The following is a 57455-nucleotide window of genomic DNA, read 5'->3' on the forward strand; positions in this document are numbered from 1 at the left end:
CAACGACAGGCCGATCAGCGCGCGCATGATCAATACGCCGTGCCAGCTCGGCATCATCGAACTGGCGATGGTGCACAACGCGGCAGCGAACAGCGCCGCGACCATCACTGGTTTACGGCCGATGCGGTCGGAGATCGGCCCGGTGATCAGCAGACCGAAGGCCAACATGCCGGTTGCCACCGAGAGGATCAGACTGCTCTGCGCCGCGTTGATCCCGTATTCGTGGGACAGCAGCGGCATCATCGGTTGTACGCAGTAGAGCAGGGCAAACGTCGCAAAGCCGCCACAGAACAGCGCCAGCACCGTGCGCATGAACGCCGGCGTGCCTTTTTCGATGTAGATCTCTTGCAGCTCGGCGAGGGTATCGTCGCCGGCAGCGGGCGGGACTTCGTGGGCAAGGGGCGCGACAGCAGTTTTCACTTCAGACCTCGGAAAGCACAGCCGGGCAGGCAATGAAAAAATCATATAGCTGGCTAATGTTTCTATCCAATATATTGTTCGACCTGTTTGATAGCTTCAGCGACCTAATGGAAATCCTATGGAACTGCGTCATCTGCGTTACTTCATCGCAGTCGCCGAAGAACTGCATTTCGGCCGGGCCGCACAGGTGCTGGGCATCTCCCAGCCACCACTGAGCCAACAGATTCAGGCGCTGGAGCAACAGCTCGGCGCGCGCTTGTTCGAGCGCACCAATCGTCGGGTCGAGTTGAGCGAGGCCGGTCGCCTGTTTCTGCAGGAGGCGCGGCTGGTGCTGGCACAAGTCGACAAGGCAGCGGATGTCGCCCGCCGTGCGCAACTTGGCGAGCTGGGTGAATTGAAGATTGGCTTCACCTCGTCGGCGCCGTTCAATTCGACGATTCCGCAGGCGATTTTTTCTTTTCGTCAGCGCTTTCCGGCGGTGCATCTGAACCTGCGCGAAATGAGCAGCACCATGGTCGCCGATGCTCTGGTGGACGAGTCGATCGAAGTCGGCATCATGCGCCCGCTCGGATTGCCAGATTCACTGAGTGTTGTGGAGTTGATGCGCGAGCCATTGGTGGCGGTGCTCAGCTCCAAGCATCCACTGGCCCAAAGTAGCGATGAAGGCCTGTTTCTATCGGCGCTGGCGCTGGAGCCATTCGTGTTTTTCCCGCGCAGCTATGGCAGCGGGCTCTACGCACAACTGCTGAGCCTGGCCCGTGACGCCGGCTTCAGCCCGCACTTCGCTCAAGAGGCTGGTGAGGCGATGACCATTATTGGTCTGGTGGCGGCGGGCTTGGGTGTATCGGTGCTGCCAGCGTCCTACCAACGCATGCGCATCGACGGCGTGGTCTACCGTCCGCTGCTCGATCCCGAAGCGATTTCGGCGGTGTGGCTGGTGCAGCGCAAAGACCAGAAATCGCCGATGGCCAAGGCGTTTGTCGAACTGCTGACGCGTAAGGTTGAGCCGCTGAAAACCTGAAATCAAAAGATCGCAGCCTTCGGCAGCTCCTACACCGATCCATGTAGGAGCTGCCGAAGGCTGCGATCTTTGGACTTTGCCCTTCAAGGCAACCGCACCAAATCCCCCTTCAAAGCCACCCGGGTAACAAAAACTCCTGCCCTGCACTCGTAGGTATTCAAATCCTTGCGCACATGCTGGTCGTAGTAACTGACGATATTCACAACCGCATTCGCCCCGACCCGCTTGGCATCAGCCTGCAATTTGATCAGATTCGACTGCAACACCCATTCACACGAAGCCTGATCGCTCTTGTTGAAGCCGTTGGTTTTCAAATCACTGACCACCCCTTGGCGCAGCAACTGCTGAGTGCCCTGCGGCCCGTTGCCGATCAGGTAGAACTTCACACTGCCGTCCAGTCGCCCGGCGCGAATCGCGTCCGACAGCACGGTTTCGAAAGGCATGTACATGAGGTTGGTGGCATGGCTGGCACTTGGCAGCAGGGCGATAAGCGCAGCGGCCATCAGGGCTTTCACTTGCATGGTCATCTCCTTTGACGGTGAAAGAGACTGCGAGGGCAGGTTACGGTGCTGCGACCTGCATCAGCGAGTGTAGATGCTGTTCAATCAGCGCAAAAAAAGGGCGCCAAACGGCGCCCTTTGTCATTTCTGGCGCTTACTGAACCTTCGCCAGATCACCCTTCAACGCAACGCCCGCCATGATCGCGCCGGCGTGGCATTCGTAGGTTTGCGCGTCCTTGCGCTCGTTGCGCTTGTAGAAGCTGACGATGTTGGTCACGGCGTTGGCGCCGGCGTTTTTCGCGGCCTGGTGCAGGCTGATGATTGCCGATTGGGCGACCCACTCGCAGGCGACTTCATCGGATTTGTTGAAGGCGTTGGTTTTCTTGTTGGTCACGGCGTCGGGGCTGACGACGGTGACTTTGCCGGCCGGGGTGTTGCCGGCCAGATAGAATTTCACGCTGCCATCGATCTTGCCGGAGCGGGTGGCTTCGGCGACGGCTTTGTCGAATGGCAGGTAGACCGCCGTGTCGCGGGCCTGGCTGACCGCTGGCAGGGCGCAGAGCAGCAGGGTAACGGCGGCGAATTTCTTGAAGTGCATGTAGGTCTCCTTGACCTGGATTGATTCGGTTATGCCCAGCGGCGGAAGATCAACGAAGTGTTGACGCCACCGAAAGCGAAGTTGTTGTTCATCACGTAATCGTGGTGCATCTGACGAAACTCGCCGCGCAGGTAATCGAGCTTGCCGCAGTGCGGGTCGACCTCGTCGAGGTTGAAGGTGTGCACATAGCGGTCGCTGTTGAGCATCTCGATGCTGAACCATGACTCCAGCGCACCGCAGGCACCGAGGGTGTGGCCGAGAAAACTCTTCTGCGAGCTGATCGGCATGTGTTCGCCGAACAGGCTGCTGGTGGCCAGGGTTTCGGCGATGTCGCCCTGCTCGGTCGCGGTGCCGTGGCCATTCACATAGCCGATGGCGTCGGGGCGGAGGCCGGCATCTTCCAGGGCCAGCTCCATGGCGCGGCGCATGGTGACCTGTTCCGGGCGGGTCGTGTGCTGGCCGTCGGCGTTGCTGCCGAAACCGACGATTTCCGCGTGAATGTGCGCGCCACGGGCGAGGGCGTGTCCCAGCTCTTCAAGCACCAGCATGCCGCCGCCTTCGCCGATCACCAGACCGTCGCGGCCCTTGTCGTACGGGCGTGGGCTGGTCTGTGGTGCATCATTTTTCAGGCTGGTGGCGTAGAGCGCGTCGAACACCATGGCTTCAGTCGGGCACAGCTCTTCGGCGCCGCCGGCGAGCATCAATGGCAGGCGGCCGAACTTGATTGCCTCGTAGGCGTAGCCGATGCCCTGGCTGCCGCTGGTGCAGGCGCTGGAGGTGGGGATCAGGCGGCCGGTGAGGCCGAAGAAAATGCTGATATTGGCAGCGGTGGTGTGCGGCATCATCCGCACATAGGAGTTGGCGTTGAGCCCCTCGGCCACCGAGTTGAGCAGCATGTTGCCGAAGGCTTTGATCTCGTCAGTGCTACCGGTAGATGAACCACAAGCGACGCCCATGCGCCCGTCCTTGATCGATTCGTCACCGAGCAGGCCAGCATCGGCCAGAGCCTTTTCTGCTGCGCCGACCGCCAGTCGCGAAACCCGGCCCATGCTGCGCAACTGCTTGCGGGTCCAGTGCGACGGTACGAGGAAATCATCGATAGGTCCGGCCAGACGCGTGTTGAGCTCAGTGAAGCGATCCCACTCGTCCATGCGGCGAATGCCGCTGCGATTGGCCGCGAAATTGCCGGCGATGGTCGGCCAGTCGCTGCCCAGCGAGGTGATGCCGGCCATGCCGGTGACGACGACGCGCTTCATCAGCACAGGCCTCCGTTGACCGCCAGCACCTGACGGGTGATGTACGAGGCTTCCGCCGACATCAGGAAATTTACCGCAGAGGCCACTTCTTCCGGGGTGCCCATGCGTTGCGCGGGGATCATTTTCATCAGTTCCTCCACCGGCACGTTTTCGTCGAGCATGGCCGTGTCGATCAGGCCAGGGGCGACGCAGTTAACCGTAATTTTGCGCTTGCCCAGCTCGATCGCCAACGCCTTTGCCGCACCGATCACCCCGGCCTTCGAGGCGCTGTAATTGACTTGGCCACGGTTGCCGATCAGGCCCGATACCGAGGTGATGCAGACGATGCGCCCGGCGGCGCGACGACGGATCATCGGCATCATCACCGGGTGCAGAACGTTGTAGAAACCGTCGAGGTTGGTGCGCAGGACCACGTCCCAATCGTCATCGCTCAGCGCCGGAAACGCGCCGTCGCGGGTCAGCCCGGCGTTGAGCACCACGCCGTAATAGGCGCCATGGTTTTCGACGTCGGCCTCGAGAATGCTTTTGCAGGTTTCACGGTCGGCGACGTCGAATTGCAGGATGCGTGCGCGGCGACCCAATGCTTCGATTTCGGCCTGCACCGCTTGGGCTTCGGTCATGCCGCTGCGGCAATGCAGGACGATGTCGTGCCCGGCTTGCGCCAGACGCAAGGCAATGGCGCGGCCGATGCCACGGCTGGAGCCGGTGACCAGTACGGATTCAGTCATCGTGCGACTCCTTTGTCTGTTGCAGATATTGGTTGGCATGCGGCGGACGGAACACGTTCAGCCGGGCGCTGGCATGTATGCCGTCGCCGTGGATATGGCATTCGAATACGCCCATGCCGTTGTCGTCTTCCAGTGAGCGCAGGCCGTGGATGGTCAGCTCGCTGCCGGCCGCAAAGGCTTCGACGTTGCACTCGAATTTGCGCGTACCGAGGAGAAAGCCCAGCTCCGGCGGATTGCCTTTTTGCCGGGCGTGGCAACCGGCGAAAGCGGCGACGCTCTGCGCCATCAGCTCAACGCCGACCCACGCCGGCAGGCTGCCGTCGGGCAGGTTGAACAGGCCGTCGGGCTTGACCGTGAGGCGAGTGAAAATCTGCTCGTCATCGAAACGCTCGATGGCGTCGATCAGAATCATGTCGCCGGCATGCGGCAGCAGTTCGGCGAGCGGCCAGTGGCTCATGGGGCGTCTCCGATAATCAGGCTGACGTTGTTGCCGCCGAAGGCAAACGAGTTGCTCATCAGGTAGCGCGGTGCAATGGACGTCAGGGGTTCGCTCGCGGTCACCCACTTGAGCGGCGGCAGCGCGGGATCGGCCTGGCCGTCCCAGATATGCGGCGGTAACGCCTGCTCAGGGTTGTCGGCACTCAGGCTCAGCCAGCAGAACGCCGCTTCCAGCGCGCCAGCCGCGCCGAGGGTGTGGCCGGTCAGCGGCTTGGTTGACGAGCAGGCGACGCCTTGGGGAAACAGCGCCGCGACCGCCAGACTTTCCATCGCGTCGTTGTGCTGGGTGGCGGTGCCGTGCAGGTTCAGGTAGTTGATTTGCGCGGCTTGCAGATGAGCGCGACCAAGGGCTTTTTGCATGGCTTGCAGGGCGCCGCGACCGCTCGGCTCCGGCGCGGAGATATGGTGCGCATCCGAGCTGGCGCCCGCACCCAGCAGGGCGATGCCCGGGCCTTCGCCGCGCTGTTTGCTCATCACGAACAGCACCGCTGCTTCGCCGATATTGATGCCGTTGCGGTTGGCGGAAAACGGATTGCAGCGCTCATCTGAAACGGCTTCCAGCGATGAGAAACCGTTCAGCGTGAGCTTGCACAGACTGTCGACGCCGCCGCACAGTACCGCGTCGCACAGGCCCAGATCGAGCAGGCGCTGAGCGCTCATCAGCGCGCGGGCGCTGGAGGTACAGGCGGTGGAAATCACGTAGGCCGGGCCGCTCAGTTGCAGCCATTCGGCGAGAAAATTCGCCGGGGCGCCGAGTTCCTGTTGGCGATAGTCGTACTCGCGGGGAAATTGCTGTTCGCGGATGTAATGCGCCAGACCCCGGCTGGCCTCGTCGATGCCCGAGGTGCTGGTGCCTAGCACCACGCCTATGCGCTCGCGGCCGAAGGTCTGGATCGCACGATCGATGTCGTCTCGAATCTGCAGCGCGGCTTCCAGCAGCAGCTGATTGTTGCGACTGCTGTGCTCGACCAGGTCCGTAGGGATCGCCGCCAATTCACCGTGTACGCCAGCCACAGGCAGTTCACGTTCGGCGACCCAGCCGGACTCGCGGCGCATCCCCGAACAGTCGCCGGCAAACAGATTGCGCGCGACTTCAGACTTGTCGCGGCCCAGGGCGCAGATCACGCCGAGGGCATTCAGGTAAGCGGTCATGGCGTCGATTCACCTAACTGGGAAACGCGATAGTGCGGGCGTTGGGGCAGATTCAATTGGAAGCTCAACGGTTGTGAATAGCGGACGTTCCAGCGCGCCGGCAGTGAACGCTGATCGGCCTGTTGGCGGGCGTCGGGATAGTTGCGCAGCAGCTCGGCAGGAGGCGTCAAGGCGAACAGCAGTGCGGCGAACAACTCCCGCGCTTCCGGGTTCGGCGGCAGCAGACCGTCGGCCTGCCAGTGCCCGTCGATCAGTTGCTGGCGGGCCTGGGGAATGCCCAGCGGATCCATCATCGACCAACGCGTGCCGGCGCCTTCGCGCTGGATCACCAGCAGCCAGTCCTGACGCTGCCCGGCTTGCTCGCGCTCAATGTGCAGTTGCAGCGGCAGAGGCAGCGTCGGGTTGGCCGCTGGTAGCGGTGGCTGGCTGGCGCAGGCACTGAGCAGCAGGGCTGACAAAACGATCACCAGCCATGCAGCAAACCCTGTGGGAGCGAGCCTGCTCGCGAATGCAATCTGACATTCGCCACTTTGGCTGACTGATACACCGCTTTCGCGAGCAGGCTCGCTCCCACAGGGTTTCAGGTGTTCAGATCGATAGCCGTACATCAGACAGATTCCTGCAATGGCTTGCGCGCGACGACATTCACCAGCGTCTCTTCGCGCTCACCGAATGGCTTGGGTTTGCTCAACCCCAACCGCTCCAGCAAACCAAAATCCTTCGACCGGCTCCACCACAGATACGGGTAGGACACATTGCGCTCGGCAAACTCGAAGCCCTGCTCGCGGATCATCTGCAGGTAGCCGGCGGCGCTCTTCTGCACATGCATCGGATGGCGGAACAGCCAGCGAATCACCCAGGTATCAATGTAAGCCTCGGTGGATTCGGCGAACAGCAGATAGCCGCCTGGCTTGAGCACGCGATAGAACTCGGCCAAGGCCTTTTCCTGCTCGACCAGATGATGGAAGGTCTGGTGGCAGAACAGCAGGTCGACGCTGGCATCGGCGACGTTGAGCGTGGCGCAATCGCTGCCGATCAACTCGACTGGCATGCCCAGGCGGGTGGCCTCTTCGGCGCTGAGTTGCAAACTGTGCGGGTCGGCGTCGACGCCGATCAGTCGCTGCGGGGCGAAGGTCTGACGCAGGTGGCCGAAGGACTTGCCCTGACCGCAACCGGCGTCGAGCAGCACCGGGTGTTCCGGCAGCGGCTCACTGAATAATCCACGCAAATCGTTGATCGCCACGCGCAGCACATGGTGCTGCCAGGTGTGGCTGCGCAAGAACCAGAGACCGAAGCGGGTTTCCTCGACGTAACTGTCGCTCAAGTAATTCATGAGGCGTCCTGCGCGCAGAGTTGGGAAATCATCTTCAGCCGGCGCCGCGCTTCACTGACGAACGGGTTGCGCTCGTCCCAGGCGTAACCGGCGAGGATCGAGCAGATCATCCGGCGAATTTCCGCTTGGCTGTCCTCATAGAAAATCACGTCCTGGAAGGTGCCGGCGTACCAGCCTTCGACGTAGCAACGGAAGGTATCGACGCCGCGTTTCAACGGTTCGGCAAATTCGCTTTGCCAGTCGACCGCTTCACCCTGCAACTGGCGGTGCAGCACGCCGGCAGCCATGCTCGCCGAACGCATGGCGATGGTCACGCCGGAGGAGAACACCGGGTCGAGGAATTCTGCGGCGTTGCCCAGCAGCGCAAAGCCCGGGCCGTGCAGGGTTTTCACGTTGGCCGCATAGCCGCCGAGGGTGCGCGCCGGGGTGTCCCAGACCGCGTTGTTCAGAACCCCGGCGAGGCTTGGCGTCTCGGCGATAAAACTGCGCAGGCAGGCATCGAGGTCGCTGTCGCGGCCCTGGAAATGTTCCTCAGCCGCGACCACGCCCACCGAGCAGCGGCCGTTGCTGAACGGGATGGTCCAGAACCACACATCGCGATGCTCGGGATGGGTGGTGACGAGGATCTTTTCGCGGTCGAACGCCGGATTGTCGATGTGATCTTCGACATGGGTGAACACGGCCTGACGCACCGGGAAATTCGAAGGTGCTTCGAGGTCGAGCAAGCGCGATAGCACGCGGCCGTAGCCGCTGGCGTCCAGGACGAAATTGGCTTCGACGCGATACTCGCTGCCATCTTCGCGGCGCACATCGAGTTGTGGTTTCGCCTGATCGAAATCGACGCTGACAATCGCATCGCCATAACGGATTTCCGCACCTTGCAATGCCGCTTGATCGGCCAGCAACTTGTCGAAATCGGCGCGCTGCACCTGGAACGTGGTCGGCTTGCCGGCGGTGAAGGTGTCGCCAAAATCGAAGGCGCTGTAGCGCTCGCCCCAGGCAAACGCCGCGCCGGTCTTGCGCTGGAACCCGGCGGCGTTGACGGCGTCGAGCATGCCGGCTTCTTCGACGAAATCCAGGCAGTGGCTGAGCAGGCTTTCGCCAATGGAGAAGCGTGGGAAGTGCTGGCGCTCGAGCACCAGCACATCGTGGCCCTTGCGCTTGAGCAGGGCTGCGGCGATAGCACCGGACGGGCCGGCACCGATGATCACGACCTGACGGGATTCCATTTCAACGATTGGCACGTGAGCTCCGGGGCAAGGGACTGTTCAGATTCAGGGGCGCGCGATGCAGGCCGATAAGGGCCGGCAGCAGCGTCGCGATCAGACCCATCAGCATCAGCGCGAAATACAGCGCGGGGGTGATGAGTTGTTGTTGCAATAGCAGGTTGAGAAAGACGATTTCGCTCAGGCCGCGAATGTTCAGCAGCACGCTTTCGCGCCAGCGGCTGGCGCCAGCGAACGAGGCGCCCGCCCAACCGAGGCCGAGCCAGTTGCCGAGCAGTTTACTGGCAATCGGCAACAGCAGCAGCGCCGCCCATTGCCCGGCGTCGAGGCTGGCGAGGGCGCTGTGCACGTCGATCTGAACGATGCCGAACGTGAGGATCAGCGGGATCGCGATCCATGTCTGCAAACGGCTCATCCAGCGCGCCGGCAACGGCAGCACCAACGGCACTTTCAGCAGCGCCATGCACAGCAGATAGCCGATGCCGAAAATCAGCGCGTTGAGTTTGTAATGCTCGGCCATGACCAGCAACGCGAAGAAGCCGAGGCTGTAAGTCAGCGGGCGACGCACGCGCAGCAGGTGCAAAAGCAGCGGCACGCCGGCCATGGCCACAGGCAGCAACAGGCTGCTCAGGTGCAGGCTGCCCTGGGCGAGGCCGAACAGCGTCCAGCAGGTCAGATCGATAAGGATCGCGGTTTGCACCAGCCGCCGCGTGGCAGCGGGCGGGTAATCGATATGACGCAGATACAGGTACAACACCGGGATCGCGGTAATCGCGAAGACCAGTCCGATGGCCAATGCGTTGAACCACGGCTGCGACGGCAGCAACCAGTACGCAACCGCCAGCCCGCAAGCGAACGGCACAGCGAAACTCGGCACAGCGATTTTTACGCTCTGGCGATCCAGACGCAGATCGATGACATCGCTGAGGATGTGCCCGAGCAGCAAGGCGAAGCTCAGGCTGTAGAGATCTTTCAGCCAGTCCGGGGCGATCAGTTGTGCGCCGCTGAGCTGCCAGCCCGGCTCGATCCAGAAATACATCAGCAACGGCAAACCGAAGCTCGCCAGCAGCAACTGACTGACGATCGGAATCAGGCCGAAGTGACGGCCGACACGAGTCGCCAGCGCAAACAGCGCCAAGGCCAGCAACCAGAAGCCGAAGACCATCATGCCGCTGGCTCCGCAACCGGTTCATGGCGCCCGGCCCACGGCGCGAGCATGAAGCTGAACGCCAGGCCGAGGCTCACCGACAGGCCGAAATTGCTCACCGCCGGGGTGCTGGACACCGCTAGCAGCCCGAACGACAGCCACGTCGTCACTGCTGCGAGCAAGGTGCCGAGCAGGCTCACCGCCGCGCCGCCGACCTGTTCGCGCATGAGGATTGCATAGTCGACACTGATCGCCGTCACCAGCAACAGGCCGAACAGGCTGAACAGGGTCAGTGGCTGACCGAGCCAGCCAAGGCTGGCCAGACTGCACAGCGCCGCCAGCAGCGGCAGGGCGACGATACGCAGGGCGCCGGTCAGGCCGAACGGCAGCATCAGCACCAGCACGATCAACACGCAGGAGGCCAGTTTCAGCTCGGCAGCGCTGATCTGCGTGGCGGCGAACACCTTGTTCAGATCACCGAGGCGATCGACCAGCACCACCCCCGGCAAATCGAGTGCTTGCACGCGCAACAACGACGGATTGTTCAAGCCCTGCAGGCTGGTGATTGCCGCAACGCCGTCTTCAGTCGGGCCAAGCCATAGCGTGCGATACGGCTCGCCGAGCGGGCCGGCCAGCGCGGCGTCGATGTCTTCGGCGGGCAGGGTCTGCAACTGCTGCAATTCATTTTGCAACGCAGCCACCGGCACGCCGAGATCGAGCAGCGGTTGCCAGACCGACGGCAGCCTGTTCAGTGATTCGCGCACTTGCTGTTGCTGGCTCGGCGCGCTGACCAGTTGATCAAGGGCCAGATAGCCTTGCAGTTTGTCGAGGTTGACCAGTTGCTGCAGCCGTTCGCTCAGCGCTGCCTGGCGCTCAAGCAATTGCTCCTGATTGGCAGCGCGGATCAGGAAGAACTGGCTGGTCGGTTGAAAACCGGTGATGCGCGCGATGGTCTGCGCTTCGTCGGTCAGATGCTGCGGCGCGCCAACCCATTGGCGAATGTCGTTTTTGCTCTGCAACTGCATCAGTCCGCCGACGCAGAAGGCGATCAGCAGGGCCAGCAGCGCGGGCGTGCGTATGCAACCGAGCAACGCCTCACGCAGATGAATCAGGCGCTCGGCCAGACGCAGCGGCCATTGCGCCGGGCGCAGTTCGACATTTTTCAGCAGCGCCGGCAGCAGGCAGACCGCCGACAGATAGGCGCCGAGCAAACCGGCCGCAGAGAACACCGCGATCTGCGTCAATGCCGGGAACGGAGTCCAGGCCAAGGCCAGATAACCGATAACGCTGGTGATCAGGCTCAGGGTCAGCCCCGGCAACGTCAGGCGCAGGGCCGGCCAACTGCGCCACGGCTTGAGGCTCCAGCTCTTGGACAGATAGTGCAGCGGGTAATCGACGGCGACGCCGATCAGACTCGAACCGAGCACCAGCGTCATCACATGCATGTGGCCGAACAGCGCCACGCAGGCCACCGCGCCGAACAGCATGCCGACCAGCACCGGAACAAATGCCAGCAGCACGCCCCAGCGGCGAAACGCCAACAGCAGCAACAGCAGAATGCCGACCGTCGCACCACCGCCGACCCAGGTCATTTCGCGGGTGGCTTGTTGCTGGCCGTTGGCGGCGTAGAGCAGGCCACTGGCGGCGAGCAACTGCACGTCGCCTTTCGCCGCCTGTTCGCGGCTGTGCTGGAGCAGATCCGCAACTTGCAGCGGCAGGTTCATATCGAAGGCATTGCCGGTGGTGCGCGCACGCAACATCACCCAGCTCTTGCCGTCGGCATCGGCGACCAGTGCGCCGCTGCCAATGTCCAGTTGCACTGCGCCATGTTTCGGCTGGCTGTTCTGGATGCGTCCGGTCAGGCCCAGCCAATCGTCCTGGCTCGGCACCAGAGTAAAGCCGTTGAACGGATCGAACAGCGCCTGTACTCGCTGCTGGATGAACGCGTCGGGGTGCTTGCTGAGTAGCTGCCGATCATCCGCCGAGAGCATCGCAAGGCGTCCTTGCAGCAATTGCTTGCGCAGCGCCGGCAAGTCGGCTTGCAGGTTCCACTGCACGGTTTCGAACAGACCGCTGGCCTGCCATTGTTCGCCCAGTTGTTGGGCCATGGTCAGCGCTTGCTGGCGATCGGCGTGGCCGACCAGCACCAGCATTTCGCGATTGAGCGGTTCTTGCATGCGCTGTTCGGCGCGCAACTCCAGCGCGTCTGGATTGGTCCCGGGTACCAGCTCCATGAGATTGGCCGACAGCGGCGCACCGTCGCGCCACTGCCAGGCAGCCAGCACGACAACGGCCAGCAGCAGGCTCAGAAACAGCCAGGGCAGCTTGCGTTCACTCGGCAAAGTCATGTTGCTCCGCTTCGCTCAAGGGTTGCTCGGCCGTGCTGTCCTGCATGCGCAGCAGGGTGCTGTCGCCTTGGGTTTCCAGCAGCTCGATGGTTTGCACAAGGGCGCCGCCATCGATATTGATCTGCTGGAACACTTGCTTGAGCAGCATCGAACGCGGCGTCAGGGTCAGTTGCCACTGCTGCGCCGTGCCGCTCAGGGCCAGTTCGAAATCGCGCTGCAAACCGCTGCTGTCACCTTGCAGTACGGCGAGAAACAGCCGGTTCTGCTCGGCGCCGGCGCTCTTGTTCGGCAGCAGTTGCCAGCCGTTGGCGTCACGACGGGCGATGCCGTTGGCGGTGATGCGGTAATCCTGTTGCAGCGGGGTTTTCAACAGCCACAGCAGGCCATGATTTTTCGCGAGGACGAAGCTGCCCTTGCTGATCAGCGGCTGCGGCAGGGCGCGCAGGTGTTTTTCCTGAGTGAACTGGCCGTGGATAACATCCGGTTTCGCCAGTTGTTCACTGAGTTGTTGCAGGTCGAAGGCATTGGCCCATGACGACACGGCCAGCAGCGTCAACGCACCGAGGCTTTTGAACAACACATTCATCGCAGCATCCTTTCCACGGCATCGGTGAAGACTTTGGGTGAGGCCAGTTGCATCTCGCGGCTGCTGACTTCGACGGCGACCTGCACGGAGCTTGCGCGGGTCAGGCGTTCGCCGGTCTGCAGGTCGGTGATCAGGTAATTGATCTTCAGACGGTTTTCCCACTCGATCAGGCTGGCGCGCACGTTCAGCCGTTGGCCGAACACCGCGCTGCGCACGTAGCGCAATTGCAGGTCGATAATCGGCCAGGCGTAACCCGACTCGACCATGTGCGTGTAGTTGTGGCCGATCTTGTCCAGCAACGCGCAGCGCGCCACTTCGAGGTATTTGACGTAATGGCCGTGCCAGACCACGTGCATGGTGTCGACGTCGAAAAACGGCACGAGAATCTCGGTATCGGCGTGAAGCACTCCGGCACTACGCATGCAGCCTCCAGTGTTGCGCGGCGATGCGTTGCAGGCACAGGCGCAGTTCGCCTTCCAGGGCGCGGTCTTCGATGACCGGCGGGAAGTCCTTGCCCAGCTCTTCGTGCATCGCTGCCAGTGCCGGCGGCAGCGGGCGCGCATCGGCGGCTTGAGCGCGCAGCCACACGCCCTGATTGGCGGCGAGCAGCGTGGCGGCGGCGACCTGTTCGGTCAGCTCCAGCACGCGAATCGCATCACGGGCGGCGATGGTGCCCATGCTCACCTTGTCCTGGTTGTGGCACTCGGTGGAGCGCGAGAACACGCTGGCCGGCATGGTGTTTTTCAGTGCTTCGGCGGTCCAGGCGCTGGTGCCGATCTGCACGGCTTTGAAGCCGTGATTGATCATGGCCCGATCGGCTGGCGCGCCGGAGAGGTTGCTTGGCAAGCCGTGGTTGTAGCGCTCGTCGACCAGCAACGCCAATTGCCGATCGAGCAGATCGGCGACGTTGGCCACGAGGTTTTTCAGGCTGTCCATAGCGAACGCAATGTGCCCGCCGTAGAAGTGCCCGCCATGCAGAACGCGCTCGGCTTCGGCATCGATGATCGGGTTGTCGTTGGCGCTGTTCAGCTCGGTTTCGATGAAGCCGCGCAGCCAGTTCAGGCTGTCGGCCAACACGCCGAGCACATGCGGCGCGCAACGCAGCGAGTAACGATCCTGCAGACGATGCAGTGGCGCGGTCGGCGCGTCGATCGCCAGATCCTTGCGCAGCCACGCGGCGACCTGCATCTGTCCCGGATGCGGCTTGGCGGCGAACAGGCGTTCGTCGAAGTGCTCCGGGTTGCCTTGCAGCGCGACGACGTTGAGCGCGGTGATGCGCGTGGCCAGTTGCAGCAGGTAATCGGCGCGAGCGAAAGCCAGGCAGGCGAGGCCGGTCATCACCGCTGTGCCGTTCATCAGCGCCAGCGCCTCTTTCGGGCGCAGCACCAGCGGTGTCCAGCCGAGCTCGCGATGCACGTCGGCAGCCTGACGACGTTCGCCACGGAACATCACTTCACGCTCGCCGGACAGGGTTGCGGCGACATAGGACAACGGCGTCAGATCGCCGCTGGCACCCACCGAGCCTTCTTCGGGAATCAGTGGCAGGATGTCGTATTCGAGAAACGCATGCAGACGCTCGAGCAGTTCGACGCGCACCCCGGAAACGCCGTGACACAACGACTGCAAACGCGCTGCCAGCACCGCGCGAGTGGCCTGCGCGTCGAGCAGTTTGCCCAGGCCGCAACCATGAAAAGTGTAGAGATGACGCGGCAGCGCCTCGACGTGATGCAGCGGCACCGCGACCACGCAGGAATCGCCGTAACCGGTGGTGACGCCGTAGATCACGCCTTCCTTGTCCAGCAGCGAATCGAGAAACCGCGCGCCTTTGGCGATGCGCTCGCGATAGTCGGCGTCAGCCTGTAACTGCACGGGCGCCTGACGGTTGGCCAGGGCCAGCACGTCTTCGATGCGCAAAGGGCGTTCGCCGAAGGTTACCGGCTCATGGGTTGGCGTCGTCATCGGTCTTCCAGAAAGGGTAAAAGTTGAACCATTGCTGCGGGGCTTCGAGGCAATAGTGACTCAGGCGCTGCGCGTAGCGAGTGGCCCACTGATGAATGACCTGCTCGCGCTCGCGGCGTGTCCACACCACCGCCTCGGCGAACGGTTCAAGGGTCAGGCGATAGTGGCCGTCGGGTTGCTTGAGACACATCAGCAGGTTGACCGGGCACTTGAGCAGGCCGGCCAGCAACCACGGGCCTTGCGGAAATGGCGCCGGATGGCCGAGAAAGTCCACCGTCACGCTGCGCCCGCCGTGCAGCGGCACGCGGTCACCGGCAATCGCCAGCCACTCGCCGCGTTCCAGCCGTTCGTGCAGTTGCAGCATGATCACCGGGTCGAGTTCGCTGACCTGAATCAGGCGCAGATTGGTCGCCCCGGCCTCGCCGAGCAGGCGATTGAATTGCTCGGCGTGCTTGGTGTGCACCAGCACGTTCATGGTGACCTTTTCGCCGATCTCCGCCAGCGCCCGGCACACTTCGAGATTGCCCAGATGCGCGCCGACCAGCAGTTGCCCGCGACTGCCGCGCAACTGCTTGCGCAGCAGCGCCGGGTCGATGATTTCGATCTGCTCGATGCTCAGCTTGCCGTTCCACACGTCGAGCTTGTCGAGCAGCGAATCGGCAAAGGTCATGAACTGGCCAAACACCCGCCAGTGGCTCGGGCGCAGGTCGTCGCGCCGGCTCCACTCAGCCAGCCGCTGCTGGTACTGCCAGGCACTGCGCCGGGCGACGCGGCCGAAGAGGAAAAAATACAGGACGATGCCGTACAGCAACGGGCTGAGCAGGCGCCGGCCGAGGACTTTGGCGGCGAACGCGGTGAATTTCATCAGCAGGAAACTTCCGCGCTCTTCGCGGTCGGCCCAGTGCTTCTTGTCGACTTCTTCGCTCATGGTTTCCACCGCCGCCAGAGGATCACCGGCCAACGCAGCAACATGCCGAAGAACAGCCGCGTGTGCATGCTGGAAATCAGCGCGTTGTCGTGGAACAGGCGGAAGTGCGACACGCCGTCCAGCGGGTAATGCACGCTGGTCTGCAGCCAGCGCATCGGCTGATTGCGCCAGGCCAGCCGCACAAGAATGTCCGAGTCGAAATCCATGCGTTTGCCGACTTTGGCCGAGTCGATCACGGCCAGAGTCGGCGCCAGCGGATAAACACGGAAGCCGCACATCGAATCGCGAATCTGCAACGACAGGGTGTTGATCCAGACCATCACGTGCGTCAGGTAGCGAGCGTACAAACGCCCTTTCGGCACGCTCTCGTCGAACAGCGGATAGCCGCAGATCATCGCCTCGGGATGGCCGCGGGATTCGCCGACGAAGCGCGCGACGTCGTGCAAATCGTGCTGGCCGTCGGCATCGACCTGCAAGGCATGGCTGTAACCCAGACGCGAGGCTTCACGCAGACCGGTCATCACCGCGCCGCCCTTGCCCTGATTGGCCGTCAGGCGCACCAGAAAAACCCTGTCGCGCTCGGCCAGGGTGTCGAGCACCCGCGCGCAGGACGGCTCGCTGGCATCGTCCACCAGAATGCACGGCAGACCTTGTGCGAGCAGGGCATCGACCACGGTGGTGATCGCGGTTTCGTGGTTGTATACCGGGATTACGGCGCAGGGGTTATGCATGGGCAGGCCCCAGGAGAATGCGTCCGCTGGAACAGGTCGCCGTGTCGTTGCGATAAGCGAAATACAACTTGCCGCGCTCGGCATCGAAACGCAGATGCAGCTGGATTTCATCACCCGGGCGCACCAGTTGCTGAAACTTCAGCACCTCCATTCCCGCGAACCCGCCATTCAGCTTCAGCAACTGCCGACCCAGATTCAGCGCCCATTCCACCTGCACCACACCGGGCAACACCGGTGCCTTGGGAAAATGCCCGCTGAAGTAGGCCAGATCCGGCGGCACGCTGAGTTGCAGGCTCCACTCGCCGTCGCTTTCGCTTTGCTCCAGCACTTCGGGGGCTTTGGGTCGCGCGGCCAGCAGCAATGCTTCGACGTCGGCTTGCGCCAGTTTGCCCTGGCTGTTCAATGGCATCTGCCGCAGCAGGCGCCAGCGTCGGGGCAGGGCGAGGGCTTCGCAATGTTGGCTCAGATGTTTGCGCAGGGTTTCGGTCAGGTCGCGGCGACCGTGCTCGCGCAGGGCGAACAGGCCCGATTCGCTGAGCACCAGCAGCGCACCGAGCGAGGCGCGGTTTTCCTGGACCACACCGAGGCGCGCTTCGGCGACCCAGTCATGGGCTGCCAAGGCCTGCTCGAGCATCGGCAACGAGATGCGTTTTTCTTCCAGTTTGACGATGCGGTCCAGTCTCCCCAGCAGTTCGAAGCGACCATCGGTGGCAATGCGTGCGGCGTCGGCGCTGTGTTCGACGTGGCCGGCAGGCAGATAAGGCGAAGAAATAAGCAGGGCGCCGTCGCTGTCCTGGCTCAGTTCGACGCCAGCAAACGGCCGCCACAACGACTCGCCCTGACGCCAGGCGATGCCGCCAGTTTCCGAGCTGCCGAGGATTTCCGTCGGCCATTGCTGCAAGCGCTGTTGCAGACTTTGCGCCGCTTCCGACGGCAACGCGCCCCCGGAGGAAAACACCCGGCGCACCGCGCTCAGGGCCGGCCAGTCGAGGTTGTCGCCCATGCGCTTGAGCAGCGCCGGGCTGGCGACCCAGGCGAAGGCCGGGTATTCGCGGCTGGCGCGCTGCAAGTCTTCGGAGAACGCCAGTTGCCGGCGCACGAACGGGCGCCCGGCGCACAATGGCCACAACACGCGAAACAGCAGGCCATAGATGTGTTGCGTGGCGACACTGCCGATGATGCAGGCTTCACCGAGGTCTGCGCCCCACAACTGTTCCAGCGCTTCGACCTCGTTGGCCAATTGGCGCAGGGTCTTGTCGATGCGCTTGGGCTCGCCGCTAGAGCCGGAAGTGCACAGGCTCAGGCGGCATTGATCGAGATCCAGTTGTGCACCGGGCAGTTCGGGCTGAGTGAAGTCGTCCAGCTGTGCATCGCCTGATTGATCGGTCAGCCATAGATCGACTTCCTGCGACCAGCGCTGACGCGTCTGCGCTTGCAGATCCGCCGGCAGCAACACGCTGACGCCGGCACGCCACGCGCCGAGCAGGGCGATGGCGAGGTCGGCGGCATCTTCCAGATGCACGGCCAGCCTTTTCACGCCTTGGCTTTGCAGACCCGCGGCGACGCTCAGGGCCTGCGCTCGCAGTTGCGTGTGATCGAGTGCCGGCGCCTGGCAGATCGCCCGTGCCGGCAGTGCCTTGAGCAACAGCTGCTCAAGTTTTATCCAATTCATGTACGGCCTCTTACCCGTTGTCGTATCAGCCATTCAATGGCAAACATCAGGCCGATCAATCCGTAGGAGATCAGGCCGGTGTACAACATCCACCAATCCAGCGGCGCCCACAGGGTGAGGAGGGCGGCGCACAAACCGTTGCAGAAGAAAAACACGCTCCAGGCCAGCGTCACCTTGCGTGTGTAGCGAACGGCAACCTGCGGCAGCTCCGGCTCACGCAAGCGCGCCAGACGCTCGACCATCGGCGGGCCGAATTTCAGGCTTGCGCCGAACAGCACCAGCATGAATGCACTGATCAGCACCGGGTACCAGCGCAGCAGCTGCGGGCTGTCGAACACCGCCAGCAGCAGGCAGAACACCATCGCCACGCACGCCATCCACAGGCTGCCAGGCTTGCGTTCGCCGGTCAGGGCCCGCGCCAGCCACAGGCTGCCCAACAGCAGCGCAAATTGCCACGGGGCGAAATGCTCCATGCCGAAATACACCGCAAAGGGGTACAGCAGACCGGCCAGCAGCAGGCCCAGGCCGATCAGTCGGCTCATGCGGCCGGTTGAACCAGACGGAACACCGCCTCGACCACGTCACCGACGGTGCGCACCGATTTGAACTCTTCGGCGGCGATTTTCTTGCCGGTCTGGCGTTTGATGTGATCGATCAGGTCGACCGCATCGATGCTGTCGATTTCCAGATCCTGATACAGATTGGACTCCAGGTTCACACGGGCCGGATCCAGCTCGAACAGCTCGACCAGGGCATCGCGCAGGGTGTTGAAAATATCGTCACGAGTTTGCATGGTCCGGTCTCAAGCTGCCTGTTTTGCCGTGACGAATGCCGCAAGGCTGGCCACGTTGGTGAAATGGTTGCGGGTGTCCTTGGCATCGGCGTCGATCTTGATGCCGTATTTTTTCTGGATCGCCAGGCCCAGTTCCAGCGCGTCCACGGAGTCCAGGCCGAGGCCTTCGCCGAACAATGTCTGCTCGTCGCCGATGTCCTCGGGGCTGATGTCTTCCAGGCCCAAGGCGTCGATGATCAGCAGTTTGATGTCACGCACCAGGCTAGCGGTGTTCAGTTCGCTCATCTGCGGCGAGCTCCTTAATGAAATAGTCATGCAAATAATCGTTGAGCTTGCGCGAGGCCTGCGGTGCGGGGCCTTGCGCGGCGAAGGTCTGTGGGTCTATATCGGCCCCCACGCGAAAACTGAAGTGCACGCGGCGATGGGGGATGCGATACCACGGCTCGGCTTTGGTCAGGGTGGTCGGGCTGACCTTGATGATCACCGGGGTAACGATTTTCGCACCGCGCAGGGCAATTGCCGCCGCCCCCCGATGAAAGGCCGGCGCCTGCCCCGGCTGGGTGCGGGTGCCTTCGGGGAAAATGATCAGGGTCTGGCCGTCCTGCAATGACTGCGCGGCGGCGTCGAGCATGTCCATGCTGCCGTCGTTGCTGATGTACTCGGTGCGGCGCAGCGGGCCACGGGTGAACGGGTTTTCCCAGAGGGTTTTTTTCACCACGCAATTGGCGTGGCGCACCAGACCGATTAGAAACACCACATCGATCAGCGACGGGTGGTTGGCGATGATCATCTGCCCCGGGCGACCGAGGCGCTCGGCACCCTCAATGTCGTAAGTGAGCACGCCGGTGCGGGCCATGAAACGCACGAAAAACCAGAACAAGCGACTGACCGTACGCCGCGCGCGCAGGCGATGGACCAGCGCGTCACCGGGCAGGCAGCCGAGCAGCGGAAATACCAGCAGGCGCAGACACAGCCCGCCGAGCCCGAACAAGGCGAAGCTCGCAGCAGTGGCCAGCAGGCGCCAGTAGTAGGCGTCGCGGTGTTTGGCGGTCACGGGTTGCGATGCCAGGTCCATACACGATTTTTCCACGCATGTTGGCAGTCAGGTTGCTGGCCGAGCAGGGTTCGCAGCAGGTTGAGCGCGTGCGGCCAGTGCGCCTTTGACCGGGTTTCGGTGCTGCTGTTCAGGGTCAGCCGCCAGTCGGTACCGGGCGTGAGCAACAAGCCCAGCGCATAAGGGAACGGCACATCATCGACCCACTGCGAATACGCCTCGGGCGGCTGCTCTTCGGTGATCACCAGCAGCACCGCCGGGGCGCCTTCATCAAGCAATGCCGCCGCTTCGAGCATGCCGTGTTCGAGGCCGTCGCCAGCAGCGGCGAGGGCGGTCATTTCGCTGGTTTCACCGCGCATGATCGACCACAAACCGATGATCGCGTTATGCACCGACAGGCTGAATTGGGTCGGCGACAAGGGCTGCTCGGTGGCCAGATCGCGGAGGATTTCAAACGTGCGGGGGGTTTCGCCGTGCCGCGAGACGAACACCAGCGGCAGATTGTCCCGCCCGTCGGCCAGCGGCCAGCCAACGCTGAAGGCCATCCGCGCCAGGCGGCTGAGGCGGCGGCGCTGCATGGCCGGCAGAAACGACACATCGGGCGCGGCATCACTGCTCTGCAGCACGACCGGTTGTCGGCTCCAGGCCTGCCAGGCGTCCACGCTGTCGAGCCCCGGGGCCCACGCGCGCCATTGGGCGATGTTGAAGTTGATCACGGACATTCATCCCGCCCCTGCGGGCTTTCGTTGACGCGTTGAGTCGCCAGCGCCGCAGCAGGCTTGGCTTGGCGCAGGGCGCCGGGTGGCGCGCATTATCCCGGTGCGACGGGTGTGTAGCAAATGTTGGTTACATTTTGCCCAACAAAATGTACCGAGCGGTTCGCTGTATGGCTATCACTTGGCCATTATCCAGATTTGACGCGGCGTGTCTGTCAGGTGTCTCCGTAATGGCTGGCGGTTTTTTCCATGCCTGGGCGTCGATTTTTACACCTGACGACGTAGTCCATGTCGGTGAAGGTAGCGAAGCGCGGTCACCGCCAACTACACTCGGTCATTCTTTGATACACGGAGGTTTGGTCATGCGGCGCGTGGTGTTCAATCAGAAAGGTGGCGTGGGCAAATCCAGCATCGCCTGCAATCTGGCGGCGGTCAGCGCCAGCGAGGGTTATCGCACGTTGTTGGTCGACCTCGATGCCCAGGCCAATTCCACTCAGTATCTGACCGGGCTCACCGGTGATGACATTCCGATGGGCATCGCCGATTTCTTCAAACAGACCCTGTCGTCCGGGCCGTTCTCGAAAAAGAATCAGGCGGACATCTATGAAACGCCGTTCGACAACCTGCACATCATTACTGCCACCGCCGAGCTGGCTGACCTGCAGCCCAAGCTCGAGGCGAAACACAAGATCAACAAGCTGCGCAAGTTGCTCGACGAATTGTCCGAGGATTACGACCGGATTTATCTGGATACCCCGCCGGCACTGAATTTCTACGCGGTATCGGCGCTGATTGCCGCAGATCGAGTGTTGATCCCCTTTGACTGCGACAGCTTTTCACGTCAGGCCCTGTATGGGCTGATCGCCGAGATCGAAGAGTTGAAGGATGACCACAACGAAGGATTGGAAGTCGAAGGCATTGTGGTCAATCAGTTTCAGGCGCGGGCCAGCCTGCCACAGCAGATGCTCGATGAGTTGATCGCCGAAGGCTTGCCGGTATTACCGGTGTATCTGAGCAGTTCGGTGCGCATGCGCGAGTCGCACCAGGCCAGCATGCCGCTGATCCACCTCGATCCACGGCACAAACTGACGCAGCAGTTTGTTGAACTGCACAATCTGCTGGAAGGCCACTGATTCCCCGACTCACACGCAAATCCTGTGGGAGCGAGCCTGCTCGCGAAGAGGCCGGCACATTCAACATCAGCGTTGAATGATCGGCCGCCTTCGCGAGCAGGCTCGCTCCCACAGGGTGGTCTGTATTGGGTCAGATGCCTTGGCTACGCAGCCACGCCATCAACTGCGGCAATGGCAACGCACCGCTCTGCCGCGCCACTTCCCTGCCGTTTTTAAACAGAATCAGACTCGGAATCGAGCGAATCCCCAACTGCGCCGACAACTGCTGATTCGCTTCGCTGTCGAGCTTGGCCAGCCGGCACTTGCCCGCCAGCTGCGCCGCAGCCTGTTCGAACACCGGCGCAAACGACTTGCACGGCCCGCACCAGTCCGCCCAGACATCCACCAGTAACGGCAGATCGCCCTTGATCTGACTGGCGTAATCGCCTTGTTTGAGTTCGAAGGGTTTGCTCACCATCACCGCAGACTTGCAGCGTCCGCACTTGGGTTGATCGGCGAGACGCTCGGCTGGAATGCGGTTGACGCCATTGCAGGAGGGGCAGGGGATGAGGAGTGGGGTGGTCATGATTGGTTCTCTGATAGGCAGTCTATAGAACTGATTTGGAGTCGATCTGCCAACTTATCAATGTCGCAACTGCTCACATTTTTCTCAAAACAGTTCCGGGATCGATGGCTAGTCTGAAGACCAATTCGGCGTTTTACGCTTGTCGTGAGGAGATCGCTTTGTCTTTATCTGCGTGCTACTTTTGTTGCACTAATCCAGGAATCGATGATTCCTATGCATCAAATCGGAGCGACATAATGTCCGTAACTTCCAAGATACGCCGCCAAGGCGGCGCTGCCGTCATTACGATTCCGCCCACGCTTTTAAAGTTGTTGCATCTGGAGGTTGGCGCACAGCTAGAGCTGAATGTGGTCGATGGCGAACTGATTGCTCGTCCAGCCGTAGCCGCTACGCGTAAGCGTTATAGTTTGTCAGAGCTACTCGAAGGCGCAGAAGAATTGCAGAAACTTAACGCCCAGACTAGCGAGACCCTTGAAGGTGATTCTGTCGGCCGGGAGCTGGGTTGATGGTGCGCCGACAGCCCCCTCAGCGGGGTGACGTTTACTGGATTGATCCAAACCCAGTGGCGGGGCGGGAGATGATGAACAGACATCGCTTTGTGGTGATCACGCCCAGAGAGATCAACGCATTGGGCGTGAGCATGACGGTGCCTGTTACTAGCGGTGGGAATTTCAGCCGGAATATGGGTTTGGCGGTCGCCATTACTGGCCACGAAACCAATGGTGTAGCGGTGTGTAATCAGGTTCGCAGTTTTGACATAGAACAACGGGTACGAGACGGCACGGCCAAATTCATCGAGCGACTGGATGACGTGACAATGTCTGACATCGTCGACCGTGTAATCAGTGCAATCGACCCGCTAAGCTGAAGCGCCTACGAAGAACAACTGATCTCCAAATGCTTTCCCCACTCCGGTGGCCGCTCGGCGTAACCCTCCACCCCCGGCTGCTCCTCAAACGGTTTGCTCAGCACCGCATGCAATCGGCGCACCTCGGAATAGTCGCCTTGCTCGGCCGCATCGATGGCTTTTTGCGCAAGGTAATTGCGCAAGATGTACAGCGGATTGACTGCATGCATCCGTGCGCGGCGTTGTGCCTGATCGGCATTGCCGTCGCGGGTAACCCGGGCGACGTAGCGCTCGCCCCAGGCATCGAAACCTTTGATATCGACAAAATCGTCGCGCAGGCGGGCGATGGCCTGTTCGGCTGACTCTTCACCGAGGCGGCGGAAAAACAGCGTGTAGTCGACGCCGCTGTTCTGCATCAGTTGCAGCAGGTTTTCCAGCAGTTGCTGATCGTCGTCCTCGGCGGTGGTGAAGCCGAAGCGGCGGCGCATCAGGTCGAGGTAGTGCGCCTGGAACAGCGGCAGGTACAAGCCGAGGGTTTCGCGCAGGGCCTCGACGCTGATGAACGGCGTCAGCGCCTGGGCGAGCGCGCTGAGGTTCCACTGGCCCACCGGCACCTGATTGCTGAACGAGTAGCGACCCTGATCATCGGAGTGATTGCAGATGAAATGCGCGTCGAAGTCATCGAGGAAGGCGAACGGGCCGAAGTCGAAGGTGATGCCGAGGATCGACATGTTGTCGGTGTTCATCACGCCGTGACAGAAGCCGTAGGCCTGCCACTTGGCGATCAGCTCGGCGTTGCGCTCGACGATCTCGCGAAACATCGCCAGATACGGTTCCGGTTGTTCCAGACACTCGGGAAAGTGCATCGCCAGCACATGCTCGCCAAGCTGTTTCTGCTGCTCGGGGCGCTTGGTGTAGTAGAAATATTCGAAGTGGCCGAAGCGGATATGGCTCGGCGCCAGACGCAGCACCATCGCCGCGCGTTCCTGCTTTTCCCGCCAGACCGGCGTGTCGGAGCCGATCACGCAGGCTGCCCGCGAAGATGGAATGTTCAGCGCAAACAGCGCCTCGGAGGCGAGAAACTCGCGAATCGATGAGCGCAGCACCGCGCGGCCATCGCCCATGCGTGAAAACGGCGTCTGCCCGGCGCCTTTGAGGTGCAAGTCCCAATGCTCGCCAGCGTTGTTGTACACCTCACCCAGCAGCAGGCCGCGCCCGTCACCCAGTTGCGGGGTATAACCGCCGAACTGATGCCCGGAATACACCATCGCCCGCGGCTCGGCATCGGCCCACCGCTTGTGGCCGCCAAACAGTTGCGCGAATTCTTCGGTGTCGGCGCTGGCCGCATCGAGATCAAGCAAGGCCAGAGCGGCCGGGCTGGCGACCACCAGACGCGGATTGTCGATCGGTTCGGGCAGCACGTGCGCGGAGAACGCGTCGCCCAGCCGGGCAAAGCGGTTATCGAAAGTCAGTTCGTCGAGGGCTTTCACGGGCCGGCTCCAGCAGAATGTCCGAGCATTCTGCTGGGACCATGTCGGTTAGTCGAGTTTGCTCGGTGGCGGTTCCGGCAACGGTTTCTGCCCGTCGACGATCGGCACGATGGTTTTGTTCTCGGGCTCCACAGGCACCATCTTGTATTCCTGACCGTGGAGGTTCTTCAGATAAACCTCCATCTGCCGGAACGAGATGTTGATGTGCTGCTTCTTGAACTCGCGATTGATGAAGCGGTTGACCTCATCCAGCACCGGGTTGCGGTCACCGAGATCGCGCACATGCATGCGCAGTTCGTGGTCGAGGGTGCTTTCGCCGAAGTTGAGGAAGTACACGTGTGGCTCCGGTTCTTTGAGCACACGCGGGTTCTCCCGAGCCGCTTTGAGCAGCAACTCCTTGACCAGATCCAGATCCGAGCCGTAGTCGACGCCGAGTTTCAGCGTGACGCGGGTGATGGTGTCGGTCAGCGACCAGTTGATCAGTTGCCCGGTGATGAACGTTTTGTTCGGGACAATGATGTCCTTGCGGTCGAAGTCGGTGATGGTTGTGGCGCGGATGCGGATCTTGCTCACCGTGCCCGACAGGTTGCCGATGGTGATGGTGTCACCGATCCGCACCGGGCGTTCGAAGAGGATCATGATGCCGGAGATGAAGTTGGCGAAGATCTCCTGCATACCGAAACCGAGGCCCACCGACAGCGCTGCCACCAGCCATTGCAACTTGTCCCAACTGACGCCGAGGGTCGACAGGGTGGTGACAAAACCAACGCCGGCAATCACGTAGGACAGCAGCGTCGTTGTCGCATAAGCGCTGCCCTGGGCCAGATTGAGTTTGGACAGCACGAACACTTCGAGCAGGCCGGGCAAGTTGCGCGCCAGAGCGAAGGTGATACCGATGATGATCAGCGCGCCGAGCATGTCGCCGATGCTGATCGGCACCATGCTCATGTTGGCGCCGGTGCCGCTGGTGTATTCGTAAAGGGTGATGTTGTCCAGATACGAGAACACCGAAATCAGGTCCGACCAGACCCAGTACAGCGCCGCAATGAAGCCGCCGAGCAGGGCCAGGCGGATCAGGCGCAGGGACTGTTCGTTGACCTTTTCGATATCCAGCGTCGGCTCTTCGATCACCGCTTCGCCGTCGCCGGCCTCTTTTGCCGCCTGCCGCTTGGCCAGCGCGCGCTGGTAAGCCAGACGCCGCGCGGCAACGCTCAGGCCACGCACGAAGGTCGCCTCGATCACCAGCCAGAACATCAGCAGATACAAGGTATTGATCAAGCGATCACTGAGTTTCAGTGCGGTGTAGTAGTAGCCGAAGCACACCGCGACAAACAGGGCGATCGGCAGCAGGGTGAACATCACCCCGACGGCTTTGCGGAACAGCGAGGCATTCTGGTGCGTCGGGCTGCTGATCAGCAGGCGACTGAGCAGCCATGCCATCAACGCATAGCAAGTCAGCACCACCGGCATGCCGAGCACGTCATCGGCCAGCGCCGCCGGTTGCAACTCGGCGACGGCCACCACGGCGACCAGCGCCATTACTACCAGGCCGAGTCGACGCACCCAGCCCTGAAGGAACTCGACCTGCGGCTTCTCCCAGCGGAAGTGCAATTCCGCCACGCCACCCGGCGCAAGAATCCGGTACGCGGTGTAGAACACCAGCCAGGCCTGGCCCATCTGCAACAGCGCCGCGCCCATGTTGGCGTTCTGCCCGCGCGCGTCGATCTGCAGGGCCAGACCGCACAGCGCCAGACCCAGCGCCACCGGCATCGCCAACAGGATGTTGATCAGAATCGCCTGCGGCGTGTGCCACTGGCTGTCGCGCTTGAAGTGGCCGATGTCCTGGTGCACCTTGTTGAGTCTTCCGTACAGCGCTTTGCGTCGCCACAACAGGGCGCCGATCAGCAGCGCCAATGGCAGGAACAGCAAGGGACGCTGGGTCAGGCCGTCGGTCAGTTCGCTCAGGCTCGACGCCCAGGGCAGGGTGTTGACCTGTCGCTCGAGACGCTCGGGCACACCGCGCATCCATTCCACATCCAGCGGTTTGTTGCTGGGGATCCAGAACATCTGTTCGTCGAGGGTCGCGCGCAGGCTTTGCGCGGTGCTCAGCAATTGTTTCTGGTTGAGCTGCAGGGTGATCGATTCATTGAGCATCGCGCTCAATTCGCGGTTCAGCCGCTCGAGCAGATCAGCACGGGTGTTGGCCAGATCGAGCAGGCTTTTGCGCAGTTGCGGGGTGACCTGCTCTGGCGGCTGCGTGGCCAGCAAATTGTCGACGTAGGTCGCCGGATTGCTCAACAGCTCCCGCTGCTGGCTGACATCGAACTGATACAGGCGAATATCGGCAATCTGGTCGGCGAGGTCGCGGTCGACCTTCAAGTGCGGCAGCGCCTGCTTCTGTTTATAGAGAATTTTCGACAGCAGCAGGCTGCCCTTGAGCACGCTGATTTGCTCGTCCAGTGCCGAATCGCTCTGGGTCAGGGTGTCGAGTTGCTGTTTGGTCTGCAGGTTCTGCTGCGTGACTTCGTTGAGACGGTCGGTGCTCTTGAGCAAATAGTCGGAAAGCTTGAGGTTGGTCGCGCTCTCGCTCGCCAGCAGGCTGCTGCCGCCGGCCTTCTGCGCTTCGATCGATTGCTGGGTAACTGTTTCCTGCGACTGCGCCAGACGCTTCTGGTTGATCAGGGTTTGCAGTTCCTGGATCTCGCGGTCGAGGCGATCGGATTTCTCCGAGAGCAAGTCATGCTGAGCGTTGCCCAGATCCTGCAACTGGGTGTTGCCGGCCAACTCCTGGCGGCGCAATGGAATCAGTGCATTGAGTGCGGCCAGTTCGGCGTTCAACTGGTCGCGCTGTTCGGCGGTGACCGTTTTGCCCGTGTCCTTGCCGGATTTGAGGATGGTGTTGATCTGCTGGATGCGCGTCTGGCTGGCGGAAATCTCCGCCTGCGCACGCTCGGGGCGAGTCTGCGCGGTGATGATCAGACTGTTGGCTTCGGCCAGGGCTTTTTGCAGATCGCTTTGCTGGGTCGAGCGATCGGTGAGGATCTGCTCCAGTTGCTGGATCGACTCTTTCGGAAAACGCTGCGCTACCGGCACCGGTGCGGTGGCCTTGAGGCGGCTGAGTTCGCGGGTGTTTTCAATCGTCTGCTTCGGCGCGTTGGCCAGCTGACGCTTGAGATCGATCAGCTTCTGCTCGTAATCACGCTGGTTGTTCAGTTGATTGAGGGTGTTCTGCAGGACGGTCTGCAGGGTCTTCTTGTCGGCGTCCGGCAGTTTGCTGTCAGCCAGCTTGTCGAGGCTGGCCTGCACGGCATCGCTGGACGGTGGTTCGGCAGCATGCAGCGGGCCGACGACAAGACTGAGGCCCAGCAGGGCCGCGGCGAAAAAGGAGCGCAGGGTAGGCATAGAGACCGGTCAAGCAAGTGAGAGTGGAAGCAGTTTAGAGGAAGAGTCCGGGGCCCGGGCGACTTCCTTCGGGGAATCTGACGCCCACTTTGCCGATCTTGTTCCCGTCCATAACCGCAACCGTCCAGTGGGTGTTGTTCCACTCCACCTGGTCGCCGACGATGGGGGCGCCCCCGACTTTCTGGGCGATGAACGCGCCCAGGGTCATGTCCGGATCGATGCCTTCGGCCGGCAAGCCATACAGCGCTGCAACCGCTTTAAGCTGGGCGTCTCCTTCGAGTACGAAGTCGCCGAAGAAGCGCAAATCGAGGCCACGTTGCGGCGCCTGGCTGAACAGTTTGCCGAGGGCCGACAAGTTGTGTTCATGGCCAATAACACACAGCAAATCATCGACTTCCAGCACCGTACTACCCGACGGATGGAGCAGTTGCTGGCCACGAAACAGCGCCGCGATGCGGGTGCCTTCGGGCATTTTCAGCTCACGCAGGGGCGAGCCGATGCACCATTTCTCCGCGCCGAGCTTGTAAACGAACAGCTCCCACTCGCTGGTGACGTGCACTTCCAGTGCCGCCCGGGAAATCGGCGCGGGTTCCGGCGGCACCGTCACCTTGAGCAGCTTGGCCACCCACGGCAGGCTTGTGCCCTGCACCAGCAGCGAGACCAACACGATGAAGAACGCGAGATTGAAGTAGAGCTGCGCTTGCGGCAGGCCGGCCATCAGCGGGAACACCGCGAGAATGATCGGCACCGCGCCGCGCAGGCCGACCCAGGAAATAAAGGCTTTTTCGCGACCGTGGAAGGCCTTGAACGGCAGCAGGCCGACCATCACCGACAGCGGCCGCGCGAACAGGATCATCCACAGCGCCAGACCGAGGGCGGGCAGGGCGATCGGCAGCAGATCGTGGGGCGTGACCAGCAGGCCCAGCACCAGGAACATGCCGATCTGCGCCAGCCAGGCCATGCCGTCGAGCATGTGCAGAATGCCGTGGCGGCTACGCACCGGGCGGTTGCCGATCACCAGACCGCACAGGTACACGGCGAGGAAACCACTGCCATGCAAGGCGTTGGTCAGCGCGAACACCACCAGACCGCCAGCGATGATCAGAATCGGATAGAGCCCGGCGGCGAGATTGATGCGATTGACCAGTTGCAGCATCACCCAGCCGCCGCCCAGGCCGATCACACCACCGATGCCGAACTCGCGGATCAGGTGGGTCAGCAGGCTCCAGTGCAGGCCGGTTTCGCCGCTGGCGAGCATGTCGATCAGGGTGACGGTGAGAAACACCGCCATCGGGTCGTTGCTGCCGGATTCGATTTCCAGACTGGCGCTGACCCGTTCGTTTAGGCCTTTACCGCCGAGCAGCGAGAACACCGCAGCGGCGTCGGTCGAACCGACGATGGCGCCGATCAGCAGGCCCTGAATCAGATTGAGGTCGAACAGCCACGCAGCGGCCATGCCGGTCAGCCCGGTGGTGATCAACACCCCGACCGTGGCCAGCGACAGCGCCGGCCATAACGCCACGCGGAAACTCGATACCCGTGTACGCAAGCCGCCGTCGAGCAGGATCACTGCAAGGGCGAGGTTGCCGACCAGATAGGCCGTCGGGTAGTTATCGAAAATGATCCCGCCACCATCGACCCCTGCCGCCATGCCGACCGCGAGGATGATGACCAGAATCGGAATGCCGAGACGTGAAGAAAGAGAACTGACAAGAATGCTTGCGCCTACCAGCAACGCGCCGATCAAGAACAGGCTGTTGATGGTCGTCGCATTCAAAGGCAGTACTCCAGAAGCGTAAAGACGGGGGCACAAACTGACCATGCAGTCTGCGTGCCAGCGATTCTAACCTGTTGAAATGTGATGCTGTCAAAAAGGTTTTCAGGGTGCATCAGGTTTTGCGGCAGGCGGAGGATTGCGGCCCTCACCCTAGCCCTCTCCCGGAGGGAGAGGGGACTGACCGAGGTGTTTGTGCAGGTTACACCGACTTGCAATATCGAGCCGAACTCAAAATCTGAAAGGCCCTCAATCTGCTCCCTTTCCCCCTCGCCCCCTTGGGGGAGAGGGCTGGGGTGAGGGGGTAGCCTTTGATCTTAGAGGCTGAACCGCCCAACCATGTTGTTCAGATCCAGCGCCAGGCGCGACAGCTCATTGCTCGCCGCGCTGGTCTGATTGGCGCCGGTCGCCGACTGCACCGACAGATCGCGGATGTTGACCAGATTGCGATCGACTTCCCGCGCCACCTGCGCCTGCTCTTCGGCAGCGCTGGCGATGACCAGGTTGCGCTCGTTGATTTCGACGATGGCGCTGTTGATCGTGTCCAGCGACATCCCGGCGCCACGGGCGATGTTGAGCGTCGACTCGGCGCGCTCGGTGCTGTTGCGCATCGAATCCACGGCATGCTCGGTGCCGCTCTGGATGCTGCCGATCATGCGCTCGATTTCGCTGGTCGACTGCTGGGTGCGATGGGCCAGTGCGCGCACTTCGTCCGCCACCACGGCAAAACCACGACCGGCCTCACCGGCACGGGCCGCTTCGATCGCTGCGTTCAATGCCAGCAGGTTGGTCTGGTCGGCGAGGCCACGGATCACGTCGAGCACCTTGCCGATGTCGCGGGATTCATTGGCCAGGTCGCCGATCAGCGACGCGGTGCTCTGCACATCGGCGCTCATGCGTTCGATGGCGCTGACGGTTTCCTGCACCAGATCACGACCGTCGCCCGCCGAAGTGGTGGCGTTTTTCGAGGCTTCCGAAGTGCTGACCGCGTTGCGCGCGACTTCTTCGACGGCGCTGGTCATCTCGTTCACGGCAGTGGCCGCCTGCTCGATTTCGTTGTTCTGCTGGGTCAGGCCGCGAGCACTTTCATCGGTGACGCTGTTCAGCTCTTCTGCGGCAGACGCAAGCTGTGTGGCCGAACCGGAGATGCGCTGCAGGGTATCGCGCAGCTTCGATTGCATCTTCGCCATCGCCGCCAGCAGGCGCCCGGCTTCATCTTCGCCATCGACATGGATCGGCTGGGTCAGGTTGCCTTCGGCGATGGTTTCCGCCGCCTCCAGTGCCTTGGAAATCGGCTTGGTAATGCTCACGGTCAGCAACCAGGCGAACAGCAGGGTCAGGCCGCTGGCGATCACCAGCAAGGTCACCACCAGATTGAACGACATCGAATACTGATCCTTCGCGCCCTGGTCGGTTTCGGCGATCTGCTGGGTGTTGATCTCCAGCAAGCGCGCCAGCGCGGTATTCACCGCTTCCGAATTGCTCAGCAAATCGCTGTTGAGCATCTGCCGCAACTCGTCGATCTGATTGTTGCGCGACAGGGTTTTCATCCGCTCTTCGAGCTGACGGTACTGCGCCAGCAATTGCACGTACTGATCGTACGCCGCACGTTCCTGCGGGCCTTCGATCAGTGGCTCGTATGCGCGTTGCGCATCGGCGATCTGGCGATTGCGCAGGTCGAACAGTTCGATGGTTTTCTGCTGCACGTCGGGTTCGCGGTTGATCAGCAAACGATAGGAGAGCACGCGCAGGCGCAGGGTCAGTTGGGTGAATTCGTCCAGAGCCTTGATCGACGGCACGCTGGCGGTGGCGATGTCTTCGCCGGCCGCGCGGATCTTGCTCATCTGGTTCAGCGCAAACACGCCGAGGATCAACATCAGGCCGCCGATCAGGGCGAAGCCGGTGAACGCCCGTGGGGCGATGTTCATATTGCGAAGGGACATGGGCGGATACCGAAAAGGGCCGCATCCATGCGGGCTGAGACTGCTGTATGGGTGACTTATCGGTCATACGACTAAAGTCTTGAGGTGGTGTGCGTATTTGTCGCAGACAGGCTTGAGCGACGAAGTGCAGGAACCAGATCGACCAATCACAGTCTTTTAAACTCGCGAGAAGCTTCGCCCACCCAGGAAAATCAAGGCCTTGCGCCGGTTTAACCCTGGCATCCGTGGTGACTTTTCTTTATCGTACGCGCCCTTTGAAAAACGCTTGGAAGATCAAAATGTTGGAAGCATCCCTCAGCCAATTGGAACAGCTCGTCAGCGACCTGGTGCAACAGAACCAGACCCTGCTGCAGACCAACCAGACTCTGTCCACGGAACTGGCCCAGGCCAAGGATGAAAACGAAAACCTGCAACTGAACCTGATGGAGCAGGAAGAAAAACACGGCGCCACCGCCGCGCGCATCCAGGCGCTGGTTGATCGCGTCAATGCCGGTCCTGTCAGCGCATGAACCACGGCACAGCAGGGGTAAAAGTCATCTCCATTCTCGGCGAGGACTATTCGATCAAGGCACCGGCCGGGGAAGAACAGACCCTGTTGGACGCGGCGATGATGCTCAAGGCCGCGCTGGAAGACACCAAGCGCAAATACCCGACGCTGATCGGTGACCGTTTGCTGGTGCTGGCGGCGATGAATCTGTGCTCGCAGCAGATCGAAATGAAGAAACAGCACCAGGAAGAACTCGACCGTTATCAAGAGCAAGTCAGCGCCACGGTCGACACCATTGCCAAGACGATCAGTCAGGGTTGACTCGCTTTTCGCAGCGCCTCGGTACATTGAGGCGCTGAACATGCTGAGGTCTTGTTGCTATGAGGCTTGGAGTATTGGCTGCCAGTAGACTTTTGTTGTCCATTCTCCATCGGATTGCTTGATGAACTCTGAGTGGGAAACTCTATAGGTAGTATTTTCGATCGTCACTTCATCACCCTTGGAAAGCAGGTAGATATATTCTGCCGACGGAATTGGCTGAACTGTGCTGTACGTCGTGCCTGCGAGAGTGGTGATCGTAATTTTGTAATGGATTACCGGGAAAACCATGACCTCGGTGAAGTGCCTGCGAATAATCATCGATTGAGAAGTCGAGCTCCCGACAAAGTCGCCAATGAGCGCCGATTTAACAAACGTATCGTTGTCAGCCATTGCCTGAACAAAATTCTCTCGTGGACCGGTGTCAGTCATGTTCTTTCTCCTGCGATGGACGGCTTGGATCTGCGACGCGGATGCTTGTCACAGACGTGAAACCGCGAATCTAAGCCACCCGATGCAAGTTGTAACCTGTCAGACTTGACAGTGAATCCCTCGATATAACGGCCAGCTTCTTGCTTGTAAGGATACGGCTGTACCGAAGGTTGTGTTTTATTCTGATGCTCTTTGTATACAATCGGCACGGCTGTTGCAGTGGTTCAGGCTCTTATTCTTCGGGGGTGCTCCATGCAGTGGTGGCGACGCAGTATTCAGTGGCAGTTGATTCTCGGCATGGGCGCGGCCCTGCTGATCAGCATCGTGATTGTGGTTGGCATTTATACCCTGGTGGTCAACCGCCTCGCCCAGAGCTATCTGGTCGAACAAGCGCTGCCGTCGAGCATTGAAGCGACGCGCAACGATATCGAACGCATCCTCGTGCAACCGCTCACCGCCGCCAAGGACATCGCCAGCAACACCATGGTGCGTGACTGGCTGGCGACAGGCGAGGACAGCAGCAAAACCGCGCTCTTTGCGCAGTATCTGGAAGGCATCCGCGCCGAACACAAGGCCTTCACTGCGCTGATCATCGGCATCGAATCCAATCACTACATCACCGAAAAAGGCCTCGATCGCACCCTCAGTCGCGCGAAACCGGCCGACGCCTGGTTCTATTCCTTTCTCGACAGCAATCAGCCGCGCACGCTGAACATCGACAACGACGGCGCCACGGGCGAGCTGGCCTTGTTCATCGATCTGAAGGTCGAGCAGGCCGGCAAAGTCGTTGGTGTCGCCGGACTTGGGCTGAGCATGAAAGAGCTGTCGGAGCTGATTCACAACTTCAGTTTCGGCGAGCGCGGCAAGGTCTATCTCGTGCGTTCCGATGGTTTGATTCAGGTCCATCCTGAAGCGCAGTTCAGCGGCAAACGCACCTTGACCGAGCAGATCGGCGCCAACGCGGCGCAAGCGCTGATGGGGCACAAATCCGCAGTGAACAGCAGCTTCCAGCGCGACGGTGAAGACTTCCTCGCCTTCAGCCTGCCCCTGCGCGATCTCGGCTGGACCCTGGTGGCCGAAGTGCCGCAGTCGCAGATCTACGCCGAAGCACGGAAAGCGATGTGGATGAGCGGCGGCATCGGTCTGGTGGTGGCGCTGGTCTGCCTGGCGTTGGTGGTGTGGCTGGCGCAGGGGCTGGTGCGACCGATTCGACAAGTAACACGGGCGCTGGTGGCCATCGGTAGCGGTGGTGGAGATTTGACCCACCGGTTAGATTCCAGCCGTGCCGATGAGCTGGGCGACCTGGCGCGCGGCTTCAACCGTTTCCTCGACAGCCAGCGCGCAATGATCGGTGAAGTGCTGACCACCAGCGAGCGCCTGCGCACAGCCGTAGGGCAAGTGGCTACGGTGGTGGACAACACCGCCGAGCGTTCCGGCCGGCAGCAGGAAATGACCGACATGGTAGCCACCGCCGTCCACGAAATGGGCCTGACCGTGCAGGAAATCGCGCAGAACGCTGGCAACGCCGCGCTTGCCTCGCAAACCGCGCGCGATGAGGCGTTGCAGGCACGGGAAGTGGTCGGTGGCTCGATCCGTCATATCGAAAGCATGTCCGATGAGATCGGCTTAGCGGCGGGCGCAGTGGGTGAGCTTGCGCAGCAAGTGGCGTCGATCGATTCGGTGCTGGCGGTGATTCGTGGCGTTTCCGAACAGACCAATCTGCTGGCACTCAACGCCGCCATCGAAGCTGCCCGCGCCGGCGATATGGGCCGTGGCTTCGCGGTGGTCGCCGATGAAGTGCGCACCCTCGCGCGCAGGACCCAGGCCTCGACCGACGAAATTCAATTGATGATCGGCAGCCTCAAGCAAGGCGCGGAAAACGCCGTGTCATCGATGCGCACCGGCCAGGCCGCGACCGGCACCGGGGTTGAATCGAGCCAGCGCACCGGCGCATCGCTGACGGCGATCACCGGTCAGGTCGAGCGCATCAGCGATATGAACCATCAGGTGGCGACGGCAACCGAAGAGCAGTCGGCGGTGACTGAAGAGATCAACCGCAACGTGCAGGGGATTTCCGATCTGGCGCGGGCGACGGCGGGGGAGGTTCGTGCGTGTCGTGAGGATTGTCAGATGTTGCAGCGGCTGGCGGATGATCTGGCGCGGCAGATGGGTGGGTTCAAACTGAGTTGAGTATCAGACCTGAAAAGCCCCTCACCCTAGCCCTCTCCCGGAGGGAGAGGGGACTGACCGAGGCGTCTATCGCTATACGTCGACCTGAAAACACCAGTCGATTATGGATCCGGCAAGGCCCTTTCAGGTCGGCGTACTTCTTGAATATCCCCCATTCGGCCCCCTCTCCCTCCGGGAGAGGGCTGGGGTGAGGGTAGCGTTTCAGAACCACGCATCCCGCATCCCCAGACACGTATCATCCCGCGCCTCCAGCAAGTCCAGCTCATGCTGGCAACCCGGCACTTCCCATGTCAGGAAATACCGCGCCGCCTGCAACTTGCCCTTATAGAAGTCGACATCTGCAGCATTCCCTTTGGCCAGGCCTTCTTCAGCGCGAATCGCCTGCTCCAGCCAGCGCCAGCCGATCACTGCGTGGCCGAACACTTTCAGGTACAGCGCTGAGTTCGCCAGGCTGCTGTTGACCTTGCCTTGGGCCAGATCGGTGAGCAGGCCGATGGTCACGGTTTGCAAGCGGGCAACGAGTTTTTCCAGCGGTTCGCGCAGTGCATCCAGCGAGTCGTATGCAGTAGCGCGTTCGGCCGTGTTGGCGATCAATCGAATCAGCTGCTTGAGACCGGCGCCACCGTTCTGCGCCAGTTTGCGCCCGAGCAAATCCAGAGACTGGATGCCGTGGGTGCCTTCGTGGATCGGGTTCAAGCGGTTGTCGCGGTAGTACTGCTCCACCGGGTACTCACGGGTGTAGCCGTGGCCGCCAAGAATCTGGATCGCCAGTTCGTTGGCTTTGAGGCAGAACTCCGAAGGCCAGGATTTGACGATGGGCGTCAGCAGGTCCAGCAGCTCATGAGCCTGTTTGCGTTCGGCTTCGGTTTCCAGCGTGGTGGTGTCATCGAACAACCGCGCGGCGTACAGGCCGAGGTCAAACGCACCTTCGACGTAGGATTTCTGCGTCAGCAGCATGCGTCTGACGTCCGCGTGCTGAATGATCGCCACCGGCGCAGTGGTCGGATCCTTGCTGTCCGGCACCCGGCCCTGCGGCCGCTCACGCGCATATTCCAGTGAATACAGGTAACCGGCATAGCCGAGCATCACCGCGCCCATGCCGACGCCGATTCGCGCTTCGTTCATCATCTGGAACATGTAGCTCAAACCATGGTGCGGTTTGCCCACCAGATAGCCGACGCACTCACCGTTATCGCCGAAGTTCAGCGCCGTCGATGTGGTGCCGCGCCAGCCCATCTTGTGGAACAAACCGGCGAGCAGCACGTCGTTGCGCTGGCCGAGGCTGCCGTCGTCGTTGACCAGAAACTTCGGCACGATAAACAGCGAAATACCTTTCACCCCCGGCGGGGCGTCCGGCAGTTTGGCCAGAACCATGTGCACGATGTTTTCCGACAGCGGGTGATCGCCGCCGGAAATGAAGATCTTGTTGCCCTTCAGGCGATAGGTGCCGTCGGACGCAGGCTCGGCGCGGGTACGAATGTCCGACAGCGATGAACCGGCATGGGGCTCGGTCAGGGCCATGGTGCCGAAGAAACGTCCGTCGATCATCGGTTGCAGGAAGCGCTGTTTCTGCTCTTCGCTGCCAAAGCTCTCGATCAGATTGGCCGCGCCCATGGTCAGGAACGGGTAGGACGTCGAAGCTGCATTGGCGGACTGGAAATGCGCGAAGCAGGCTTGCGACAGCAGGGTCGGCAATTGCATACCGCCGGCCTCGAAACTGCGCGCTGCGTTAAGGAATCCGGCCTCAAGGAAGGCATCCACCGCCGGTTTGACTTCAGGAATCAGGATCGCCTTACCATCCACGTAGCGCGGCTCGTTCTCGTCGCCCTTGCGGTTGTGCGGCGCAAAGTACTTCTCGGCGATGTTGCGCGCGGTGCCGATGGCGGCGTCGAAGGTCTCGCGATTGTGCTCGGCAAAGCGCTCGCGCCGGGTCAGGCCCTCGGCATCGAGGACTTCGTACAGCTCGAAAGCCAGATTGCGGGAACTGAGCAGCGTCTCGGACATGGCGGCCTACCTGGAAATTGGGGTTGGGCCGAGTCTAAGTCGGTGGAATAGAGGCTGGATAGGATGATTGATGAGAGTGATGCAGAAGCAAAAGATCGCAGCCTTCGGCAGCTCCTACATTTGGAATGCGTTTCCCTGTAGATACTCTGTTCACGGTCAAGCTTTTTGGGTGTGTTTATCGCTAAAAAGCTTGGCTGTACTGAAGTCTTCGCCTGCCCGCATGCAGGCCCATAGTCCGGTCAGGTATTTGCGCATGACTGCGACAATAGCCTGCATCTTCCTCTTTCCTCGAGCCACCAAGGCTTCGTAAAACGCTTTCACATTTGGGTCGCAACGTATGGCGGTCAGCGCAGGCATGTACATCGCTGATCGCAAATAGGCATTGCCGCCCTTACTTATCCGGCCGGGTTTATCAATGCTGGTGCCTGATTGCGTGAGTCGGACATCGAGTCCGGCATGGCGGCTGACCTGCGCTGACTTGAGCGTTACCGGTAAGGTCGTCAGTTCAGCCAGCGCCGCAAATACTGAGATCTCACCCATGCCAGGGGCGGCGATCATGTGGGCGAACTGGGCGCTCAACGTTGGGCAGTTGTCGATCAATGCACGACCCGCTAGTCGGAAACGCTCGATTCGTTTGTCAAAGGCGTTGATGGCTTCTTCTTCGTCTTCAATCAGCATCAGAAGAGTTGTTTGAGTGGCTTTTAGTGCATGCAGCTCGTTTTTGGCGCGGGTGCGATGACCCGTCAAACGATTGATGTGGCGACCGATAGCGCGTAGCTCAAGCTGTATTGAAGTGGGCGGCGTCCACAACCTTGGGCTCATGCGTTCGCCGTACTCAGCTAATAACTGGGCATCGATTGCGTCCGTTTTGCTGTTTTTCAGCATCAGTTTTGCAAAGTTGTGAAAACTCTTCGGATTGATAACCGAGACTGGCAAACCCGCCGCAGCGAGCTCCATGGCCAAGTCCAGATAGTAGATTCCTGTGGCTTCCATCACCACAGACATAGGCTTGAGCTCAAGCAATTTGCCGACAGCAGCTTTGCGCCCCGCCGGTGTCTGGTCGATATTGCACTGACCTGCAAAGCGGCCGCCATTGCGCCAGCCCATCGCTGTAGTGCGAGATCCCACATCCAAGCCGACGTGCATGTTCATGCTTTCAACTCCAAGAGAACTGAGTTAAAAATGCTTCCTGGTTCCCCTGACCTCGAACTTCATGCCACTGCAACCTTGTAATGCGAAGTCCGACTCGTCGGCTTCTCGATACTCTTCGTGGTGGGCAATGAGGCGGGGGGACCTCTCTACATACAAGGTCAGGAGCAAGTCCTGCCTTAAGGAGCGATCGGTCTCCCCCAGAAACACATCTTCGTATGTCGCACCAGCGAGCTTAGATCTCATTCATGCTGGTGTGTGGGGAACATACAAGGAGCTGCCGAAGGCTGCGATCTTTTGATCTTCTGTGGAAGCGAGCCTGCTCGCGAAAGCGGTGGTTCAGGCAACATTGATGTCGACTGAAACGCCGTCTTCGCGAGCAGGCTCGCTGCCGCAGGGTATTGCTTACCAGGCAACCATTGCAGTCGCCTGGACTTACAGCGGTTTAACCGATCGTCATCAGACTGGCATTGCCTCCAGCAGCAGCCGTGTTCACGCTCAATGCACGCTCGATCACCAGGCGCTCCAGGGCAATGTTGGTCTCGCCTTGGGACAGTCCCTGAACGCCAACGATCGCGCCGCCACGCTGGGCGATCTGCTGGCAGACGCCGCGCAACTGGTCGGAGTGGCCGTGATGCAGCACGGCATCGAACACCACTTCGTCCTTGTTCCAGTCGGCAACACGTTTGATCCGCGCCTGGACTTCCTTCGGCAGACGGGCGAACAACGCCTTGGTCAGCTCGGTTTCCGGCCACACCGCCGAACCGCCCACTGCCAGCACCGCCGCCAGTTGCGTCAGCAGATCACCTTCAACTTCCGCCAGGCACAGCACGTGTTCGCGCGGCAGAATGGCGTAGCTGTTTTTCTCGCCGGTCGGGCCAGCCAGCACGCGGGTGATGCCGCTCTGCGACTGTGCTGCGTATTGCACGCACAGGGTGCTCAGATCGGCGAACTTGTTGTTGTCGGCCCAGGCTTTCAGAGCGTTCAACGATTGGCTCATGGCATCGCGCAAGCGCACGTCCGGGGCGACGATGGCGTCACCGCGAGCGAAGGATTGCTCGATGGCGTCGCTAGGACGCGTCGACAGCAAACGGTACAGATACAGCGGGCCGCCGGCTTTCGGGCCAGTACCCGACAGGCCTTCGCCGCCGAATGGCTGCACGCCGACCACGGCACCGACGATGTTGCGGTTGACGTAGACGTTACCGGCGTTGACGTTGTCGATCACCTTGGCGATGGTCTCGTCGATGCGCGTGTGCACGCCCAGCGTCAGGCCGTAACCGGAGGCGTTGATCTGGCCGATCAGTTGATCCAGCTCTTTGCGCTTGTAGCGCACCACGTGCAGTACCGGGCCGAAGATCTCGCGTTGCAGTTCGTCGAAGCTTTCCAGCTCGATCAGGGTCGGCATGACGAAGGTGCCGCGCTTGATCTCTTCGCTGTCGGCAATCGCAACCTGGTAAACATTGCGACCTTTGTCGCGCATGCCCTGGATGTGCTTGTCGATGCCGGCCTTGGCTTCGGCGTCGATCACCGGGCCGATGTCCACGGACAGACGCTCGGGGTTGCCGAGACGGCTTTCGGCCATGGCACCCTTGAGCATTTCGATGACGCGATCGGCGGAATCTTCCTGCAGGCACAGCACGCGCAGTGCCGAGCAACGCTGGCCGGCGCTGTCGAAGGCCGACGACACCACGTCGATCACCACTTGTTCAGTCAGTGCCGAGGAATCGACGATCATCGCGTTCTGGCCACCGGTTTCGGCGATCAGCGGAATCGGACGGCCCTGGCTGTCGAGACGGCCAGCGATGTTGCGTTGCAGCAAGCGCGCGACTTCGGTGGAACCGGTGAACATCACGCCTTTGACGCGTTCGTCACCGACCAGACCGGCGCCGACGGTTTCACCGCGCCCCGGCAGCAGTTGCAGCACGCCTTCCGGGATGCCGGCTTCGAGCATCAGGCGCACAGCCTGAGCCGCTACCAGCGGAGTCTGCTCGGCCGGTTTGGCCAGTACCGGATTACCGGCAGCCAATGCCGCAGCGACCTGGCCGCTGAAGATTGCCAGCGGGAAGTTCCACGGGCTGATGCACACCACCGGGCCCAGTGGGCGGTGGGCGTCGTTGCTGAAATCGTTGCGCGCCTGCACCGCGTAATAACGCAGGAAGTCGACGGCTTCGCGGACTTCGGCGATGGCGTTGGCGTAGGTCTTGCCGGCTTCGCGAGCCAGCAGGCCCATCAGCGGCTGGATCTCGCCTTCCATCAGGTCAGCGGCACGTTCCAGGATCGCCGCACGTTCGGCCGGCGGGGTGGCCTGCCAGATCGGCGCGGCGTTCAGCGCGCATTGAATGGCGCTGTCGACATCTTCAACGGTAGCTTCTTGAACATGACCGACCACATCGCGGTGATCGGACGGGTTCAGCACGGCGACCGGCGTTTCGTTGCTGGACGCGCAACCGAGCATCGGCGCGGCTTTCCAGTCGTTGTGCGCGGTGGCGAGCAGGGCGCAGGACAGCGAGGCCAGACGATGTTCGTTGGCCATGTCGATGCCGCTCGAGTTGGCGCGCTCGGCACCGTACAGGTCACGCGGCAGCGGAATGCGCGGGTGCGGCAGGCCGAAACCACCTTCCACGGTGGCCATCTGCTCGATCTGCGCCACCGGATCGGCCACCAGTTCCTGAATCGAAATCGACTGGTCGGCGATACGGTTGACGAACGAAGTGTTGGCACCGTTTTCCAGCAGACGACGCACCAGGTACGCCAGCAGGGTTTCGTGGGTGCCGACCGGTGCGTACACACGGCACGGACGGTTCAGCTTGCCTTCGGCAACCTTGCCGACAACCTGCTCGTAGAGCGGTTCGCCCATGCCGTGCAGGCACTGGAACTCGTACTGGCCCGGGTAATAGTTCTGACCGGCGATGTGGTAGATCGCCGACAGGGTGTGGGCGTTGTGCGTAGCGAATTGCGGGTAGATGACTTCCGGTACCGACAGCAGTTTGCGTGCGCACGCAATGTAGGAAACGTCGGTGTAAACCTTGCGGGTGTAGACCGGATAGCCTTCCAGACCTTCGACCTGGGCGCGCTTGATTTCGCTGTCCCAGTACGCGCCTTTTACCAGACGGATCATCAGGCGATGACGGCTGCGGCGGGCCAGATCGATCACGTAGTCGATCACGTACGGGCAACGCTTCTGGTAAGCCTGGATGACGAAACCGATGCCGTTCCAGCCAGTCAGCTGCGGCTCGAAGCACAGGCGCTCAAGCAGATCCAACGACAGCTCGAGGCGGTCGGCTTCTTCGGCGTCGATGTTCAGGCCGATGTCGTATTGCTTGGCCAGCAGGGTCAGCGACAGCAGGCGCGGATACAGCTCGTCCATCACGCGCTCGTACTGCGCACGGCTGTAGCGCGGGTGCAGCGCCGAGAGCTTGATGGAGATGCCCGGGCCTTCATAAATTCCACGACCGTGGGACGCTTTGCCGATCGAGTGGATCGCTTGTTCGTACGAGGCCAGGTATTTTTGCGCGTCGACTTCAGTGAGTGCCGCTTCACCGAGCATGTCGTAGGAGTAACGGAAGCCTTTGGCTTCGAACTTGCTCGCATTGGCCAGTGCTTCGGCGATGGTTTCGCCGGTAACGAACTGCTCGCCCATCAGGCGCATGGCCATGTCGACGCCCTTGCGGATCATCGGCTCGCCGCTCTTGCCGATGATGCGGCTCAGCGACGAGGTCAGGCCGGCTTCGTTGTGGGTGGAGACCAGTTTGCCAGTCAGCAGCAGACCCCAGGTCGCAGCGTTGACGAACAGCGAAGGGCTGTTGCCCAGGTGCGGATGCCAGTTGCCGGTGCTGATCTTGTCGCGGATCAGCGCATCGCGGGTGCCTTTGTCCGGGATGCGCAGCAGCGCTTCGGCCAGGCACATCAGCGCCACGCCTTCCTGGGACGACAAGGAGAATTCCTGCAACAGACCCTGAACAATACCGGCACGACCGCCGGCACTTTTCTGGTTACGCAGTTTTTCGGCGATGGTCGCCGCGAGCTTGTTGGTGGCTTCGGCCATCGGTGCCGGCAGGCGTGCCTGCTCGATCAGCATTGGCACCACTTCCGGCTCAGGGCGGCGGTAAGCAGCGGTGATCGAAGCGCGCAGCACCGATTGCGGGAGGATGCTTTCAGCGAATTCGAGGAAGCATTGGTGAGCGTGATCGGTCTGCACTTCGCCTGCGTCATCGGCGTCTTTGGCGGTCAAACCGTTCAACTCGGTCAGGGTTGCACCACCCTCGAGTTTTTCCAGGTAATTGAAAATTGCCTGCTTGATCAGCCAGTGCGGCGTGCGATCAATCGAGGTTGCGGCAGCCTTCAGGCGCTCGCGGGTCGGGTCATCGAGTTTGACCCCAAGGGTGGTGGTAGCCATATTTTTATCCTCATGGTTGCCACAGTTGCGTGGCATCAGCTGGCCGCAAGATTAGCCGTGCGCTGAATGAGGTGCAACCGGGTGCAACCCTTTTTTTGCCGGAATAATACGCAGCTCGTCAGGAAATAATTTCTGGTACGAAAGTGCTGCTCCTGCTTGGTGCTTTTACTTCTAGCAAAGAGGCATGACTGCCACAAAAGGGAGCAAAAACGGGGTGATCGTCGATTAATCCGATTGGGTGCAACTAATTCTCGCGAAACTGGTTGCACCTTATTTGCTTTGTTGCATAGCATTCGCCGCCAAGGTGCAACCGGGAATAACCCGGTGTACCGGCTGATGGCTTTCCTGGGGAAACATCAGTCTTAAATGCGCGGGATCCCGGATCGTCTGCCAAACGTCGTCGTTTGCGAGCGGTTCACTACCGCCGCTACATAAAAACAAAGCCAGGGCGTAACTCAATGAGCGTAAGCAATCCAACCCTGATCACGTTCGTGATCTACATCGCAGCAATGGTGCTGATCGGCTTCATGGCCTATCGCTCCACGAATAACCTTTCCGACTATATTCTCGGCGGTCGCAGCCTCGGCAGCGTCGTCACCGCGCTGTCTGCCGGTGCCTCCGACATGAGCGGCTGGTTGCTGATGGGCCTGCCGGGCGCCATCTACATGTCCGGTCTGTCCGAAAGCTGGATCGCCATCGGCCTGATCGTCGGTGCCTACCTGAACTGGCTGTTCGTCGCCGGCCGTCTGCGGGTGCAGACCGAGCACAACGGCGATGCACTGACTCTGCCGGACTACTTCTCCAGCCGTTTCGAAGATAAAAGCGGCTTGCTGCGGATTATCTCGGCGGTGGTGATTCTGGTGTTCTTCACCATCTACTGCGCTTCCGGCATCGTCGCCGGTGCGCGTCTGTTCGAAAGCACCTTTGGCATGTCCTACGAGACGGCGCTGTGGGCCGGTGCTGCGGCGACCATTGCTTACACCTTCGTCGGCGGTTTTCTCGCGGTGAGCTGGACCGACACCGTACAAGCGACCCTGATGATCTTCGCGCTGATCCTTACGCCGATCATCGTCCTGCTGGCCACCGGCGGCGTCGACACCACGTTCCTGGCCATCGAAGCGCAGGATCCGAGCAACTTCGACATGCTCAAAGGCACCACCTTCATTGGCATCATCTCGCTGATGGGTTGGGGTCTGGGCTACTTCGGCCAGCCGCACATCCTCGCGCGTTTCATGGCGGCGGATTCGGTGAAGTCGATCGCCAAGGCGCGTCGCATTTCCATGGCCTGGATGATCCTGTGCCTGGGCGGCACCGTGGCGGTGGGCTTCTTCGGTATCGCTTACTTCTCGGCGCACCCGGAAGTGGCCGGTCCGGTCACCGAGAACCCGGAGCGCGTGTTCATCGAACTGGCGAAAATCCTCTTCAACCCATGGGTTGCCGGTGTGCTGCTGTCGGCCATTCTGGCTGCGGTAATGAGCACCCTGAGCTGCCAGTTGCTGGTGTGCTCGAGCGCCCTGACCGAAGACTTCTACAAGACCTTCCTGCGCAAGTCGGCCTCCCAGCTTGAGCTGGTCTGGGTCGGTCGTGCCATGGTGCTGCTGGTAGCCTTGATTGCTATCGCGATGGCTGCCAACCCGGAAAACCGCGTACTGGGTCTGGTGTCCTACGCCTGGGCCGGTTTCGGTGCTGCGTTCGGTCCGGTGGTGCTGATCTCGGTCGTCTGGAAAGACATGACCCGCAACGGCGCACTGGCCGGCATTCTGGTCGGGGCAATCACCGTGGTGGTCTGGAAACATTTCGAACTGCTGGGTCTGTACGAAATCATTCCGGGCTTCATCTTTGCCAGCCTCGCCATCTACTTTGTCAGCAAGGCGGGTGAACCGACTCGCGGCATGGTTGAGCGCTTCGAGGCAGCGGAAAAAGATTTCCATCTGAACAAGTGATGGACTGAGCTTCGGCTCACATGAAAACGGCTCGTTTCCTACCGGAGGCGGGCCGTTTTTTGTTGCCTGTGATTCTTCAACAACACTGGAGAACCCTGTGGGAGCTGGCTTGCCAGCGATGACGGTGTGTCAGTCAGCGATAAGTTGAATGTGCCGACCTCATCGCTGGCAAGCCAGCTCCCACAGGGACACTGACCGGCTTGAAGGAATGTCTGTAGTCAAAGTGCTAATTTCTAAAGGTCCTTTCAGCAAACCACGTAGGGCAAATCTGAATTTCCCGTCACCTGCTCATCACCCCTTGCCCCTCATGCAGAATCGCCCGCCCTCACACTGCAGAGAGACATCGGATGTTCGCGCCTGCCAATCAACCGCGTTTCACGTTGACCCTCGAAGGCGCCCGGCACGACCTCAAGGTCCTTGAGTTCACGGGCAGGGAAGCCATCAGCCAACCCTTTCGCTTCGAGCTGGAACTGGTCAGCGAGCGGCCGGACCTGGATCTGGAAAGCCTGCTGCATGGTCAGGCGTTTCTGAGTTTCGATGCTCAGGGTTGCGGTATTCATGGTCAGATTTATCAGGTCGGGCAGGGCGATTCCGGGAAACGTCTGACACGCTATCACCTCAGCCTTGTCCCGCGTCTGACGTATCTGGGGCATCGCATCAACCAGCGGATTTTTCAGCATCAGAACGTGCCGCAAATTGTCACGCAGATCCTCAAGGACCATTCGATCCTGCGCGATGCCTTTGAATTTCGCCTGGGCAGCGAATACCCGGAGCGCGAATACTGCGTGCAATACGCCGAAAGCGATCTGGCCTTCATCCAGCGTCTGTGTGCCGAAGTCGGCATTCATTACCACTTTCAACACAGCCCCGAAGGCCATTTGCTGGTATTCGGCGACGACCAGACCGTGTTCCCCAAGCTGCCCGAGCCGACGCTGTATCTGCCGGGCAGCGGCATGTCGGCGGGCGCGCCGGCGATTCAGCGTTTCAATGTGCGCGTGGAAACCCGCACCAGCGTCGTCACCCGGCGCGACTACAACTTCGAAAAACCACGCCTGTCGCTGGAAAGTCGCAGTGACGGCGAGCAGCGTCCAGTGCTGGAGGACTATCACTTTCCCGGTCAATTCAATGATCGCGAAACCGGCAAAGGCCTGACGCGCCGCGCGCTTGAACGTCATGTCGCCGATTACCGTCAAGCCGAAGGCACCAGCGACGAATCCTCGCTGGTCTGCGGCCATTTCCTGCAACTCACCGGGCATCCGCGCAGCGACTGGAATGATCTGTGGTTGCTCACCTGTGTCGAGCATCGCGGCCGTCAGCCGCAGGTGCTTGAGGAATCGGTGACCAGCGATGGCGAATCCTTCCAGGGCTACCGCAATACTTTCGTCGCCACGCCGTGGGACGTGGTCTTTCGTCCGGCGCTGTGCCCGGAAAAACCGCGCATGTCGGGCTACCAACCTGCCGTGGTCACCGGCCCGAAAGACCTTGAGATCCATTGCGATGAATACGGCCGGGTCAAAGTGCAACTGGCCTGGGACCGCGATGGCGAACTCAATGAGCACTCCAGTTGCTGGCTGCGCGTTGCGACCGGTTGGGCTCACGATCACTACGGCAGCGTGTTGATTCCGCGCGTCGGCATGGAAGTTTTGGTCGGCTTCATTGATTGCGATGCCGACAAGCCGCTGGTCATGGGTTGCCTGCCGAATGCGGCGACCCCGGTGCCGCTGGATCTGCCGGCAGACAAGACCCGCAGTATCTTCCGCAGCCAGAGCAGCCCTGGCGGTGGCGGTTATAACGAACTGCGCATCGAAGACAAAAAAGGCGCCGAGGAAATCTACCTGCGTGCCCAGCGCAACTGGACCCAGCATGTGCTCAACGACCAGCAGCTGCAGGTCGATAATCAGCGCAGTGTGGTGGTCACCGGCACCGCCCGCCATGAACTCAAGGCCGACGAGCAACGCATCACCCACGGCCAGCGCCAGACCGAAGTCAGGCAGGATGATCATTTGTCCGTGCTCGGCGACCGGCAGGTGCGGGTGAACAGCCAGGCCACCAGCGCCTCGGCGCAGATCCATATCAGCGCAGGCCAGCAAGTGGTGATTGATGGCGGCGCGAGCGCGACGATTCAGGCCGGGGGACAGTGGATCAACATTGGTCCCGGCGGAATTTTCAGCAGCGTGCCAATTGTTGTGGGCGGCGCGCCGATGGCGGCGACCAGCGCTGCGCCGGTGGTGCCGGGATTGCCGGAGAAACTGGCCGCTGCGCCGGCGGCGATTCTCACCGCCGCACAGATCATGAGTCTCAAAGGTGATGCGCCATTCTGCGAGGAGTGTGAGCGTTGTAAGGATGGTGTTTGTGCAGCGTGAGGAATTGACGCCCGAACAATGGCTGGCGCGGCAGCCGCTGCATGCGTCGGAACAACTGTTCGCCATTTTCAGCCGCGCCAGCGACGCCGATGCCTTCAAAGCCTGGCAGGGCACGGCGAATCCGGTCTGGGCCGAGACAATTTATGCCGAGTGGGACGCGGTGATGCCCTACGTGGGAATTGTCGCTGCAGACAGTGAGTTTTTACGTTGGGTGGCGGAAACAGAATCCCGGGATTGGGGATGGTTGGCGGTGTCTTCGGCGGATCTTGACGTGCTGGTCGAACATTTCCGCAGCCTCACTCAAGTGCTGATGCCGGACGGTAAAACCGTGTTTTTCCGCTTTTGGGATGGTCGGTTTCTGCTGCCTCTTTTGCACTCTGAGGAGGTCAATTCCGCGCAATTGCTGCCAGTCGTTTCACGAGCCTTGATCAATGGCCAAGCCATCGAAATCGCGGGCCGTGCGCTGGTTTCGGGGCGGGTCTTTCCGTGGTGGAGCGTGCCGCAATCGCTCTTGGCGCAGACAGATGCAAGCGTACGCATCGCCAATGCTTTGCAATGGCTGAGCGAGGAGCAACCGGCCGTGTTCGAGGCGTTTCCCGAGGCTGTTTTGCGCTGCAAGGTCGGGCAGTTTTTCAAATTATCGATGTCGGAAGATTCGTCACGATCGTCCCTTCTGGAGTTTTTGCTGGCAGAGGCAGAGTGAAATTTCGGGGCAAACGCTTCGGACGTTTCCTTCGAATCGCGGCGGCTTTCATGAACTGGTGCGCGGTGGGTTGCAGGGATAGTCTTTTCGTTGTCGCCGCGAGAGCGTTGGCAGGATGAAGGATTCCCGCATTCATGACGTTACAGTTCGTTGGCTTTTTGCGGCACTTGGTTCAAGTCCGTAAGATCGTTCGCGGCGGCTGTGCGTGGGGCACGCTTCGGCGTGGCCGAGGTCCATGATTGCTCGGTTCCTACTCCCGCGCACAGCTGCCACCCTAACCCGTAGGAAGGTGTGATGGCGGCTCACGTTTATCAATCATGGGACCCGGAAAATGACCAATATGCATACTGATTCACCCTACGAAAAAATCACTCCTCACCCCGACAACCGCTTCATGGCCCTCACCGGCAATTGCAGTGACATGCCCAGCCTGTTCGTCGACACCCACGTGCCCCTCGACATCCTCATGGACGCCGCCAACCATCGCATCCGCGCCGTGGTCCAGGTCCTGGAAAACATGTGCATGCGCGGCTCGATCGAATGCGACTCCGTGATCCTCAGCGACTTCGCCCTGCTGTGCGCCATCCCATTGCGCGATGGCTGTGATGTGCTCGATGTCATCGGCAGACGCTTGCGCAGCATGCCCGCCTGAAGATCAGAAGATCGCAGCCTTCGGCAGAGTGGACGCCTATCCCATGTAGGGGCTGCCGAAGACTGCGATCTTTTGTCGTTGAAGAGCAAGTCACGGCGTTGTTTTAGGCTGCGAAGCCAACCTTATTGAAGCGGTAAACAGAATTTTTTATCAGGGTTACTTTTTTTATATCTTTGTCACATTTCCCAGAAGTCTGCCAGCAGCGCCGTCGCTAATGGTAAAGCTGACCTTGTCACCAACTTTCAGGCGGGGATCGCCCGGAGTGCTTACGCTCAGGTCTCCACTGTTGTCATCGGGTTTCACCGTTATTGAGTATGTTGGGTACGGCCCGCCTGCACCACTGGTATAGGCGCTAATCACGGTGCCATTGCCCGATGTATTTACAGTAATTTTTGCCATTTCCAATCTCCTTCCAGTCGTAGTCTAGAATCAGGGCGATCGATTGATTTTCGCGTCGTTCAGACTATGGATCAGTAGCTACCGATAACGCCACTGTCAGATCTGACAGGTAATTGCATTAAATACTACCGTCTATCCAAATTCGACCTTTGTGCAGCTCCGTAAAATTCCTCATCTCCGATTTCCTGATATGGCCTTCAACTACCCCCCACTTTGCGCCGTGCTCCTGGTGCTGGAGAATATATGCATGCGCCGTTCGATCAAGGTGACTCGATGATCCTCAGCGACTTCGCCAAATTCTGCGCCATCCCCTTGCTCGACGTCATCGGGCGACGTCTGGGCGCCATGCCTGCCTGAACTGTTCAGAAGCAAAATCAAAAGATCGCAGCCTTCGTCAGCTCCTACACGGGATCATCTGTAGTAGCTGCCGAAGGCTGCGATCTTTTGACGTTTAGGGTTCAGCAGTCAGTCTGCGATGTGCCGATCCTGGGTCTTGATAAAACTGTCGAAAGCCTCTGACTTGAGACCTCCAGGCACCCATAAAAAACGAAATGGCTTTTCGAGTGTTTGCTGATCGACGGTGTCTGCTCAGATGCCGCATACACATAGTTTCTGGTTGTTTTATAACGATCGTGCAGCACTTGCAGCGTGTCTTCATTTTGCTGGATGGAATGCAGGCCGTTGCCCATGGATGAGTAGGCATTGGCGGATAGTGCAATGTCTTTTCTCTGGGCTGATTGCTCATTGAATGGCGCCGGGATGCAGTTGGCTCAGCCCGTAGTTCTTTAGTGTCTGGCGTGCCTGTTCAATGTGGGTTTCGTCGGCAAGGGCGAGGTATGGACTAAGAAGGCTGAGTAAACAGATGATCAGATATCGCATGAATTTTTGACTTCCTGTCGTTGATGGTTAGCCAGTTTAACGCCATAAAAGCAAAGCCCCTCACCCTAGCCCTCTCCCAGAGGGAGAGGGGACTGACCGAGTTGTCTGGGTGTTGTACGCCGACCTGCGACTTCAGCGGTGAACTTCGCTTGGCCAAGCCTGGATGGTGGTGTTCTTTCGGGGGACTGACCGAGTTGTCTTGGTGTTGTACGCCGACCTGCGACTTCAGCGGTGAACTTCGTTTGGCCAAGCCTGAGATCACGTCGATCATTCAGGTCGATGTAACTCGCAAGATCGCCACCGTAAGTCCCCTCTCCCTTCGGGAGAGGGTTAGGGTGAGGGAAAGGCGTTTGTCCACTCGGCTGCGAACCCCTGACTTGCCGACCGGTAAAAGGTAAACTTTGCGGCCCTCGCAGGAGCAGCCATGAATTATCGTCACGCCTTCCATGCCGGCAATCACGCCGATGTGTTCAAACACCTGACCTTGACCCGCCTCATCGCTCTGATGTCGCGCAAGGAGCAGCCGTTTGCCTATCTCGACACGCACGCCGGCATCGGTCTGTATGACTTGCAGGGCGATCAGGCCAATCGCACCGGCGAGTACCTGGAAGGCATTGCGCGCTTGTGGGATCAGCCGGACCTGCCGGCGCTGACTGCCGACTATATGAAGGTGCTGCACGAGATGAACCCGGATGGCCAGTTGCGCTATTACCCGGGTTCGCCGGAGCTGGCACGACGTCTGACGCGGCCGCAGGATCGGGTGATGCTCAACGAGAAGCATCCCGAAGATGGCGTGTTGCTCAAGGACAACATGGCCGGCGATCGTCGGGTAAAAGTGCATCTGGGCGAGGGCTGGCACGTGGCGCGGGCGATGTTGCCGGTGCAGGAGAAGCGCGCGGTGATGCTGGTCGATCCGCCGTTCGAGCAACTGGACGAGATGCAGCGCTGCGCGGCGTCGATGAAAGAAGCCATCGGCCGCATGCGCCAGACCGTGGCAGCGATCTGGTATCCGGTGAAGGATCAGCGTGCATTGCGGCGTTTCTATCAAGACCTGGCGGGCACGGGTGCGCCGAAGTTGCTGCGTGTGGAGCTGCTGGTGCATCCACTGGACACGCCGAACAGCCTGAACGGTTCCGGGCTGGCGATCGCCAATCCGCCGTGGGGGCTGGAAGAAGAATTGCGTGAGCTGCTGCCGTGGTTGTCGAAGAAGCTGGGGCAGACTCAGGGTGGCTGGCAGATGGATTGGCTGATTGCCGAGAGCTGATCGCCGAGCGATCGTTCCCACGCTCCGCGTGGGAATGCCTCAATGGACGCTCTGCGTCCGCTGTCAGGACGCGGAGCGTCCCGGGCTGCATTCCCACGCAGAGCGTGGGAACGATCAGGCGGGGTTAGTTGCCCGCTAGGCTCGCTGGCATACAAACGCCGGTGCCGCCAATCCCGCAGTAACCTTCAGGGTTCTTCGCCAGATATTGCTGGTGATAAGCCTCGGCAAAGTACACGGTCGGCGCCTGTTCGATTTCGGTGCTGATTTCACCCAGACCGGCCTTGGCGAGTTCCGCCTGATACACGTCTTTGCTCTTCAGCGCCGCATCCAGTTGCTCCGGGGTGGTCGCATAGATCACTGAGCGGTACTGAGTGCCGATGTCGTTGCCCTGACGCATACCCTGAGTCGGGTTGTGCAGTTCCCAGAACATCGCCAGCAGTTCTTCGTAACTGACTCGGGCCTTGTCATACACCACCAATACCACTTCGGCGTGGCCGGTCAGGCCCGAGCAGACTTCTTCGTAAGTCGGATTTGGCGTGAAACCGCCGGCGTAACCGACCACGGTGCTGACCACACCTTCGCGCTGCCAGAAACGTCGTTCCGCGCCCCAGAAGCAACCCAGACCGAAAATCGCAAAGTCGACGTCCTGAAAGAATGGACCGAGCAGCGGGGTGTCTTCGAAGACGAAGTGTTTTTCCGGCAGGGTCATCGCGGTTTCGCGGCCGGGCAGGGCTTGTTCTTTGGTTGGAAGCACGTTTTTGTTCACCAGAATTTCCGAGCGCAGAACCATGAGCGTTCCTCTCAGTCAGGTTGGAGGTAAAAAGTCAGACCGCCAGTGTGCCGAATGATGCCGGAATTCGCACTATCAAAACTGTGGGAGCGAGCCTGCTCGCGAAAGCGGGGTGTCAGGCGACGAAGATGTCGACGGTTTTATCGCCTTCGCGAGCAGGCTCGCTCCCACAAGGGATCTTCATAGAAGCCGGGGTTAGAGGCAGAGCGGGCCGCGCGGATAGCGCTTGAGAGCCTGGATCAGCTCGCCGCCTGGAATCGGTCGGTCGAACAGGTAACCCTGGCCGACGTCGCAACGATGCCGGCGCAGGAATGCCAGTTGCTCGGCGGTTTCGATGCCTTCGGCGACGACCTTGAGTTTCAGGTTGTGGGCCATGGCGATCACCGCCGAGGTGATTTCCATGTCGTCCTGGTTGTCGGGGATTTCGTGGATGAAGCTGCGATCGATCTTGATGATGTCGATCGGGAATTTCTTCAGATAGCTGAGCGACGAGTACCCGGTGCCGAAGTCATCCATGGCCAGGGTCAGGCCCAGGTGCTTGAGCTGGTCGAGTTGCAAATGCGTGTCTTCGGTGGCTTCCAGCAGCAGGCCTTCGGTCAGCTCGAGTTCGAGCAGATTGGCCGGCAGCGCTTCTTCCCTGAGGATGTTGGCGATCGAGGCGACCAGATCCGGATCGGAGAACTGTTTCGGTGACAGATTGATTGCCACTTGCAGGTTGCCCAGGCCGGCAGCGGTCAAGGATTTGCTCATGCGGCACGCCTGACGCGCGATCCACTTGCCGATCGGAATGATCAGGCCGGTTTCCTCGGCGACGCTGATGAACTGGTCCGGGCGAATCATGCCGCGCTCCGGGTGGTTCCAGCGCAACAGCGCTTCCATCCCCAGCAGACGACCGCTGCGCAGGCACAGTTTCGGCTGGTAGAACACGTCCAGCTCGTTCTGCGTCAGGGCGCGGCGCAGGTTGTTCTCGACGAACAGTTTGTAACTGGCCTCGGCGTTCAGCGCCTCAGTGAAGACCTGCAACTGGTGTTTGCCGTTGGCCTTGGCCTTGTGCAGCGCCAGGCCGGCGTTGCGCATCAGGGTCTGCGGGTCGCGCCCGTGCAGCGGCGCGCAGGCCAGACCGACGGAGCCGGTGACGCTGATCAGCTGGTTGTCGACGAACATCGGCTTGTCGAGGGTCATCAGCAACTGACTGGCGATCTGCTGCCCGGCCTCAAGATCGGTGTCGTCGAGCAACACGGCAAACTCGTTACTGGCAAAACGCGCCAGGCTGCCACTCGGGCTGAGGCTGTTGCGCAAGCGCCGGGCGAGGCTGATCAACAGTTTGTCGCCGGTCTGGTGACCGAGGCTGTCGTTGATGCGCTTGAAGTTGTCGATGTCCACCAGCAACAGGCTGATCGGCGTATCGCTGTCGCGGGCGAAACGCTCATCGAGATTGCGGATGAATGCCGGACGGTTGCCGAGGTTGGTCAGGTTGTCGGTATAGGCCAGGCGCTCGATACGTTGCTGCGCGAGTTTGGTCTGGGTGATGTCTTCGTAGATGCCGATGTAATGCGTCAGCTCACGGTTATCGCCATAGACCTTGGAGATCGACAGCTGGCCCCAGTACGGTTCGAGGTTCTTGCGTCGGCTCTTGAATTCGCCCTGCCAGCTGTTGCTCTGGGCCAGCGCCGAGGGCGCATCGAACAGCAGCTCGCTGAGATTTTCCAGGGCGGGCAGTTCCGACAGGCGCTGGCCGTGGACTTCCTCGGTGGTGTACTGGGTGATCGCAGTGAAGCTCGGGTTGACGTACTCGACCACGCCGTCGCAGTTAACCAGCAAAAAGGCGTTGGCGCTTTGCTCGACCGCGCGCTGAAACAGGTGCAGGGCGCTGGTGGCGGTGCGCCGGTTGTGATTGTTGATCACTTGTGCGAACTGGTCGGCCAGCTCACCGGCGAAGGCGATTTCGTCGGACTGCCAGGCACGGGTGACGCCGGTCTGTTCCAGGCACAACACGCCGACAACCTGGCCGTCGACGCGAATGCTGGCATCGAGCATGGCGTTGACGTCACGCGGACGCATCGCCTCGGCCATCTCGCGGGTGCGCGGGTCGTGCATGGCGTTGTGGGCATCGATGGCGCGGCTGCTGTGCAGGGCTTCCATGTAGTCGGGGAAGCCGCTGATATCGATCGGCTCCGGCAGGATGTATTCCTGGGTCGCGCGATGGTAAGCGGAGATCGGCAGCAAGCGCTGGCCTTCGAGGTTCCACAGGCTGGCGCAGTCGATCTCGTAGATATCGCAGGCGCAGCGGGTGATCAGTTCAGCGGCTTCCTGCAGCGAGTTGTGCGTGCTGTAGCGCTGGCGTGCGAGCAGCAGAATCAGATCCTGCTGGGCACGCACGCGCTCCAGATGCTGCAGTTGTTCCTGCTGGGCACGCTGGTTCAGCTCAAGGGCGATTTGCAGGCGCGAGTTCTGGGTTTCCAGATCCACCGAAGGCAGCGCCTGGGTTTCGTCGAACACCTCGTCGACCGCCAGCAGGTAGCCGCGCAGCAAGTGCCGGTTGTGCTGTTTGTAGGCTTCGCCCAGCTCGAGGATGTTCAACGCGCCGGCGGCGGTGTGCAGGGTGTAACGCACGACGTAATGTGGGCTTTTGCTCAGTTGCTGCTGGATCGCATCGTGCAGTTGATAGCGCGCCTCGGGCTCCATCAGGCTGGCGTAAGGCGAGCCGACCAGTGCGCAGAGCTCGACGGCCGGCTGGCCGAACTGGCGTTCGCAGTTGGGATCGAGGAACAGCATTGCCCAACTCGCTTCATTCAAGCGCTCGAAACGCAGCATGCCGAGCCGCGAGGGCACAGGCAACTGCGTCACTACCTCGGCCGCCATACGGCTGGCGGCATCGGGCTGGCTCTTCATGAAGGAAACTCGCTTGGAAATATGCTGAATGCGCCGGGCTCTCGCCCTCTTGTCTGTTGGCTGCGGCAAGGTTGCATCATTGCGGCACCGACTGACAAGAGAGATGAAGGCCAAGTGCTATAAGAATATGTCGGCTGCAGTGAACATTTCTCCAGTGCACAACTGAAATGAGCAAAAGATCGCAGCTTCACGCAGCCCCAACAGGGTAATGCGCCTTGTGTAGGAGCTGCCGAAGGCTGCGATCTTTGGGTGTTTCAACGCAATTTCATACTGATCGACTGCAACTTCTTGCCATCGCGGTCATGGTAATTGACCAATATCTGATCAGCCTCAACGACCACATGCGCAAAATTGTCCTGACTCACCACCGCACTGGTGAGCTCGTGCCGATAATCCCCGGCTGCCGTGCGCACCAGCGGTTGATCGAGGATAAACGTTGAAGCCTTGGCATACGGCAGCAATTTGCTGTTGTGCAACGGCGAGGACACGATGGTGTGCACCTCGAAATCGGTGTCCTCGCTGTGACTCAAGCGACTGGTCAGCGAGCCATGGACGTCGCCGGAGACGAACACCACGTTCTTGATCCGGTGAGTGCGGATGGTTTCCAGCAGGCGCAGACGCTGCTCGGGAAAAGCTTTCCAGGCATCGTCACCGTTGAACTTGCGATCGGGATAGAACATCACGCTGGTCACCACGAACTTCACTCGTGCCGGGCTATGGATCAGCCATTGCAGCAGGGCCTGTTCCTGCTCGATGTCGAGAATGCGCCGGTCTTCTTTCGAGAGGTTGCGTCGGGTGCGGCTGTCGGTGACGAACCAGGCGATATCGCTGTCGCCAAACTGATACCAGTAATGCTTCAACGTATCCCGGTCTATCTGACCCTTCTCATTACATGCATAAACCGGGCTGTGGCTGGCTTGATAAAGTTCATAAGCGGCCATGGCGTTGCGATATAAGTCCTCGTCCGCTGCGGTGGCATTGGCAGGCCAGTTATCTTCTATTTCATGATCGTCGAGCATCATGTAAGTCGATGTATTGGACATCAGTCGCTGAATATTCGGTTGCGAAAATGCCGTTCGATATTTCTTCAGGATGTCTTTGGCTTCGCGATCCGGAGCAATGACATTCAAATCATCTACATACACTTGATCTCCGGTCATGATCACCGCGCTGACGGGTAGATGACTGTTCTCGACCAGTCGATTGATCGAGCCAAAGATGCGGTCGCCCAGTTGCGGCAGGGAAGCGACGCCAGCGGTAATCCGCAGATAACGGCACGAACCGACGACAAAGCCCCGAGGCTGGCTGGCTTTCGCGGTGCGGGTGCGAAAGCGGTAGAGCTGTCGCGGCCATTGCAATGGAAACTCAATGACCGTGTCGATGGTATGCACCGGATTCATCGGACTTAACCAGCCGGCTTGATATTCGTATTCACAATCAGCTTCGAGATCCTGCAATACCAGTACACCCGACATGTCATTGGCCGGGTTCAAAAGTGCAAATACGCTGTTCGACCATTTTTCCGTGCCGGCCTTGCGAGCGCGAACTCCGGCAAATACACGTTTTTTGTCCTGTTGTTCGCCGCGCATGAAAATGCGCACTTCGTTAGTTGTCGCGTGGCCCACGATGGGGCCGATAGTCGGTTTGAACATGATCGATTCCGTTCGAGATTTTAATAAACAAGATTTAAATAAGCGGAGCGCGTTGAAGCAACTTTCCTGAGCAGAGGTTAGTTGGCCAGCGGCGGAAAATATTGGCGTTAAGTGGACCAGACCTGTGGCCGATGTCAGCGCAGGTTGTAGGAAAGAGGCGCGATCCGGTTTATTTCAGGCAAAAAAAAGCCCCGTCAATTGACGGGGTTGAGGTACGAGCGTGTGGCGCTCGAAAGGGTGCAGCAAGCGGCCCTCCGTCGCCGGAGGGCCGTTTGGGTTACAGCAGGATGGTGCGGATGTCGCCCAACAGACTGCCTAGACGCTGAGTGAAGCGTGCCGCTGCAGCGCCGTTGATCACGCGGTGATCGTAGGACAGCGACAGTGGCAGCATCAGCTTCGGCTGGAAGGCTTTGCCGTCCCAGACTGGCTGGATGGTTGCCTTGGAAACACCGAGGATCGCCACTTCCGGCGCGTTGACGATCGGCGTGAAGCCGGTGCCGCCAATATGACCGAGGCTGGAAATGGTGAAGCAGGCACCCTGCATCTCGTCCGAGGACAGCTTCTTGGTGCGCGCTTTTTCAGCCAGCGAAGCCGCTTCGGCTGCCAATTGCAGCAGGCTCTTCTGGTCGACGTTCTTGATGACCGGCACCAACAGGCCATCCGGAGTGTCGACGGCGAAGCCGATGTTCACGTATTTCTTGCGGATGATCGCCTTGCCGCTTGGCGCCAGCGAACTGTTGAAGTCCGGCAGCTCCTTGAGCAAGTGCGCGCAGGTCTTGAGCAGCAGCGGCAGGATGGTCAGCTTGACGCCAGCCTTCTCGGCCACGGCTTTCTGCGCAACACGGAAAGCTTCCAGCTCGGTGATGTCCGCCGAGTCGAATTGCGTCACGTGTGGCACGTTCAGCCAGCTGCGGTGCAGGTTGGCGGCGCCGACCTGCATCAGTCGGGTCATCGGCACTTCTTCGATTTCGCCGAAACGGCTGAAATCGACCACCGGAATCGGCGGAATGCCCGCACCACCGGTAGCGCCGCCGGCAGCGGCCGGCGCTTCCTTGGCCTTCTGCATCATCGCCTTGACGTAAACCTGCACGTCTTCCTTGAGGATGCGACCGTGCGGAC

General features: G+C 60.7%; 49 protein-coding genes and 2 pseudogenes (2 of these 51 cut by a window edge). 13 read left to right on the plus strand and 38 right to left on the minus strand.

Features of this window, described 5'->3' with window-relative positions:
• Nucleotides 1-420 carry the 5' end (the start) of an MFS transporter gene (locus tag AB4N85_RS23880; RefSeq protein ID WP_150741720.1) on the minus strand. The gene continues 855 nt to the left of window position 1, outside the view, so only the first 420 of its 1275 coding nucleotides appear in the window; the start codon lies at nucleotides 418-420; the stop codon falls past the left edge of the window.
• A 118-nt stretch (nucleotides 421-538) separates the two neighbouring features.
• Here AB4N85_RS23880 and AB4N85_RS23885 point away from each other — a divergent pair, with 118 nt between their 5' ends.
• Nucleotides 539-1441 (plus strand): LysR family transcriptional regulator, encoded by a 903-nt coding sequence (locus AB4N85_RS23885; RefSeq protein WP_150741719.1) that lies wholly within the window; start codon nucleotides 539-541, stop codon nucleotides 1439-1441.
• Between the two features lie 83 nt (nucleotides 1442-1524).
• Here AB4N85_RS23885 and AB4N85_RS23890 read toward each other — a convergent pair whose 3' ends face one another.
• From AB4N85_RS23890 to AB4N85_RS23995, 22 genes are all read right to left on the minus strand, one after another.
• A complete protein-coding gene (locus AB4N85_RS23890) occupies nucleotides 1525-1962 on the minus strand; it encodes a hypothetical protein (protein WP_024011278.1) in 438 nt (145 codons plus the stop codon).
• Between the two features lie 133 nt (nucleotides 1963-2095).
• Nucleotides 2096-2539 carry a hypothetical protein gene (locus tag AB4N85_RS23895; protein WP_041477580.1) on the minus strand — a complete coding sequence of 148 codons (444 nt, stop codon included), beginning with the start codon at nucleotides 2537-2539 and terminating at the stop codon, nucleotides 2096-2098.
• Between the two features lie 29 nt (nucleotides 2540-2568).
• Complete coding sequence (locus AB4N85_RS23900) at nucleotides 2569-3795, minus strand: beta-ketoacyl-ACP synthase (RefSeq protein ID WP_252868660.1); 1227 nt, start codon at nucleotides 3793-3795, stop codon at nucleotides 2569-2571.
• A complete protein-coding gene (fabG, locus tag AB4N85_RS23905) occupies nucleotides 3795-4523 on the minus strand; it encodes a 3-oxoacyl-ACP reductase FabG (RefSeq protein ID WP_041477582.1) in 729 nt (242 codons plus the stop codon). The genes AB4N85_RS23900 and fabG overlap by 1 nt, the downstream gene beginning before the upstream one ends.
• Nucleotides 4516-4980, minus strand: coding sequence for a hotdog family protein (locus tag AB4N85_RS23910; protein ID WP_460066134.1), 465 nt, complete (start codon nucleotides 4978-4980; stop codon nucleotides 4516-4518). The genes fabG and AB4N85_RS23910 overlap by 8 nt, the downstream gene beginning before the upstream one ends.
• Entirely contained in the window at nucleotides 4977-6173 is a 1197-nt protein-coding gene (locus tag AB4N85_RS23915; protein WP_460066137.1) for a beta-ketoacyl-[acyl-carrier-protein] synthase family protein, read from the minus strand. Before AB4N85_RS23915 ends, AB4N85_RS23910 begins: the two co-directional genes overlap by 4 nt.
• Nucleotides 6170-6781: a hypothetical protein gene (locus AB4N85_RS23920; protein ID WP_460066139.1), complete on the minus strand. Its 612-nt coding sequence runs from the start codon at nucleotides 6779-6781 to the stop codon at nucleotides 6170-6172. Before AB4N85_RS23920 ends, AB4N85_RS23915 begins: the two co-directional genes overlap by 4 nt.
• A complete protein-coding gene (locus AB4N85_RS23925; protein WP_125925750.1) occupies nucleotides 6781-7506 on the minus strand; it encodes a class I SAM-dependent methyltransferase in 726 nt (241 codons plus the stop codon). The genes AB4N85_RS23920 and AB4N85_RS23925 overlap by 1 nt, the downstream gene beginning before the upstream one ends.
• Entirely contained in the window at nucleotides 7503-8750 is a 1248-nt protein-coding gene (locus AB4N85_RS23930) for an NAD(P)/FAD-dependent oxidoreductase (RefSeq protein WP_353188805.1), read from the minus strand. Before AB4N85_RS23930 ends, AB4N85_RS23925 begins: the two co-directional genes overlap by 4 nt.
• The gene (locus tag AB4N85_RS23935) at nucleotides 8737-9900 is read right to left on the minus strand and encodes a cation:proton antiporter (RefSeq protein ID WP_056787377.1); all 1164 of its coding nucleotides are present in this window, start codon (nucleotides 9898-9900) and stop codon (nucleotides 8737-8739) included. The genes AB4N85_RS23930 and AB4N85_RS23935 overlap by 14 nt, the downstream gene beginning before the upstream one ends.
• On the minus strand, nucleotides 9897-12227 hold the full coding sequence (locus AB4N85_RS23940) for an MMPL family transporter (RefSeq protein ID WP_056787380.1): 2331 nt from the start codon (nucleotides 12225-12227) through the stop codon (nucleotides 9897-9899). The genes AB4N85_RS23935 and AB4N85_RS23940 overlap by 4 nt, the downstream gene beginning before the upstream one ends.
• The gene (locus AB4N85_RS23945) at nucleotides 12211-12813 is read right to left on the minus strand and encodes an outer membrane lipoprotein carrier protein LolA (RefSeq protein WP_217851089.1); all 603 of its coding nucleotides are present in this window, start codon (nucleotides 12811-12813) and stop codon (nucleotides 12211-12213) included. Before AB4N85_RS23945 ends, AB4N85_RS23940 begins: the two co-directional genes overlap by 17 nt.
• A complete protein-coding gene (locus tag AB4N85_RS23950) occupies nucleotides 12810-13235 on the minus strand; it encodes an acyl-CoA thioesterase (protein ID WP_130911762.1) in 426 nt (141 codons plus the stop codon). Before AB4N85_RS23950 ends, AB4N85_RS23945 begins: the two co-directional genes overlap by 4 nt.
• Entirely contained in the window at nucleotides 13228-14772 is a 1545-nt protein-coding gene (locus tag AB4N85_RS23955; protein WP_137215151.1) for an HAL/PAL/TAL family ammonia-lyase, read from the minus strand. The genes AB4N85_RS23950 and AB4N85_RS23955 overlap by 8 nt, the downstream gene beginning before the upstream one ends.
• Nucleotides 14753-15700 (minus strand): LpxL/LpxP family acyltransferase, encoded by a 948-nt coding sequence (locus AB4N85_RS23960; RefSeq protein ID WP_252868665.1) that lies wholly within the window; start codon nucleotides 15698-15700, stop codon nucleotides 14753-14755. The genes AB4N85_RS23955 and AB4N85_RS23960 overlap by 20 nt, the downstream gene beginning before the upstream one ends.
• Nucleotides 15697-16431, minus strand: coding sequence for a glycosyltransferase family 2 protein (locus tag AB4N85_RS23965; protein ID WP_056787395.1), 735 nt, complete (start codon nucleotides 16429-16431; stop codon nucleotides 15697-15699). The genes AB4N85_RS23960 and AB4N85_RS23965 overlap by 4 nt, the downstream gene beginning before the upstream one ends.
• Nucleotides 16424-18103 (minus strand): acyl-CoA synthetase family protein, encoded by a 1680-nt coding sequence (locus tag AB4N85_RS23970; RefSeq protein WP_252887200.1) that lies wholly within the window; start codon nucleotides 18101-18103, stop codon nucleotides 16424-16426. Before AB4N85_RS23970 ends, AB4N85_RS23965 begins: the two co-directional genes overlap by 8 nt.
• A complete protein-coding gene (locus AB4N85_RS23975) occupies nucleotides 18100-18645 on the minus strand; it encodes a COG4648 family protein (protein ID WP_460066146.1) in 546 nt (181 codons plus the stop codon). The genes AB4N85_RS23970 and AB4N85_RS23975 overlap by 4 nt, the downstream gene beginning before the upstream one ends.
• On the minus strand, nucleotides 18642-18896 hold the full coding sequence (locus tag AB4N85_RS23980; RefSeq protein WP_056787400.1) for an acyl carrier protein: 255 nt from the start codon (nucleotides 18894-18896) through the stop codon (nucleotides 18642-18644). Before AB4N85_RS23980 ends, AB4N85_RS23975 begins: the two co-directional genes overlap by 4 nt.
• A gap of 9 nt (nucleotides 18897-18905) precedes the next feature.
• Complete coding sequence (locus tag AB4N85_RS23985) at nucleotides 18906-19181, minus strand: phosphopantetheine-binding protein (protein WP_039756723.1); 276 nt, start codon at nucleotides 19179-19181, stop codon at nucleotides 18906-18908.
• Nucleotides 19159-19971, minus strand: coding sequence for a lysophospholipid acyltransferase family protein (locus AB4N85_RS23990; protein ID WP_041477597.1), 813 nt, complete (start codon nucleotides 19969-19971; stop codon nucleotides 19159-19161). The genes AB4N85_RS23985 and AB4N85_RS23990 overlap by 23 nt, the downstream gene beginning before the upstream one ends.
• Nucleotides 19947-20672, minus strand: a complete 726-nt coding sequence (locus AB4N85_RS23995; RefSeq protein WP_041477598.1) for a beta-ketoacyl synthase chain length factor — start codon at nucleotides 20670-20672, stop codon at nucleotides 19947-19949. The genes AB4N85_RS23990 and AB4N85_RS23995 overlap by 25 nt, the downstream gene beginning before the upstream one ends.
• Nucleotides 20673-21028: 356 nt before the next feature.
• Here AB4N85_RS23995 and AB4N85_RS24000 point away from each other — a divergent pair, with 356 nt between their 5' ends.
• Nucleotides 21029-21799, plus strand: coding sequence for a ParA family protein (locus AB4N85_RS24000; protein WP_056787407.1), 771 nt, complete (start codon nucleotides 21029-21031; stop codon nucleotides 21797-21799).
• 130 nt (nucleotides 21800-21929) lie between these two features.
• On the opposite strand, the gene trxC is transcribed toward AB4N85_RS24000, so the two are convergent.
• Nucleotides 21930-22364, minus strand: a complete 435-nt coding sequence (gene trxC, locus AB4N85_RS24005) for a thioredoxin TrxC (protein ID WP_056787410.1) — start codon at nucleotides 22362-22364, stop codon at nucleotides 21930-21932.
• Nucleotides 22365-22600: 236 nt separating this feature from the next.
• Here trxC and mazE point away from each other — a divergent pair, with 236 nt between their 5' ends.
• Together mazE and mazF are read left to right on the plus strand one after the other, a co-directional pair.
• A complete protein-coding gene (gene mazE, locus AB4N85_RS24010; RefSeq protein WP_008077592.1) occupies nucleotides 22601-22870 on the plus strand; it encodes a type II toxin-antitoxin system antitoxin MazE in 270 nt (89 codons plus the stop codon).
• On the plus strand, nucleotides 22870-23232 hold the full coding sequence (mazF, locus tag AB4N85_RS24015) for a type II toxin-antitoxin system toxin MazF (protein WP_041477600.1): 363 nt from the start codon (nucleotides 22870-22872) through the stop codon (nucleotides 23230-23232). Before mazE ends, mazF begins: the two co-directional genes overlap by 1 nt.
• 5 nt (nucleotides 23233-23237) lie before the next feature.
• On the opposite strand, the gene selO is transcribed toward mazF, so the two are convergent.
• The 5 genes and pseudogenes from selO to AB4N85_RS24040 all read right to left on the minus strand — a co-directional run.
• Entirely contained in the window at nucleotides 23238-24701 is a 1464-nt protein-coding gene (gene selO / locus AB4N85_RS24020; protein ID WP_460066152.1) for a protein adenylyltransferase SelO, read from the minus strand.
• A gap of 48 nt (nucleotides 24702-24749) precedes the next feature.
• A complete protein-coding gene (gene mscK / locus AB4N85_RS24025; protein ID WP_095181005.1) occupies nucleotides 24750-28103 on the minus strand; it encodes a mechanosensitive channel MscK in 3354 nt (1117 codons plus the stop codon).
• Nucleotides 28104-28137: 34 nt separating this feature from the next.
• Entirely contained in the window at nucleotides 28138-29880 is a 1743-nt protein-coding gene (locus tag AB4N85_RS24030) for a potassium/proton antiporter (RefSeq protein ID WP_041477603.1), read from the minus strand.
• A gap of 314 nt (nucleotides 29881-30194) precedes the next feature.
• The gene (locus AB4N85_RS24035; RefSeq protein ID WP_370695130.1) at nucleotides 30195-31067 is read right to left on the minus strand and encodes a methyl-accepting chemotaxis protein; all 873 of its coding nucleotides are present in this window, start codon (nucleotides 31065-31067) and stop codon (nucleotides 30195-30197) included.
• A 30-nt stretch (nucleotides 31068-31097) separates the two neighbouring features.
• A pseudogene (locus AB4N85_RS24040) lies at nucleotides 31098-31820 on the minus strand (MCP four helix bundle domain-containing protein); the annotation flags it as partial.
• Nucleotides 31821-32098: 278 nt separating this feature from the next.
• On the opposite strand from AB4N85_RS24040, the gene AB4N85_RS24045 reads away from it, so the two are divergent.
• Together AB4N85_RS24045 and AB4N85_RS24050 are read left to right on the plus strand one after the other, a co-directional pair.
• Nucleotides 32099-32329 (plus strand): hypothetical protein, encoded by a 231-nt coding sequence (locus AB4N85_RS24045; protein WP_016772015.1) that lies wholly within the window; start codon nucleotides 32099-32101, stop codon nucleotides 32327-32329.
• Entirely contained in the window at nucleotides 32326-32628 is a 303-nt protein-coding gene (locus AB4N85_RS24050; RefSeq protein WP_056787426.1) for a cell division protein ZapA, read from the plus strand. Before AB4N85_RS24045 ends, AB4N85_RS24050 begins: the two co-directional genes overlap by 4 nt.
• 57 nt (nucleotides 32629-32685) lie before the next feature.
• Here the strand turns inward: AB4N85_RS24050 and AB4N85_RS24055 are convergent, their stop codons facing one another.
• The gene (locus AB4N85_RS24055) at nucleotides 32686-33057 is read right to left on the minus strand and encodes a hypothetical protein (RefSeq protein ID WP_056787429.1); all 372 of its coding nucleotides are present in this window, start codon (nucleotides 33055-33057) and stop codon (nucleotides 32686-32688) included.
• Nucleotides 33058-33354: 297 nt separating this feature from the next.
• Between AB4N85_RS24055 and AB4N85_RS24060 the strand changes: the two are divergent.
• Both AB4N85_RS24060 and AB4N85_RS24065 read left to right on the plus strand, forming a co-directional pair.
• Nucleotides 33355-34380, plus strand: a pseudogene (locus AB4N85_RS24060) (cache domain-containing protein); the annotation flags it as partial.
• Between the two features lie 135 nt (nucleotides 34381-34515).
• Entirely contained in the window at nucleotides 34516-35247 is a 732-nt protein-coding gene (locus AB4N85_RS24065; protein WP_375123750.1) for a methyl-accepting chemotaxis protein, read from the plus strand.
• 201 nt (nucleotides 35248-35448) lie between these two features.
• On the opposite strand, the gene AB4N85_RS24070 is transcribed toward AB4N85_RS24065, so the two are convergent.
• From AB4N85_RS24070 to putA, 3 genes are all read right to left on the minus strand, one after another.
• Nucleotides 35449-37251 (minus strand): acyl-CoA dehydrogenase, encoded by a 1803-nt coding sequence (locus AB4N85_RS24070; protein ID WP_460066157.1) that lies wholly within the window; start codon nucleotides 37249-37251, stop codon nucleotides 35449-35451.
• 156 nt (nucleotides 37252-37407) lie between these two features.
• Nucleotides 37408-38403 (minus strand): IS110 family RNA-guided transposase, encoded by a 996-nt coding sequence (locus AB4N85_RS24075; protein WP_460066159.1) that lies wholly within the window; start codon nucleotides 38401-38403, stop codon nucleotides 37408-37410.
• A 442-nt stretch (nucleotides 38404-38845) separates the two neighbouring features.
• Nucleotides 38846-42799: a trifunctional transcriptional regulator/proline dehydrogenase/L-glutamate gamma-semialdehyde dehydrogenase gene (gene putA / locus AB4N85_RS24080; RefSeq protein ID WP_457264584.1), complete on the minus strand. Its 3954-nt coding sequence runs from the start codon at nucleotides 42797-42799 to the stop codon at nucleotides 38846-38848.
• A 458-nt stretch (nucleotides 42800-43257) separates the two neighbouring features.
• Between putA and putP the strand changes: the two genes are divergently transcribed.
• The 4 genes from putP (at nucleotide 43258) to AB4N85_RS24100 (ending at nucleotide 48460) form a co-directional block, all read left to right on the plus strand.
• On the plus strand, nucleotides 43258-44742 hold the full coding sequence (gene putP / locus AB4N85_RS24085; RefSeq protein WP_150638076.1) for a sodium/proline symporter PutP: 1485 nt from the start codon (nucleotides 43258-43260) through the stop codon (nucleotides 44740-44742).
• A gap of 347 nt (nucleotides 44743-45089) precedes the next feature.
• The gene (locus AB4N85_RS24090) at nucleotides 45090-47105 is read left to right on the plus strand and encodes a type VI secretion system Vgr family protein (protein ID WP_460066163.1); all 2016 of its coding nucleotides are present in this window, start codon (nucleotides 45090-45092) and stop codon (nucleotides 47103-47105) included.
• Nucleotides 47086-47808 (plus strand): DUF4123 domain-containing protein, encoded by a 723-nt coding sequence (locus AB4N85_RS24095; RefSeq protein WP_370695110.1) that lies wholly within the window; start codon nucleotides 47086-47088, stop codon nucleotides 47806-47808. The genes AB4N85_RS24090 and AB4N85_RS24095 overlap by 20 nt, the downstream gene beginning before the upstream one ends.
• 331 nt (nucleotides 47809-48139) lie before the next feature.
• A complete protein-coding gene (locus AB4N85_RS24100; RefSeq protein WP_056787448.1) occupies nucleotides 48140-48460 on the plus strand; it encodes a hypothetical protein in 321 nt (106 codons plus the stop codon).
• A 165-nt stretch (nucleotides 48461-48625) separates the two neighbouring features.
• Here the strand turns inward: AB4N85_RS24100 and AB4N85_RS24105 are convergent, their stop codons facing one another.
• Nucleotides 48626-48859 (minus strand): S1 domain-containing protein, encoded by a 234-nt coding sequence (locus tag AB4N85_RS24105; protein ID WP_150638083.1) that lies wholly within the window; start codon nucleotides 48857-48859, stop codon nucleotides 48626-48628.
• Between the two features lie 1303 nt (nucleotides 48860-50162).
• Here AB4N85_RS24105 and AB4N85_RS24110 point away from each other — a divergent pair.
• Nucleotides 50163-51002 carry a 23S rRNA (adenine(2030)-N(6))-methyltransferase RlmJ gene (locus tag AB4N85_RS24110; protein WP_460066166.1) on the plus strand — a complete coding sequence of 280 codons (840 nt, stop codon included), beginning with the start codon at nucleotides 50163-50165 and terminating at the stop codon, nucleotides 51000-51002.
• 124 nt (nucleotides 51003-51126) lie between these two features.
• On the opposite strand, the gene msrA is transcribed toward AB4N85_RS24110, so the two are convergent.
• The 4 genes from msrA to aceF form a co-directional block, all read right to left on the minus strand.
• On the minus strand, nucleotides 51127-51792 hold the full coding sequence (msrA, locus tag AB4N85_RS24115) for a peptide-methionine (S)-S-oxide reductase MsrA (protein ID WP_041477612.1): 666 nt from the start codon (nucleotides 51790-51792) through the stop codon (nucleotides 51127-51129).
• A gap of 195 nt (nucleotides 51793-51987) precedes the next feature.
• Nucleotides 51988-54684 (minus strand): putative bifunctional diguanylate cyclase/phosphodiesterase, encoded by a 2697-nt coding sequence (locus tag AB4N85_RS24120; RefSeq protein WP_460066170.1) that lies wholly within the window; start codon nucleotides 54682-54684, stop codon nucleotides 51988-51990.
• Between the two features lie 254 nt (nucleotides 54685-54938).
• Entirely contained in the window at nucleotides 54939-56336 is a 1398-nt protein-coding gene (locus AB4N85_RS24125) for an alkaline phosphatase D family protein (protein ID WP_460066172.1), read from the minus strand.
• Between the two features lie 277 nt (nucleotides 56337-56613).
• Nucleotides 56614-57455, minus strand: partial view of a dihydrolipoyllysine-residue acetyltransferase gene (gene aceF, locus AB4N85_RS24130; protein ID WP_460066174.1) — the 3' end only. 1117 nt of this gene lie beyond the right edge of the window; the window shows 842 of its 1959 coding nt (coding positions 1118-1959); its start codon lies off the right edge, out of view — the gene reads right to left on this strand; it ends in the stop codon at nucleotides 56614-56616.

The organism is Pseudomonas sp. H1_G08, assembly GCF_054681355.1.

Bases quoted from the DNA above. Each gene is read 5' to 3' on its own strand.
- AB4N85_RS23885 (WP_150741719.1), top strand. From the start codon at position 539: ATGGAACTGCGTCATCTGCGTTACTTCATCGCAGTCGCCGAAGAACTG.
- AB4N85_RS23890 (WP_024011278.1), bottom strand. From the start codon at position 1,962: ATGCAAGTGAAAGCCCTGATGGCCGCTGCGCTTATCGCCCTGCTGCCA.
- AB4N85_RS23895 (WP_041477580.1), bottom strand. From the start codon at position 2,539: ATGCACTTCAAGAAATTCGCCGCCGTTACCCTGCTGCTCTGCGCCCTG.
- AB4N85_RS23900 (WP_252868660.1), bottom strand. From the start codon at position 3,795: ATGAAGCGCGTCGTCGTCACCGGCATGGCCGGCATCACCTCGCTGGGC.
- fabG (WP_041477582.1), bottom strand. From the start codon at position 4,523: ATGACTGAATCCGTACTGGTCACCGGCTCCAGCCGTGGCATCGGCCGC.
- AB4N85_RS23910 (WP_460066134.1), bottom strand. From the start codon at position 4,980: ATGAGCCACTGGCCGCTCGCCGAACTGCTGCCGCATGCCGGCGACATG.
- AB4N85_RS23915 (WP_460066137.1), bottom strand. From the start codon at position 6,173: ATGACCGCTTACCTGAATGCCCTCGGCGTGATCTGCGCCCTGGGCCGC.
- AB4N85_RS23920 (WP_460066139.1), bottom strand. From the start codon at position 6,781: ATGTACGGCTATCGATCTGAACACCTGAAACCCTGTGGGAGCGAGCCT.
- AB4N85_RS23925 (WP_125925750.1), bottom strand. From the start codon at position 7,506: ATGAATTACTTGAGCGACAGTTACGTCGAGGAAACCCGCTTCGGTCTC.
- AB4N85_RS23935 (WP_056787377.1), bottom strand. From the start codon at position 9,900: ATGATGGTCTTCGGCTTCTGGTTGCTGGCCTTGGCGCTGTTTGCGCTG.
- AB4N85_RS23940 (WP_056787380.1), bottom strand. From the start codon at position 12,227: ATGACTTTGCCGAGTGAACGCAAGCTGCCCTGGCTGTTTCTGAGCCTG.
- AB4N85_RS23945 (WP_217851089.1), bottom strand. From the start codon at position 12,813: ATGAATGTGTTGTTCAAAAGCCTCGGTGCGTTGACGCTGCTGGCCGTG.
- AB4N85_RS23950 (WP_130911762.1), bottom strand. From the start codon at position 13,235: ATGCGTAGTGCCGGAGTGCTTCACGCCGATACCGAGATTCTCGTGCCG.
- AB4N85_RS23955 (WP_137215151.1), bottom strand. From the start codon at position 14,772: ATGACGACGCCAACCCATGAGCCGGTAACCTTCGGCGAACGCCCTTTG.
- AB4N85_RS23960 (WP_252868665.1), bottom strand. From the start codon at position 15,700: ATGAGCGAAGAAGTCGACAAGAAGCACTGGGCCGACCGCGAAGAGCGC.
- AB4N85_RS23965 (WP_056787395.1), bottom strand. From the start codon at position 16,431: ATGCATAACCCCTGCGCCGTAATCCCGGTATACAACCACGAAACCGCG.
- AB4N85_RS23970 (WP_252887200.1), bottom strand. From the start codon at position 18,103: ATGAATTGGATAAAACTTGAGCAGCTGTTGCTCAAGGCACTGCCGGCA.
- AB4N85_RS23975 (WP_460066146.1), bottom strand. From the start codon at position 18,645: ATGAGCCGACTGATCGGCCTGGGCCTGCTGCTGGCCGGTCTGCTGTAC.
- AB4N85_RS23980 (WP_056787400.1), bottom strand. From the start codon at position 18,896: ATGCAAACTCGTGACGATATTTTCAACACCCTGCGCGATGCCCTGGTC.
- AB4N85_RS23985 (WP_039756723.1), bottom strand. From the start codon at position 19,181: ATGAGCGAACTGAACACCGCTAGCCTGGTGCGTGACATCAAACTGCTG.
- AB4N85_RS23990 (WP_041477597.1), bottom strand. From the start codon at position 19,971: ATGGACCTGGCATCGCAACCCGTGACCGCCAAACACCGCGACGCCTAC.
- AB4N85_RS23995 (WP_041477598.1), bottom strand. From the start codon at position 20,672: ATGTCCGTGATCAACTTCAACATCGCCCAATGGCGCGCGTGGGCCCCG.
- AB4N85_RS24000 (WP_056787407.1), top strand. From the start codon at position 21,029: ATGCGGCGCGTGGTGTTCAATCAGAAAGGTGGCGTGGGCAAATCCAGC.
- trxC (WP_056787410.1), bottom strand. From the start codon at position 22,364: ATGACCACCCCACTCCTCATCCCCTGCCCCTCCTGCAATGGCGTCAAC.
- mazE (WP_008077592.1), top strand. From the start codon at position 22,601: ATGTCCGTAACTTCCAAGATACGCCGCCAAGGCGGCGCTGCCGTCATT.
- mazF (WP_041477600.1), top strand. From the start codon at position 22,870: ATGGTGCGCCGACAGCCCCCTCAGCGGGGTGACGTTTACTGGATTGAT.
- mscK (WP_095181005.1), bottom strand. From the start codon at position 28,103: ATGCCTACCCTGCGCTCCTTTTTCGCCGCGGCCCTGCTGGGCCTCAGT.
- AB4N85_RS24035 (WP_370695130.1), bottom strand. From the start codon at position 31,067: ATGGCGAAGATGCAATCGAAGCTGCGCGATACCCTGCAGCGCATCTCC.
- AB4N85_RS24045 (WP_016772015.1), top strand. From the start codon at position 32,099: ATGTTGGAAGCATCCCTCAGCCAATTGGAACAGCTCGTCAGCGACCTG.
- AB4N85_RS24050 (WP_056787426.1), top strand. From the start codon at position 32,326: ATGAACCACGGCACAGCAGGGGTAAAAGTCATCTCCATTCTCGGCGAG.
- AB4N85_RS24055 (WP_056787429.1), bottom strand. From the start codon at position 33,057: ATGACTGACACCGGTCCACGAGAGAATTTTGTTCAGGCAATGGCTGAC.
- AB4N85_RS24065 (WP_375123750.1), top strand. From the start codon at position 34,516: ATGGTAGCCACCGCCGTCCACGAAATGGGCCTGACCGTGCAGGAAATC.
- AB4N85_RS24070 (WP_460066157.1), bottom strand. From the start codon at position 37,251: ATGTCCGAGACGCTGCTCAGTTCCCGCAATCTGGCTTTCGAGCTGTAC.
- AB4N85_RS24075 (WP_460066159.1), bottom strand. From the start codon at position 38,403: ATGAACATGCACGTCGGCTTGGATGTGGGATCTCGCACTACAGCGATG.
- putA (WP_457264584.1), bottom strand. From the start codon at position 42,799: ATGGCTACCACCACCCTTGGGGTCAAACTCGATGACCCGACCCGCGAG.
- putP (WP_150638076.1), top strand. From the start codon at position 43,258: ATGAGCGTAAGCAATCCAACCCTGATCACGTTCGTGATCTACATCGCA.
- AB4N85_RS24090 (WP_460066163.1), top strand. From the start codon at position 45,090: ATGTTCGCGCCTGCCAATCAACCGCGTTTCACGTTGACCCTCGAAGGC.
- AB4N85_RS24095 (WP_370695110.1), top strand. From the start codon at position 47,086: ATGGTGTTTGTGCAGCGTGAGGAATTGACGCCCGAACAATGGCTGGCG.
- AB4N85_RS24100 (WP_056787448.1), top strand. From the start codon at position 48,140: ATGACCAATATGCATACTGATTCACCCTACGAAAAAATCACTCCTCAC.
- AB4N85_RS24105 (WP_150638083.1), bottom strand. From the start codon at position 48,859: ATGGCAAAAATTACTGTAAATACATCGGGCAATGGCACCGTGATTAGC.
- AB4N85_RS24110 (WP_460066166.1), top strand. From the start codon at position 50,163: ATGAATTATCGTCACGCCTTCCATGCCGGCAATCACGCCGATGTGTTC.
- msrA (WP_041477612.1), bottom strand. From the start codon at position 51,792: ATGGTTCTGCGCTCGGAAATTCTGGTGAACAAAAACGTGCTTCCAACC.
- AB4N85_RS24120 (WP_460066170.1), bottom strand. From the start codon at position 54,684: ATGAAGAGCCAGCCCGATGCCGCCAGCCGTATGGCGGCCGAGGTAGTG.
- AB4N85_RS24125 (WP_460066172.1), bottom strand. From the start codon at position 56,336: ATGTTCAAACCGACTATCGGCCCCATCGTGGGCCACGCGACAACTAAC.